Annotated in this window: 40 protein-coding genes and 1 pseudogene (1 of these 41 running past the window's edge); 14 read left to right on the top strand and 27 right to left on the bottom strand. The window is 32.6% G+C overall.

The window, feature by feature from the left end; translation table 11 throughout:
• From DZ60_RS0101150 to DZ60_RS0101165, 4 genes are all read left to right on the top strand, one after another.
• Positions 1-935: carbohydrate-binding protein (locus DZ60_RS0101150; RefSeq protein ID WP_025739756.1), on the top strand; the 935-nt coding region annotated here is incomplete at its 5' end.
• 545 nt (positions 936-1,480) lie between these two features.
• Positions 1,481-2,035 carry a toxin-antitoxin system YwqK family antitoxin gene (locus DZ60_RS0101155; protein ID WP_025739758.1) on the top strand — a complete coding sequence of 185 codons (555 nt, stop codon included), beginning with the start codon at positions 1,481-1,483 and terminating at the stop codon, positions 2,033-2,035.
• 334 nt (positions 2,036-2,369) lie between these two features.
• Complete coding sequence (locus DZ60_RS25040; RefSeq protein ID WP_025739759.1) at positions 2,370-4,916, top strand: PKD domain-containing protein; 2,547 nt, start codon at positions 2,370-2,372, stop codon at positions 4,914-4,916.
• A gap of 235 nt (positions 4,917-5,151) precedes the next feature.
• Positions 5,152-5,802 carry a porin family protein gene (locus tag DZ60_RS0101165; protein WP_025739761.1) on the top strand — a complete coding sequence of 217 codons (651 nt, stop codon included), beginning with the start codon at positions 5,152-5,154 and terminating at the stop codon, positions 5,800-5,802.
• Positions 5,803-5,904: 102 nt separating this feature from the next.
• Here the strand turns inward: DZ60_RS0101165 and DZ60_RS0101170 are convergent, their stop codons facing one another.
• Both DZ60_RS0101170 and DZ60_RS25825 read right to left on the bottom strand, forming a co-directional pair.
• On the bottom strand, positions 5,905-7,407 hold the full coding sequence (locus DZ60_RS0101170; RefSeq protein ID WP_025739762.1) for a hypothetical protein: 1,503 nt from the start codon (positions 7,405-7,407) through the stop codon (positions 5,905-5,907).
• 151 nt (positions 7,408-7,558) lie between these two features.
• Positions 7,559-7,621 (bottom strand): annotated as a pseudogene (locus DZ60_RS25825) (IS200/IS605 family transposase); the annotation flags it as partial.
• Between the two features lie 127 nt (positions 7,622-7,748).
• Here DZ60_RS25825 and DZ60_RS0101175 point away from each other — a divergent pair.
• Positions 7,749-9,101: an SEL1-like repeat protein gene (locus tag DZ60_RS0101175; protein ID WP_025739764.1), complete on the top strand. Its 1,353-nt coding sequence runs from the start codon at positions 7,749-7,751 to the stop codon at positions 9,099-9,101.
• Between the two features lie 3 nt (positions 9,102-9,104).
• On the opposite strand, the gene DZ60_RS0101180 is transcribed toward DZ60_RS0101175, so the two are convergent.
• The 4 genes from DZ60_RS0101180 to DZ60_RS0101195 all read right to left on the bottom strand — a co-directional run bounded on the left by DZ60_RS0101180 (position 9,105) and on the right by DZ60_RS0101195 (position 16,368).
• The gene (locus tag DZ60_RS0101180) at positions 9,105-10,157 is read right to left on the bottom strand and encodes a helix-turn-helix domain-containing protein (protein ID WP_025739765.1); all 1,053 of its coding nucleotides are present in this window, start codon (positions 10,155-10,157) and stop codon (positions 9,105-9,107) included.
• A gap of 21 nt (positions 10,158-10,178) precedes the next feature.
• A complete protein-coding gene (locus DZ60_RS0101185) occupies positions 10,179-11,285 on the bottom strand; it encodes a type 1 glutamine amidotransferase domain-containing protein (protein ID WP_025739767.1) in 1,107 nt (368 codons plus the stop codon).
• Between the two features lie 402 nt (positions 11,286-11,687).
• Entirely contained in the window at positions 11,688-13,877 is a 2,190-nt protein-coding gene (locus DZ60_RS23910) for a T9SS type A sorting domain-containing protein (RefSeq protein ID WP_025739769.1), read from the bottom strand.
• A gap of 358 nt (positions 13,878-14,235) precedes the next feature.
• Positions 14,236-16,368: a discoidin domain-containing protein gene (locus DZ60_RS0101195; protein WP_025739771.1), complete on the bottom strand. Its 2,133-nt coding sequence runs from the start codon at positions 16,366-16,368 to the stop codon at positions 14,236-14,238.
• A gap of 337 nt (positions 16,369-16,705) precedes the next feature.
• On the opposite strand from DZ60_RS0101195, the gene DZ60_RS0101200 reads away from it, so the two are divergent.
• Both DZ60_RS0101200 and thiE read left to right on the top strand, forming a co-directional pair.
• Positions 16,706-17,317 carry a DEAD/DEAH box helicase gene (locus tag DZ60_RS0101200; protein WP_025739773.1) on the top strand — a complete coding sequence of 204 codons (612 nt, stop codon included), beginning with the start codon at positions 16,706-16,708 and terminating at the stop codon, positions 17,315-17,317.
• Positions 17,318-17,364: 47 nt separating this feature from the next.
• Positions 17,365-18,009, top strand: a complete 645-nt coding sequence (thiE, locus tag DZ60_RS0101205; protein WP_034228306.1) for a thiamine phosphate synthase — start codon at positions 17,365-17,367, stop codon at positions 18,007-18,009.
• 104 nt (positions 18,010-18,113) lie between these two features.
• On the opposite strand, the gene DZ60_RS0101210 is transcribed toward thiE, so the two are convergent.
• The 4 genes from DZ60_RS0101210 to DZ60_RS0101225 form a co-directional block, all read right to left on the bottom strand.
• Positions 18,114-19,424, bottom strand: a complete 1,311-nt coding sequence (locus DZ60_RS0101210; RefSeq protein WP_025739777.1) for a DEAD/DEAH box helicase — start codon at positions 19,422-19,424, stop codon at positions 18,114-18,116.
• Positions 19,425-19,429: 5 nt separating this feature from the next.
• Positions 19,430-20,761, bottom strand: coding sequence for a DEAD/DEAH box helicase (locus tag DZ60_RS0101215; RefSeq protein ID WP_025739779.1), 1,332 nt, complete (start codon positions 20,759-20,761; stop codon positions 19,430-19,432).
• A gap of 148 nt (positions 20,762-20,909) precedes the next feature.
• Positions 20,910-22,082, bottom strand: a complete 1,173-nt coding sequence (locus DZ60_RS0101220) for an alpha/beta hydrolase family protein (protein ID WP_025739781.1) — start codon at positions 22,080-22,082, stop codon at positions 20,910-20,912.
• A 165-nt stretch (positions 22,083-22,247) separates the two neighbouring features.
• Positions 22,248-23,354, bottom strand: coding sequence for an MBL fold metallo-hydrolase (locus tag DZ60_RS0101225; protein ID WP_025739782.1), 1,107 nt, complete (start codon positions 23,352-23,354; stop codon positions 22,248-22,250).
• 409 nt (positions 23,355-23,763) lie between these two features.
• Here DZ60_RS0101225 and DZ60_RS0101230 point away from each other — a divergent pair, with 409 nt between their 5' ends.
• Positions 23,764-25,152: a right-handed parallel beta-helix repeat-containing protein gene (locus DZ60_RS0101230; protein WP_025739783.1), complete on the top strand. Its 1,389-nt coding sequence runs from the start codon at positions 23,764-23,766 to the stop codon at positions 25,150-25,152.
• A 207-nt stretch (positions 25,153-25,359) separates the two neighbouring features.
• Here DZ60_RS0101230 and DZ60_RS0101235 read toward each other — a convergent pair whose 3' ends face one another.
• The 6 genes from DZ60_RS0101235 to DZ60_RS0101260 all read right to left on the bottom strand — a co-directional run bounded on the left by DZ60_RS0101235 (position 25,360) and on the right by DZ60_RS0101260 (position 31,302).
• Positions 25,360-26,040 (bottom strand): MamI family restriction endonuclease, encoded by a 681-nt coding sequence (locus DZ60_RS0101235; protein WP_025739786.1) that lies wholly within the window; start codon positions 26,038-26,040, stop codon positions 25,360-25,362.
• A gap of 68 nt (positions 26,041-26,108) precedes the next feature.
• Positions 26,109-28,094, bottom strand: coding sequence for an N-6 DNA methylase (locus tag DZ60_RS0101240; RefSeq protein WP_025739787.1), 1,986 nt, complete (start codon positions 28,092-28,094; stop codon positions 26,109-26,111).
• Between the two features lie 165 nt (positions 28,095-28,259).
• Entirely contained in the window at positions 28,260-29,012 is a 753-nt protein-coding gene (locus DZ60_RS0101245; RefSeq protein ID WP_025739788.1) for a LytR/AlgR family response regulator transcription factor, read from the bottom strand.
• 11 nt (positions 29,013-29,023) lie between these two features.
• A complete protein-coding gene (locus DZ60_RS0101250) occupies positions 29,024-30,070 on the bottom strand; it encodes a sensor histidine kinase (RefSeq protein ID WP_034228366.1) in 1,047 nt (348 codons plus the stop codon).
• Between the two features lie 12 nt (positions 30,071-30,082).
• Entirely contained in the window at positions 30,083-30,883 is an 801-nt protein-coding gene (locus tag DZ60_RS0101255) for a hypothetical protein (RefSeq protein ID WP_025739790.1), read from the bottom strand.
• On the bottom strand, positions 30,880-31,302 hold the full coding sequence (locus tag DZ60_RS0101260) for an ABA4-like family protein (protein ID WP_025739793.1): 423 nt from the start codon (positions 31,300-31,302) through the stop codon (positions 30,880-30,882). Before DZ60_RS0101260 ends, DZ60_RS0101255 begins: the two co-directional genes overlap by 4 nt.
• Before the next feature lie 352 nt (positions 31,303-31,654).
• Here DZ60_RS0101260 and DZ60_RS0101265 point away from each other — a divergent pair, with 352 nt between their 5' ends.
• Together DZ60_RS0101265 and DZ60_RS0101270 are read left to right on the top strand one after the other, a co-directional pair.
• Positions 31,655-32,506: a hypothetical protein gene (locus DZ60_RS0101265; RefSeq protein WP_025739794.1), complete on the top strand. Its 852-nt coding sequence runs from the start codon at positions 31,655-31,657 to the stop codon at positions 32,504-32,506.
• A gap of 308 nt (positions 32,507-32,814) precedes the next feature.
• Complete coding sequence (locus tag DZ60_RS0101270; RefSeq protein WP_025739797.1) at positions 32,815-34,770, top strand: AIM24 family protein; 1,956 nt, start codon at positions 32,815-32,817, stop codon at positions 34,768-34,770.
• Positions 34,771-34,980: 210 nt separating this feature from the next.
• Here the strand turns inward: DZ60_RS0101270 and DZ60_RS22210 are convergent, their stop codons facing one another.
• The 6 genes from DZ60_RS22210 to DZ60_RS0101300 all read right to left on the bottom strand — a co-directional run bounded on the left by DZ60_RS22210 (position 34,981) and on the right by DZ60_RS0101300 (position 42,637).
• Complete coding sequence (locus DZ60_RS22210) at positions 34,981-35,469, bottom strand: hypothetical protein (RefSeq protein WP_051477525.1); 489 nt, start codon at positions 35,467-35,469, stop codon at positions 34,981-34,983.
• Between the two features lie 213 nt (positions 35,470-35,682).
• A complete protein-coding gene (locus tag DZ60_RS0101280) occupies positions 35,683-36,690 on the bottom strand; it encodes a YHYH protein (RefSeq protein WP_241448697.1) in 1,008 nt (335 codons plus the stop codon).
• Between the two features lie 350 nt (positions 36,691-37,040).
• Positions 37,041-38,750, bottom strand: coding sequence for a hypothetical protein (locus DZ60_RS0101285; protein WP_025739800.1), 1,710 nt, complete (start codon positions 38,748-38,750; stop codon positions 37,041-37,043).
• Between the two features lie 235 nt (positions 38,751-38,985).
• Positions 38,986-40,215: a bifunctional alpha/beta hydrolase/OsmC family protein gene (locus DZ60_RS0101290; protein ID WP_025739802.1), complete on the bottom strand. Its 1,230-nt coding sequence runs from the start codon at positions 40,213-40,215 to the stop codon at positions 38,986-38,988.
• 280 nt (positions 40,216-40,495) lie between these two features.
• Positions 40,496-42,061 carry a protein adenylyltransferase SelO gene (locus DZ60_RS0101295; protein WP_025739803.1) on the bottom strand — a complete coding sequence of 522 codons (1,566 nt, stop codon included), beginning with the start codon at positions 42,059-42,061 and terminating at the stop codon, positions 40,496-40,498.
• 3 nt (positions 42,062-42,064) lie between these two features.
• Positions 42,065-42,637, bottom strand: a complete 573-nt coding sequence (locus DZ60_RS0101300; RefSeq protein WP_025739804.1) for a uracil-DNA glycosylase family protein — start codon at positions 42,635-42,637, stop codon at positions 42,065-42,067.
• A gap of 145 nt (positions 42,638-42,782) precedes the next feature.
• Between DZ60_RS0101300 and DZ60_RS0101305 the strand changes: the two genes are divergently transcribed.
• Entirely contained in the window at positions 42,783-43,682 is a 900-nt protein-coding gene (locus DZ60_RS0101305; RefSeq protein ID WP_025739805.1) for a DMT family transporter, read from the top strand.
• Between the two features lie 200 nt (positions 43,683-43,882).
• Here DZ60_RS0101305 and DZ60_RS0101310 read toward each other — a convergent pair whose 3' ends face one another.
• The 3 genes from DZ60_RS0101310 to DZ60_RS0101320 form a co-directional block, all read right to left on the bottom strand.
• Positions 43,883-45,598 carry a polysaccharide lyase family 7 protein gene (locus tag DZ60_RS0101310; RefSeq protein ID WP_025739807.1) on the bottom strand — a complete coding sequence of 572 codons (1,716 nt, stop codon included), beginning with the start codon at positions 45,596-45,598 and terminating at the stop codon, positions 43,883-43,885.
• A gap of 579 nt (positions 45,599-46,177) precedes the next feature.
• On the bottom strand, positions 46,178-47,035 hold the full coding sequence (locus tag DZ60_RS0101315) for a DMT family transporter (protein WP_025739809.1): 858 nt from the start codon (positions 47,033-47,035) through the stop codon (positions 46,178-46,180).
• Positions 47,036-47,049: 14 nt separating this feature from the next.
• Positions 47,050-48,594, bottom strand: a complete 1,545-nt coding sequence (locus DZ60_RS0101320; RefSeq protein WP_025739811.1) for a hypothetical protein — start codon at positions 48,592-48,594, stop codon at positions 47,050-47,052.
• 208 nt (positions 48,595-48,802) lie between these two features.
• On the opposite strand from DZ60_RS0101320, the gene DZ60_RS22215 reads away from it, so the two are divergent.
• Both DZ60_RS22215 and leuB read left to right on the top strand, forming a co-directional pair.
• A complete protein-coding gene (locus DZ60_RS22215; RefSeq protein ID WP_081740348.1) occupies positions 48,803-49,975 on the top strand; it encodes a 2-isopropylmalate synthase in 1,173 nt (390 codons plus the stop codon).
• A gap of 49 nt (positions 49,976-50,024) precedes the next feature.
• Positions 50,025-51,140, top strand: a complete 1,116-nt coding sequence (leuB, locus tag DZ60_RS0101330; RefSeq protein WP_025740144.1) for a 3-isopropylmalate dehydrogenase — start codon at positions 50,025-50,027, stop codon at positions 51,138-51,140.
• Between the two features lie 223 nt (positions 51,141-51,363).
• Here the strand turns inward: leuB and DZ60_RS0101335 are convergent, their stop codons facing one another.
• Both DZ60_RS0101335 and gyrA read right to left on the bottom strand, forming a co-directional pair.
• The gene (locus DZ60_RS0101335) at positions 51,364-52,638 is read right to left on the bottom strand and encodes a tetratricopeptide repeat protein (protein ID WP_025739813.1); all 1,275 of its coding nucleotides are present in this window, start codon (positions 52,636-52,638) and stop codon (positions 51,364-51,366) included.
• 27 nt (positions 52,639-52,665) lie between these two features.
• Positions 52,666-55,221 (bottom strand): DNA gyrase subunit A, encoded by a 2,556-nt coding sequence (gyrA, locus tag DZ60_RS0101340; RefSeq protein ID WP_025739815.1) that lies wholly within the window; start codon positions 55,219-55,221, stop codon positions 52,666-52,668.
• A gap of 361 nt (positions 55,222-55,582) precedes the next feature.
• Between gyrA and DZ60_RS0101345 the strand changes: the two genes are divergently transcribed.
• Positions 55,583-57,671, top strand: partial view of an ATP-dependent Clp protease ATP-binding subunit gene (locus tag DZ60_RS0101345; RefSeq protein WP_025739817.1) — the 5' portion only. It continues 470 nt past the right edge of the window; only the first 2,089 of its 2,559 coding nucleotides appear in the window; it begins with the start codon at positions 55,583-55,585; its stop codon lies beyond the right edge, outside the window.

The raw sequence follows: 57,671 nt of genomic DNA on the forward strand, positions 1-57,671 counted from the left end.
CAAATGCTTGGTGGCAAGTTGACCTTGGAAGTGACCAAAGTATTGATGAAATAAAAGTCTTTAATAGAACAAATAACTGCTGTACAAATAGATTGGCCAATTTTACAATATATGTAATTGATAGTAATGGCACTATAACGTATTCAGAAACGATAACCGATACTCCTACTCCATTTGTAACCATAGATGTTAATGGTACTTTGGGGCAAGTAGTAAGAATTGAATCAAATCTCACTAATACATTAAACCTTGCAGAAGTTGAGGTATATGGATCCTCTTTAGAATGTGCAGAATTTACGACCATAGAAGCAGAAGATTTTGATAGCATGTCGGGAATAGTAATCGAGTCTACCACCGATTCATCAGGCAACGAACATATTGGCTTTATAAATAATGGAGATTGGTCTATGTTTAGTAATATCGACCTTAGCTGTGCTACTTCAATTACAGCTCGGGTATCTAGTAAAAATTCCGGAGGAAATATCGAAGTAAGACTAGATGGAGTTTCTGGTGAGTTGATTGGTACGATAACTGTGCCAAGTACAAATTCGTGGACCTCATGGACTTCGGTAACTACTACAATCAATGCAGTTCATGGTACTCATGATGTGTATTTAGTATATACCGGAGGTAACCAATATTTATTTAATATAAACACCATCGAATTTTCAAACGAGCTTGCTAAAACAAATCTTGATTTTGATGGTATTTTCGCTGCCTTTCCAAACCCAGTAACAGATATTCTTACGATAAATACTAATAGCTCGAAGACTGCAAAACTTGATATTATTAATTATGCAGGACAAAATGTGTTATCACGAAATATTCAATCAGAAACCCAAACTATTGATCTAAGTAATCTTTCTACTGGTATTTATATTCTTAAAGTTACAGATGAAAAACAAATTCAAACCAAAGAAATAATTAAACAATAAGTTAATAACAAAAAGCACCAAGGTGTAAGTGATTAGATTCAATGCTACTTCATATTGCATGGAGTACGCATTGAATTGATCTCTTTTGATGATCTGGACTCAAGAAGAAAAAATAGCACTAAAGAATATTCGAAAACTGATTTTTTCACTTTACCATCACAGACATTAAACTTTAAGAAAAAGTTTCTAAGAGAGTCTCTGCAATTGCCAGGAGAAAATACCTTACCCTTTTTTGTAAAAGCTATCTGTATCCTGTTAAGTAGACAACATTTTGGATTTTGAGGATAAAATTTATAATTTGACAATTACACTATTAAATGTATTGATTTCAAAAACAATAATGCATCTAATGTATACGAAACCTCATTGTATCCAAGTTACTTTTTAAATTTTGTTACAACAATACTCTTTTTCATCTCGTTGTTATGAGATTTGATGTGAAATAATAAGTTAACAGTTTTTTGATTGTTAATTTTTTTGAGCAAATATCTTTTTACGTTTATTTGTAAATGATTTCTTTGGGTATCTTCTAAAACAGTTAGTGTATGTTTCCTATTTCGAAAGTAAAGTATTTTTTCTTATTCCTTTTGCTCTATGCATGTCAATCTAAGGTAATCACTTTGAATGTTAATGATAGTAGTCTAGCTTTGGTGAATGGAATAATGCTTTATCAAGAGAAACCATATTCAGGAATACTCTTTTCTAAAAATGATACACTTACTATTTACAAAGCAATGTATAAAAACGGAAAGAAGCATGGTAAAGAACAAAAGTTTTTTTACAATGGCGATCTAGCTGAATTAAAATTTTATACCCAAGGAGAAAAGTCTGGAACTCACCAAGCCTGGTGGAACAAAGATCAATTAAAGTCTGAATATCATTACGATAATGCAGGAAAGCATATAGGTGTTCAACATGAATGGTATAGTAATGGGCAACTATTAAAAGAATTTAATTATAATGCCAACGGTGAACAGGAAGGCATGCAAAAGTTATGGGGTTTTTCGGGTAATATCAAAGCTAACTATGAGGTAATACATGGTAAAAGCTATGGATTAGTAGACTCTAAAAGCTGCAAATCATTTACCGATTTTGAATAAAATAAAACACCTAAAAAGTCAAAGGTATTTGAATCTCAAAAAATCGAAAAAACCTCCCATTTTTTGAAAAATTCTCAACGTATAATCAACTTATTTGCTATTCAAAAACTATTTGCTTAAGCAAATTTGTATTGTTTTGGTGCTATACTTTCTCTTCTAAAAAAGCACTTCTTTATTATGTCTAAAATGTACTAGAATCAAACATATCTAAAGAATATGTTAACTACCTTAAAATATTGTTAAATGTATTAATATCAACACAATAAATATTATTTTGAAAGTTATAATATTTTACACAATACAATAAAACCTAAAATTAAATTTATTTACCAACATGAACACAAATACACTAAGGAACAATGCCTTAAGTGGGTTAAACCCCCATTTGAGAAGATTGATTGTGCAATTACTTCTTTGCACAGCTTTATTATTAACACCTCTACAAGCGCTTTTAGCGCATGGTACTGTAACAAGTCCCCCGAGCCGTGTTTGGATTTGCTATCAAGAAAATCCTGAAAGTCCAGATTCTCCTGCCTGTGAAGCAGCTATTATTGGTTGGGGAACACAAGCATTTTATGACTGGAATGAAGTTGCAAGAATGGATGCAGGAGGTAATCACATGGGCATCATTTCAGATGGTAACCTTGCTAGTGCTGGTCGCCCAGACAAATATGGCGGACTTGATCAAGTAAGAGATGATTGGGTATCCACACCTGTTACTCCTGGACCGTTTACAGTAACGTGGACGAATTCGGCGCCTCATCAAACATTATACTACAGAGTATATATTACAAAAGCAGATTGGACACCAGACCAACCATTGACTTGGGATAGCCTAGAACTTCTAGTAGAAACAGATCCTAGAGATGCTTCGGCGACAGATATAATAGATTTAGTATTGCCCGAAAGAACTGGTAAACACGTTCTTTATAGTATTTGGCAACGATCGCTTACTCCCGAAGCTTTTTACTCAACTAGTGACATTGATTTCGGAGAAACCTCAGAACCTAGCCCTCCTGTTGGATCTTTTACAAGTGATAATGGTCGATGTGGTGGTCCAGACGTTGAATTTGATGCATCTGCCTCATATGATCCTAACGGAGATGAATTGACATATACTTGGGATTTTGGAGATGGTACGACTGCAGAAGGAGTTACTGTTTCTCATAGTTATTCTGGTTTAGATAGTGCCACAGTTACATTGACTGTTAGCGATGGACAGTTCAGTACAGGTGTAGTAGAAACAATTAATTTGGTTGTGGATCAAAACTGTGAAGACGTAGTTTGTCCTTTTGATACACCAACTGCAAATCCTCTGCAATCTATAGTAGGATCTTATCAAAATATTTATGTATTAGGCGAAGATGGACCTGATTTAAGTAATCTATTCAAGTTTGATATAAACTGGAATTTGAGTAATCCTGATGGCTTATATCAATTCTCTTTCCACACTTTTAATGGTATTCCTGCTTACTGGAATGATTTACGACCTAATTTAGTACATAGTTTTACTTCTTCTAATCCAGAAGTTACATTTACTAATACTGGTTTTGAAGGATTAGACGGCTCTTACTTTGTTACTATTGATGATGGTAATTTTGTAATGGTTTCTCAAACTGGTGGATTTACAATATATTTTAGTACATCAGAAACAGCTCCTGAGTGTGGTGATACAGGATCAACAAATACTGCTCCGGTAGCCAATTTAAGTGCCACTCCTATCGAAGGAACTACTCCATTAGAGGTAACTTTTGACGCTTCAGGATCTACAGATGCTGATAATGATGCCCTTACATATAGTATTAATTACGGAGATGGAACTTCTGGAACAGGAGTAACTTCAACGCACACATATACAACAGAAGGAGTATATATTGCAACTGTTACAGTTGATGATGGAGAAAGTGGAACAGATACTGCATCCGTTACTATTACAGTTATAGATGATGATAATCCACCAACAAATACCGATCCGATAGCCGATTTAAGTGCTACTCCGATTGAAGGAACTACTCCATTAGAAGTAACCTTTGACGCTTCAGGATCTACAGATGCTGATAATGATACGCTTACGTATAGTATTAACTACGGCGACGGAACTTCTGGAACAGGAGTAACATCTACCCATACATACACTACAGGAGATTACATAGCAACAGTAACTGTGAGTGATGGAAAAGGAGGAACAGATACAGCATCAGTTACTATTACAGTTACAGATGATGATAACCCGCCAAGTGGTGATTGTACTTATGGTACGCCGCTAGCTTCAGCATTGCCAACTACAGGACATACTCCTTATACAAATGTTTATGTATTAGGAACTGGTGGTCCGAACTTAGATAGTGTAACTAAATTTACTGTAAACTGGGACTTAGAAAATAATGGTCTTTACCAATTTTCATTTGATTTAAATACAGGACCATGGTATATGAACTTCTCTAATGCCACACATAATTTCAATCAAGCAAACCCACAGATTTCTCTTGTAGGAACAGGTATTACAGGTTTAGATGGAGATTACTACGCCGCGCTAGACGAAGGAAACTTTGTATTAGTAAGTGATACGTATACGATCTATTTTAGTAATTCTACAACAGCTCCTAATTGTGAAGATGAAGCAAAAACTTTTGAAGAGCTTCCTTTTACTATGTATCCGAATCCAGCAACAACAAGTGTTTCGATACAAAACAAAAAGGACCTTAAGAATTATGTAATTAGTATTATTGACCTTAACGGAAGACAAATAAAATCTATGTCAATCCTAGATAGTACTACGAATATGACTTTTGATATTTCTGAAGTTCCAACGGGATTATACCTAGTAAAAATTTCAGATCTTTCAGGATACACGCGCACTTTAAATTTAATAGTGAAATAAAATCCTGATAGAATATAATTCAAACTAATAAATAAAGGAGAGCAGTCTATCCTACTCTCCTTGTCTAAACAAAAAACAACCTTCTAAATTTTAGAAGGTTGTTTTGGTTTATATAATGTCGTATTCTGAAGTATTACACATTTTACTATAACCAAGCCACACTGCCTATCAAGAGCTATGCTGCGAACAATTATATAGAAAAACCTACGTTCTAAATTTATAACTCAAAAAGTAAATGATTATAACGGTTTTTGAACTTATTACTTTTCACACTAAAAATACTGCTCTAAAGAAAAAGTGGTTACCAATTGCTGTTTCTCTTAGTTTATTTAACCTACAAGCACAAGTAAAGTTAAGAATAGAACCTGGGGTTCTCTTAGAAACAGATTCTGAAAACATAGGTATATTATTGAACATTGAACCCCAAATTAAAAGTTCAAAAAACACGGTTATTGGATTAAGAATAGGAATTGCACTAAATCCTCAAAAATTTGAAATTAATGAGAGTTCCCCGTTTTTTATTGATGATTTAGATGATAATGGAATCATTTCATTTGTACCAACTTTTGATTATTACTTAAATGAAAATGATTATCGCCCTTACATAGGATTGGGTATAGGGTATTATATTTTTAACGATATGGATGTTTCTAACCGAAATGGCACCACAGACCTATTAGAAGGTAGTGTTAATAATCAACTGGGATTACTATTTAGAGGGGGACTTGAATTGGGTACTACAAGATTTGGATTAGAATACAATTTTATCACTCAGGCTGATATTATAATACCAAATGGTGAGGAAATAGGTACTGTTAACAATAGTTATTTGGGCATATCTATTGGGTTTATGCTTGGAGGAAATAAGCACCTCAAAAAATTATGAATTTGATGTATGGCTAGCATGCTTGTACTTATTGACCAAAAATAAATCAAGATATAGTGTTCATCATCATACCAATAGTCTATTATTTAGTATACCAAACCTTTATTCTGAACATGTACCATTTGTTAGCTCCTCTACAGAAGGATTAAAAAAGTTGTCTTCTACCTGAAACCCTGCTGTGAAATCCAAGGACTGTATTAAAGGCAAAATATCACAATAATTCGTTAATGCTCTATTATTTCTTATTTGTAAAGTCGTTCCAACATGGGCTAAGTTTTCTAACCCTTTAAGGTTAGGAATATCGGTATATGAAATCCAAAATTCTCCCGTTACTTCTGTTAAATTCGAAAGAGTAGATAAATCTGAAATTTTTAATTCTTCATCTTCATCTCCTTCTACATCTCCAAATATAGTTAAGTCTCCTTCAATCTTTTCAAAATTATATGCTGTAAAAGTTGCAAGCTCTACGGCCGAATCGATTCTCATATCGCCGTGATATGTATTCTCTGGTATTTCACGGTCACAATCCCCATCACTAACCTCACTTCTACTAGGATTATACCTATTATACTCAGTATACAATATTCCTGTAAAGCTTCCTGAAGTAAATAAAGGTTTTAATCCACAGTAGTTATACAATATATTGTTATTTCTAATCCTAATATCACCTTCTACAGTTGCTACATTAGACAGAGCATCAAGGTTATCTATTTTAGGGCAGCCTGCCATTTCTAACTGATACAAGTAATCTATATTACTAAGACCATTAATATTTTCAAGATTTTCTTGGTTAGAAATTAAACAGATATTTATCGAAGTAATATGAGATAATCCATCAATATTTTCTAATTTTTCATTTCCACGCAAATTAATAACATGGATAATAGACTTTTTAGTTGGGAAAAAATCTAAATTTTCTAATTCAATGTTATTCCACATGGTAACATTTGTTTCTTCTAATTCTATATCTTCTATACCTTCTAAAGAAGTTATAAGCGTGTTATTTATGTTAAGGTTTTTAATTTTCTTTATTTGTTGTAAAGGTAAAAGATTTGTCAAATCATAATAGGTGCCTGTTGGATTACACCAGCCTAAGCATAAATCCCCATTAATAGCTGTATACCCACGCGCAATAAAATCATTAAGTTCTTCCTGGGTGGTTAAGAGAAGATCTTCATCATAGGTAGCACTTACCCCTTTACCAATAATTTCAACATGTAATTGGTTTGTGTTACTATCGTTATTGTAGAGAATCAAATCGCCTAAATATTCTGTCTCTGTATCTGGCGAAAAAGTAATAGTTACATCTTGAGATGCTTCTTTTTGAATACTTCCCGACTCCCAGTTACTTTTATACCCGTTAGGTAATTCTATTCTTGATATTGATAATACCGCATTACCATCATTATGGATACGTATTTCTAATTCTTTACTAACTCCTGTTACAAGATCTCCGAAATTCAAAATTGTAAAATCATCTAAAACTTCAACTCTAATAGATGGTTCGTCAATAAGTACATCATCGTTTGATACTTGGTTATCATCTGAAGAAGTACAATTGGCAAATAAAAGTAATAGAAATCCAAGTACTTGTATATTTTTCATAGGGGCAATTTATAAGGGCACCAAAAGTACTAAATAAAAAAAGAATATCACTTTTATACTTTTTTAAAGAAAACTGTACACATTTCGCTTCATAATCAACTATTCATAAATCCCTTTATTTTATGTGCTATTCTTTTTTTTTATAAGACGAAGGAGTGAATACATGACAATCACATTTGTAATAGACATGCGTTAATTTTCTATATTTACTCATCTTAATGACAAAGTCTTTAAAACATGACCACCGCCAAAGACGATAGTTTTTTATAAGCAAATAAATAATAAACCAAAATTTTGAATATCTTTTTTTTGTTTTTTAAACATACTAACCAACCAGTATTATGAAAATTAAAAAATTACTAATTATAGCTTCTTTTGTTTCATTATCTTCCTGTGCACAGCAGTCTATAGAAGATTTAAAGAAAAAATCAGAAAACGGGGATTTAGAATCTCGTTTTGAATTAGCGCAGATGTATTTGGATTCCTCAGGTTCTCATTATAAAAGGGACAGCGGAATGTTGTTATTAAAAGATCTGGCAGATATAGATCATCCTAAAGCCCAACACTTATATGGTGTTCAATTACTTTCGGGAAAAGACGGGCTTTTACCCCAAAATCAAAAAATGGGTTTTGAATACATTACGAAAAGTTCAGATAACATCTACCCTCCTGCAAAAATTGATAAGGGACTCTGCCACTATTTTGCTTTTCGTAGAAATAATGCAGACGTAATTAAGGGTATCGCAGCCATGGAAAGTGGTTTAAGAAATGAGCTTAAGGACGATAATGGTATGATCTCTCCTCTGTATATAGAAAAAGTACTGAATTTGGCCAAGGAAAATAGTGTTTTACTAAAAAGTCTTGCAACTGAGAAAAAGGAGCAATTTTTAAGAGGATTTTACACTAAAAATACCTTTAATGAAAAAAAGGTTAACCATGCAATGTCCCTATTTGGAAAAAAAGCAAGTAAAGAGTCGGATAAGTTAGGTAATACTACTTTTAAGAAAAATGAAGAAAAGGCTGATCTTATAATGACCTTGATTCAAAACAAGAAATATAAACAGTTGTTCGCATTAGGCGATACAAAATTTAAAGAAAAATATGTTTCGGCAGAAGCTTTTTCAAGATTTTTGGAAAGCATGACCGTCTATTATGGAGATCTCCTTTACCCTATATATTTAGGTAGTTCTAAATCTGAATCTACTTCTATAAAAGATGGAAAAATCACTAAATCATCTAAGGTTTTCTTACGTCTTGGTCTTGATTTTCAAAAAATTAACTGCGAATTAAAACTAGAACTGAAGGGTAATTCTGATCCAGTGATCCTAAGAGGTTTTGACGTAAAAATTAATTCAATTGTGGCAGATGCTATTTTTGATCCAACAATAAATGAAATAGACAGCCTGATATCGGTAGGAAATTATAAACAAATCTATTCCCTATCCTCATCAGAAATAAAATCTTACTATACTGAAGATGATTTTATCTCTGCTCTTTCTGGGTATAACAACGTAAGTTTGAAAGAAAGAAAAATTATAAGTCTTGATATAAATATGGTCGAAGGAACCGTTATCCACTCAGTCTCTTATAAATTAGTCGAATCAAGTATTTATATGAAATTATTGTTTTCCACTTCTTCAGAAAAAGGAAATTATACAATAGAAGGGATTTCATTTTCGAAGGATAAGCTTTAAAAGTTATATTATATTCTTTTTTTTATAAGACGAAGGTGTTGTTCCTACGAACTTTTTGAATGCAGCATTAAATGATGATAGACTACTAAACCCGGTATCATAGGCTATAGATGAAATAGTAAAATCCTTATTTTTTTCATCTAACAAACGTTGTTTTGCTTCCTGAACTCTATAATAATTCACAAAATCATTAAAATTTTGTTTTGCGTATTGATTAATTACTTCAGAAGTCTTTTGTGTGTTTTTACCTACTAATGCGCTTAATTTAGAAAGTGAAACATCTGATTCTAGATATAATTTATCTGTGATTAGTATATTAGATATTTCTTCAAATAAGACGCTATCATTTGCTTTAAACGCTTCTCCATCAATATCAGTTGTCTTTAACTGAAAGGCTTGATAGCTTAAAAAGTAAATCACAACCGAATACATAATAGGTCCTACAATATAGGGTACTGTATCTTCGATTATATTTAAAAAATAGGAGATCCAAATGACCAGAAACCCAATAATTAGAATATATAACCATCTTAATATTGCCTTTTGAGATTTTGTTTGTAAAGAGTCTCGAAACTCATTTTTTACTTTCTGTATTAATTTACTTGAGATAAAAATATAGAAAGCAAAATGTAGGTATATAAAAATAATAATGCTTCCGAATACAATGACAGCCTCTTTATTATTGTTGTCAAACCAATTTTTTGTCACAAAAAAACTTATTATAAAAAGTACTAGAAAAGGAAATAGTTCTAATAAATAAATGTTCTCGACTTTGAAATCAGGACGCGTCATGGCCAAAACGTACCATCTCAATAAGGGACCAATGAGCAATATAAAAGCTAAACCTGCAAAAATAAATATAGGTTCTAGGTCATTACCAAAATTTAACAATACAGATTTTCCTACTCTAAGAGCCATAAATATTAAAATCAAGCTTAATAGAATATTTGCTACTGCTTTTTTCTTTTTAAAAAAACACAAATAGATTGCAAATAGAATACCGTGTAGAAAACCTGCACTGCTAACAATAATGAGAAATATATCTGAAAAATTCAATTAGTTTTTTTTCAAATTTAGTTATATTTTTTCTTTATTCTCTTCACATTTTTTGGCAAAAGAAACGAGGCCAATCATATCATAAAACCCTCCTACTTCACCTTTCATAGCAGCTACGATAGCATGCTTAGCAATTAATTCTCTACTCATGGGTACGTTTTCTTTTAGAAGCATCGTTTTAATGACTTCTTTGGCTTTTTTCTTGCTTTCGGCATGGTATGTTGCGATTACTTTCACTGCATTTTCTTCATTTGTAATTTTTCTAAATTTTGGCATATGCCCCAGCCGTTCAATCATATTTTCTGCAACTGCCCAAGTAGACCATGGATTTTGTCCTGTTATCAAATTTTGATCTTGACTTACTTTTTCTAAGTACATTTCTCCTTCATTAAAATTTCCTCCTTGCTCAATAATCCTATCCTGCAGTAGAAAAGGGAAAATTGATTCAGCATCTGATGTAAGAAGTAGTTCTTCTTTATTGGTAAAACCACTTACTTTTTTATTTTCTAAAAGTCGATGACCATTGTTTAATATTACATTAACCAAAGCTGCTGGTCCATGACAAACGGCTCCAATCACTTTATCAGACTCATAATAATCTCGTATCATAGACTGCATTTTTTTATTATCCGGAAAATCAAACATAGCTCCTTTTCCACCCACAAAAAACACGGCTTGATACTCTTCTGCAATGACATCATCCATAGGAATTGTATTACTTGTTTTGAGTTGAGCAATTTCATCATTTAAAAAAGCATAATCAAAAGGTCCCATATCCTCATCATCAATTACTACAGGAGGTTTTCCTCCTAGTGGGCTTGCAATATCAACCTCAAAACCATTAGCCTGAAATACATAATAAGCACGTGATAACTCTGTAAGCTCATACCCTGTACTTTTATCTGTATTTCCTATTCTATCGGTACTAGTTACTACAGCTAAAACCTTTCCTCTGACCGGTATTATGTTTTCTGACAAATAGGGCAAGTCTACTACTACTGTAGTTTCTAATGTTGGAGATCTATGTGGTAGCAAACCTTTGAACCAAAGTCCAAAAGAAATGAGAACAATAATAAGACTTGTTACAAAGACGAGCGTCCACTTTATAAAACGATATTTTTTAAACATACTATTTCATTTATAATTTATACTGCTAAAGTGCATAAAGAAATGCTCAATAACTGTTTAAATTATAATTCCGTCAGAAGAAAAAACATTCCGTAAGCCTTATTCATAGTGTGGTTGAACACGATTTTTGTGATTCTTCCCTTTATAAAGGCCTTAAAGCTCTCCATTGATTTTTCTTATTAGTTTCAGTATCATAGAACGATGACTAAAGTAAAACGGGAAGGCAGAAATATAATGAAGTAGTCATATTTGTTGTGTAATAAAGTAGTAGATTTTCTATTTTATTAAAAGGGTCTAAATAATTGTGAGGAGTCGTTATTTAAGTAGTTGAAAACAAAAGGTGCTTCAAATCATAAAATTGAAGCACCTTTTTTTAAAGCGTAGTCAAATAGTCCTAAATTCTTATTTAACAATTAATTTTTTCACTACATCTTTACTTCCTTCAGATTGAATTTTTACTACATAAATTCCAGAACTTAACCCTAAGCCTTTAGTAGAAATAGTATTTACTCCAGAATTTAACACAGTTTCATGCTTTTTCTGCCCTAATGTAGTGTATATACTAACCGATATCTTTTGAGTACTTTCTGAATTTACGGTAAGAATAAATCGATCATTTGTTGGATTCGGAGTCATTTTGATAGCACCTATACCTTCATCTTCGGTACCGAAAATAGGTTCCTTTGTATCTAATTGCGCAATAATTTCTTTTGCTGATAAAGATCCGTTACAAGATCCTTCATATACTTTTACATTAGCGAACAAAGAGTTATTACCGCTACCCGCATCATTATCATTAATAAATACAAGCCTATTAGCAGTCCCTGTATAAAAATTCCCTACCGGAATTGTATACGTTGTCGTTCCGCTTCCTGAATAATTATCAAAGTTAGTAACACCATAATCCTGAGTACCATGTACTTCAAAATACAACGTAGACGTTAACGTATTATCACTTTCGAAACCAACACCATGAATTTCACCTTGAGAAGTACTTGTAAACTCAAATTCTAATATGGTATTTTCTGTAATGGTATAGTCAAAAGGAATTTGTTTCCAAGTATTATTTCTTAAGATTAGGCCTGTCCCTCCTCCACTAATTTCGAAAGTACCATCATTATCTTGATTCGAAAACGATGTTATTTGAGTGGTACCAAAATCAACCTGATCACAATCACCCCCAGGATTATCAGTACCATTAGAAATACTCAAAGCATCAATAGCAATATCACCTTGCCAACTACTACCCGAAACAGCATTAATTCTTAATTGTACGCTGGATTGTCCTGCATACTCAGAAAGTGCTATATCTGCTTGGTTCCATCCGGTACCTTGCTCACCGGTTTGACTAAAAATAGACGTCCAGCTTCCGGTATTGTTAATTCTAGCTTCTACAGTTAGGTTTCCTACTGCGCTACCAATCATATGATAACTAAATTGAAGCCTTGGTGTTGTTAATCCGCTTAGGTTAATACAAGGAGAATTTAAGATTCCTCTTTTAGAAGGGAATCCTTGTCCGTTTCCAGAGACTTCTAAATAAATGTAAGAACTACCATCGACAGCATCAGATGGACCAGTGCCTGTAGACGGTGTTCCATTAGAATCAACGGTCCAGTTTAAGTCATCATCAGTAGCTTGTTCCCAATCACCTATATTTCCTTCAAAACTTTGATTATAGGGAAAAGAAGACACATTTCCTAAGCAAACATCATCTACAGGTGGCGAGGATGGATCTATTTCTCCGTCTATATCAAAACGGGAAAAGAAATCCCAAATTTCTTGAGAGGTACTTACATTTCCTCCTATCCAACTATGTCCCTTACCTCCTACTGATATAAACTCTACGGTAACGCCATTGTCTCCATTATCCCATATAGAACGAGTAGAGCCACTACCCAGACTTATGACATCAGGTGAACTATCACCGTTATTGTAATCAGACCAATACTCCATAACATCCTGAATGGACTTACCCAAAAAACCACCTGAAATTGGAATCACACCATCACTGGTTCCTGTAATTTGTAATATAGGAGTTGGATGTACTGGCTGGCATTGACCATTATCTATCCAACTTGCAGTCATACTTCCTGCAACAGAGGCAATAGCCGCAATTCTAGAACTTAACTCGCATGCTAATCTATAACTAAAATAGCCTCCATTAGAGAAACCTGTAGCATAGATACGCTTTTCATTAATATTATAATCTTCCTGAATTTTGTCAATAAGAGCATTAGAGAATCCAAGGTCATCTTCGGAGCCACCAAAACTATTATTTATAGCCCAACCGGCAGAACTTCCCAAACCTTGGGGGGTAGCAAATATAAATTGATTGTCTTCTGCCAATTGCTGAAAATTACTTTGGTTATATTGTATATCAATAGTGTTTGTAAAACCATGGTAATTCAGAATAAGTGGAACTGGGTTATTAGGATTATAACTTTGTGGTACATAAAGACGATATTCCCGTGTTCTTCCGTCAAATTGTAATGTTGTATTAATAACCTGCTGTGCATATGTAGCAATAGTAGTTATTAATGTAAAAAGTAAAAGTAAAATACTTTTTTTTGTGAATGTTCGTTGAGTTTTCATTTGAGTTTGTGTTTTGTTAAGTTTTAAGATTAACTATAATGTGTATTAAACTAATATACCCGTACAATATATCTTACTCTCTTCGGAACAATAAGAAAAAATACGAAATACATAATTATAGATATAAATATAACACAATAATTAAGAATATGTTAATTATGTATTTCTTTTAATGCGATATTTACACTAAAGTATGGGTGGGAGAGTTTTAATAATAATGCTTCTTTTCTTTGCCTTAAATTGAAGTTTTGGAAAAGACGGGTACCAGAGAAATATATCATTCCTTCAAAAAAGAAGTACGAACGATTGAATTAATAATATAGAGGTATAAGCTAATTTGATTTTTTAAATACGTTCTCTAATGAACGATTATTTTCTTAATTTTCTTCTTTCCCATTGTTACATATAAAAAGTTAATTCCTGTAGACAAAGAATTTGTATTTAATTCTATAAATTGATTGGTATTGGTTAATTCAAATGATTTTTTAAATACTGTTTTCCCATTTACGTCTGTGATTCTTACAAAAGCATCATTACCATTAGAACCACATGCTGCTACATCAATTATGATATCATTCCCTTTTATAACGGGATTAGGATATATATGTAAATCACTAGTACTAGTATTTGAATAAAGTGAGTCCCCTATTTTATTGGGCAAGACAATTTTATTTCCTTCCAAAATTACCTTATCCGAGTTATTTAAAGATCCATGTATATTATTAATGTGTCTATGGCAGTCTTTGGTCACAGGTATTGTAGTTCGGTCATGGCTATTTTTTGACGCTATCCGACATTCTTCTTCAATGGGGTGATTTTCTATATAGTTGCTTAATTGTAAATAAGCGGATTTAGTAGTTGTATCAAGTTGCTCATCATTTTTTTTTGAGCTTGTTATTGATTGGTTTATACTCGCGATATTGGTTTCTCCCCAATTATAAGAAGGCGTCCCATACGCTTTTAACTCTATGAGATGTACTGCTGGGTTCAGCGAATTATAAGTCATATTTACTTTAAGAAACCTAGTATTAATATTGTTTAAATCAGCATATATATCACCTATTCTAACAGATAGTGATTCGTCATTTTTATTAATTATTGTGGTCCAATGTATGCCATCCAACGATGTTTGTATGGTATAATTATAATATCTGATACCATCGTAATAAGGAATAATTACAATTTCATTTAAGTTGTATACATCCAGTAGGTCTACTTGCCACCATTGATCAGTAATTGTATGAGGGTTTGCACCCCACCATCTTTCTTTAGAGATATTACCATCTACTACAAATGAACTGGGATGATTGCTATCATTACTAGAAGATGTTGTGGGCTTTCTTAATGCAACATTACGTCTAGGATGTGGATATCGATACGGGCGATAATCAGCAGGTATCTCTAAAAAGTAATCTCGATTTTCTTCTAAAGAAGAACTACATGCATTTACAATACCATTAGTCATATTTGCCCATGGGTACAAGTCATCATTATTAGTATTATTCCATATATAAAGAGATCTAGTTTGATTCGTTCCAGGATATGTACCACATGGGAATCCTTGCGCAGATAAAGCTATTGTGCGTATAATTTTACTATCAATTGCATTATCAAAAATCACTCCATCTCCTCCTCTTATACCAATAGCGGCATATACAAGATTATCACCGGTTTGCGACATGTATGTGTTATTGTATATTTCATAACTACGAGATCCAGCAGGTAAAGATGATTTACCATGAGCATCTGTCATAGCATAATTTTTGGTATCATCAGTATGTGTGACTTGGTTATATCTAAATACATATCTAGAACCTCCGTTAGAAGCAATATGGTGACGATTTCCCGAAAAGAGATTATCTTCTATATATACTGCATTATCGGTTCCTAATTCTAATTCTGGCCATGTACTACCTCCATAAACCACTATGCCATATCCGTAGTTTGCGATAGAAGAATAGAAATTATTAATAAATTCATTAGAGAATATTACACCTTTCTGTCTTTCTGTATATCCTACTGTTATGGCAGCATTGGCAAATTTAGAAAATTTGCACCCCGATACTATAAAGTCTATACAACCATTAAAAAAGCCAACTCCATTTGTATAATTTTTAGTCTCTAATTGTGATGTACTCGGATTGGAAACAAAAAAACCTTCAAATCCAATATCATGTAATTCATTGGGTAATCCATTAGACCCATCAAAAGATATGAGGTAATTAGAGGTTAATTGATTACGCCTTATGATTGTATTGGCACTGCCACTACCTATTAGACTTATTCCTCCGGGTACAGTAAGCGTATTGATACCCCAGTCACTAATTCCTGATGGAATAAATATTTTATCTCCCGAAGAAGCTGCGTTTACTGCTGTTAATACATCATTGTATGATGAGCTATTTGCATAGATATCACCTGCGTTAACATTTTGTATAAAAAATATTAGTAAACAGAATATTGTTACTCTTATAGAAAAACTTAGTGTCATTTTTTCTCTGTTTGTTCTGGGCCATATATACTTTTGTAAGCATGATTCTAATGCTTATTATAATAATTCAAAAATATTTTCAAAAATTAGTAAATTAAATTAGAACACATATTTATAAAAGTTATTTCTTTCTTTAAGAGAAGTTAATTATTTCATCCACATATTTTTTATTGAAATATTTTTTGTTTCTAAGTTCTGATATATTTAATTATTGAATTTGTTAAGACTAAAAAATAAAAACATTGAGATACCTCGCTCGAATTATTTAGTTTCTAGGTAGTATATTTGTTTTAATTATTATGCTTAGCAAATTAAGCAGTCATTTCTTTACATCCCTATGCCTTTTAAAAAATTACATCCTAATATTCAAGACAAGTTAGAATATCTAGAAATAGCAACACCTACTTCTTTTCAAAAGAAGAGCATTCCTGTAATAAAAAGTGGAACTAATGTATTTTGCACCGCTCCTAAAGAAAGCGGAAAAACAACCACTCTTATACTTACCACACTGCAAAAACTAAAATGTGAAGCTGTTGGAAATGCTCCTAGAGCCGTGGTTTTAGTTGAAAATAAGGAAAAAGCATTAGCCTTATACGATGAATTTATGGAATATACTAAACGTAATTCATTACGTGTATATGTTGGTTATGAACAACTTCATATAGATATACAGAAATCAGAAATTTTTGAAGGTATCGACATTCTAATTTCTACGCCCAAGTCAATGAACAAGTTATTCCTATTAAACGGAGTAAGTGTCTCTCAATTAAAGATTTTTAGTATAGATGATGCTGAATTTTTAATTCAGAATTTGGCATATACCGCACTTTTATCGATTACACAAAGTATTAAAAAATGTCAATACGTGATGTATTCAGAAAAAATGCATCCGAAACTAAAACGCTTTGAGTCTTATTTTATGGAGCATTCTAAAACAGTCACTGGTTAAGAAATCGTTTCGATGATTTATGATTACTTCATAATAACAACTAAAAAATGATGATACCCAAACTACACTATATATCCCAAGGAAACTCTCCTAAAGAGCATATAGAAAATATCCAAAAGGCATGTACCTCTGGTGCTGAGTTAGTGCAATTACGTTTAAAAAATGTTTCAGAAAAAAAAGTTCTAAAAACCGCCAAAGAGGTTAAAGAGATTACTTCTCATTTTCAGACTCGGTTAATTATTAATGATTATTATAAAATTGCAAAAGAGATTAAAGCGGATGGTGTTCATTTAGGAAAAACCGACTCCTGCCCTACTATTGCCAGAAAACATTTATATCCCTGGCAAATAATTGGTGGAACCGCCAATACTTTAATAGACTGCCAAAAACTTATTAATCAAGAAGTTGATTACATCGGCTTAGGGCCTTTTCGACACACAATCACTAAGACTAATTTAAGTCCAATTTTAGGAATAAACGGGTATGCAGAAATTATAGATGTACTAACAACTAAAACACCAATTATTGGTATTGGTGGTATAACTACTGAAGATGTTAAAGGTATACTAGAAACGGGTATTTCAGGAATTGCTGTATCAGGAGAAATTACTCGTAATTTTAATACTATTAGAACTTTTAACCAACTCTTAAAAGCATCCTCGACAGAAGAACAACGCTATACGTTTAAGTGATACCTTTTATGCATTTGTAAGCGTTACTCTATAATAGTTATACAAAAAAGGTATTTATAGCCCCCCATCAGCTCTCTGTATTCTCTAATATAATAGTTAACGCATTATATAACTGTGATACGTACTTTCTTCTTTTTTAATCGAGTATTATTTGTCTTTTTTATTAGGAATGAAGCTTTTTCTTTTGGTACAGCTACAAAAGCACAATCTTGTTTTAATTCAATAATTCCTAGTTCATGTTTTTCTAATCCACCTTGTTTAAAAAACAAACCAGCAATATCTCCCTTAGAAATTTTATCTTTTCTTCCTCCAGAGATAAATAATGTAGCCCATTCTGGGGTAATTTGAGTTGATTTGCTCTGTAATGTTACGATTTCAGAAGTCTCTATAAATTCGGGCAAATATTCATCTGTCCATTGAAGTACATAAGCTGTTCCTTGTGCATTCATTCTTGCAGTTCTACCATTTCTATGAGTAAATTCTTCGGCTTTTAGTGGTAACTGAAAGTGGATTATATAATTCAACTCCGGAATATCTAAACCCCTTGCAGCCAAGTCTGTAGAAACAATAATTTGATGTGTCCCATTCCTGAATTTAATAAGGGCACGCTCTCTATCTCTTTGCTCCATTCCCCCATGAAAACAACCATGGGCAATTTCATTCTCTTTTAAAAAATCACTAACAAATTGAATCGTATCTTTAAAATTACAGAATATAATTCCAGGTTTATTACCAATATGGTATAGTAAATCTAATAACGTTTGTAATTTATTTTTATCCTGAGAAAGAACTTTTTTAACTTCTAAATTAGAAGTTTTTGTATCTAAGTAATTTATAACAAGTTCCTTTTCTAAACCCACAAAATCAGGGATCTCTATATCCTGAGTAGCCGAGGTCAAAATACGTTTTTCTAGATATGTAAGATTTGATAATATCTCACTCATTTCTTTCTCAAAACCAATTTCTAAGGATTTATCAAATTCATCCAACACCAAGGTTTTTATCCCCTCTACCAAAAACGTTTCTCTTCTTAGGTGATCTGCCACACGACCAGGAGTACCAATAAGTATTGCTGGCGGATGCGTAAGTTCTATTTTATCTTTAGAAAAAGGCCTACCACCATATACTGTATTTACTTTATATCCAGTTGCCATTTGACGAACTACTTGCTCTATTTGAATAGCCAACTCGCGGGATGGTACTAAAATAAGTAATTGTATATGTTCACTTTCTGAACTTAGATGCTGTAAAGTTGGTAATAAAAAAGCTACCGTTTTACCCGTTCCCGTAGGAGATAGTAACACCGTATTTGCTACAGAAGATATAGCCAACATGGCTTCCTCCTGCATAGGGTTAAGCGCTTGGATATTTAATTTTGATAAAATCTCCTGTTGCGATTTAAGGTTATTTGCCATACACGTTATTTCTTCTTCGAGGGTTCTGGTTTTGTTGATATAGATGTATTTTGGGCCACATAATTCGACAATAATTTCTCTATTAATTCATCTTTGGTCAAATGATGAAATATTGTTTTCACTTCTGTTTTAAAACGTTCGGATATATCTTTATTCGGCTTTGTTTTAAATATTTTTCTAGCCCACAATACACCTTTATTTTCCTCAATACTTTGAGCGTCTACTTTTTTTAATTCTTTAAAAACAATCCCCAATTCTTCTTCAAAATCTGGGATATCTTCTAACTCTTCATCTTGAATGATCGTCAAAGACAATCCTTTTGCTCCTGCCCTTGCTGTGCGCCCACTTCTATGTACGTATGCATCATAAGTATCAGGCAAATGATAATGTACGACATACGAAATTTCTTTTACATCGATACCACGCGCAGCTAGGTCTGTCGCTACCAAAATTTCTATAGATCCGTCTCTAAACTGCCCCATAGTACGATCCCGAATACCTTGTGTATAACTACCATGTATTGCACCTGAAGAAAATTTATTGATAGCTAAGTTCTTGGATAGTTTATTAACTGCAGCTTTCGTTTTACAAAAAATAATACCTCTTTCTCCTTTTTTAGAATTCAAAAAATGAAGCAATACATCTAATTTTTCTATAGGCTTTACAACTACGTATTGATGATCTATACCTTGATGGCCTATAGTTGTCATATCTACTTCAATATGCACTACATGCTTAGACATATAGTTTTGAACCAATTGCTTGATTGTACCAGGCATGGTTGCTGTAAATAATAGCGTTCTTCTGGATTTAGGAAGTTCTTTTATAATACGATCCAAACCTTCTTTTAGCGCAGTCACCATTTCATCAGCTTCATCAAGAATGAAATACGAAATATTTTTAATATTAATGGCTCCTCGTTTTATTAAATCAGCCAAACGCCCTGGAGTTGCAACGACAATATGTGTATCATTCGTTAAGCGTTCTATTTGAGGTTTTATAGGAGTTCCTCCGCATATACAAGCAATAGATATTTTAGGAATATTTGCAGAAAAAGACATCAAATTAGTATAAATCTGTTGTCCTAACTCTCTTGTTGGTGCTAATATTACCGCCTGAATTTCAGTGTTTTCTGTATCAACTAATTGTAATAAGGGTAGTCCAAAAGCAGCAGTCTTACCAGTTCCTGTTTTTGCTAAGGCAACTACATCCTCTTTTTTATTTAATATTAGAGGTATTACTTTTTCTTGAATATCTGTAGGGACAGAAATATCTAGAGCTTTTAAGTTTTGCTGTAGTTCTTCATTAATTCCTAAAACAGAAAATTGCTTTGACATAAAAATATTTTTGGACAAAGATAACTACAGTTTTACTTGAAAGGATCCCATGACCCATATTAATTTTATTATCCGTTAATTCAGAAAAAAAGTTTTTATCGCAAGCCATGAAAGATTAAATCAAGCATTGGTTATATCAATAGATCATTTACCTAAAAGACTCAAATAAGTTAAATACATCATTTATATATAAATCAAAGGTTGTAAAATGATTCTCACCATCATAAATTACTCTGGATATAGTACCTCCATTAGCTTCTATAGCATCAAATGCACTGATTGAGTTCAACGGAATTACAAAATCATCAGCTGTACCATAATACAAGGTTATAGGATATTGTGGGGTCCAATCAAAAAGATTGTTATCTATAAAAGCCTCAGTAAACTCAGTATCACTTTCGTTAGAAAAATTGTTGATAAACGATGTTGTAAATAATTGAGAAGGATTTGTGTTTATTGCAGTTGCAGGGAATAGCATAGGATCACTTATTGAATTTAAAAGAGCTGCTTGATCGGCAATAACAATATCCTCCCAAGGTCTATTAATCTCATATATGCGATTATATGTATCCAATACCCAGATATAAAAAGACAAAAAAGACAAGTTTTCATCCCTATTAATTACATCTAAGGAAAAAGCCGTTTTATTGTAAGCTCCTGATGCTGGTGCACTCATGGTTACTACCCAATCCGAATTTTTCTCGATATACTTATGTAATGCCATGGTAGCTCCTCCTCCCTCAGAATAACCGGTTAAGAATAATTGATTAGAAATAGTAATATTCTTTTCTTCAAAAAACTCCTTAGCAGCAACAATCATATCATACGACGTGCTTGCTAATGTCGCTGCATGCTCATAGGGGTGTAACTGATCAGAAGATTCGCCATACCCTATATAATCGGGCATAATAACTGCGTATCCATTAGAGGCAATCATAGCTCCTTCTCGACTTGCTACAGATGTATTACTAAAAAAAGAAGGAGCTTGGCTGCTATTAGTAATAGTACCATGCTGATAGGATAAAAGAGGTATTTCCTCATTAAGTTCAGGTACTAGAACAAGGCCTGAAACATTAATTAAGTCACCATCTACATTAACTGTTTTATATATTATTTTGTAAACATCTACTTCATTACTTGCGGTAGTATTTATTGCACCACCCGCTCTATTATTAATATCGTCAATACTTAATTCTGTAACTAATGTCGAAGAAACTAATGCACTAGTATCCGAAGGGTTTTCAGAATCATCTGTAGTATTTGTGCAACAAACTATAATATATAAAGTAAAGAAACCTAAGAATTTTAGAAAAATTTGCATGGCTACATTTTTTTAGTAATTAGTTATTTTATTGAAGTCTTACATATCTATATTAATGAAGCTATTAATTTTTAGAATTATATACTCCATACCATACATATTCGATTTAAAATTTTCTTACATAACCTCACTACGCCAACAATAGACCTATAAAAACTAAACTAGTTACAAATCCCACCAATCTTGATATACTGTTGTGCTATCTTTTACGATAACGGGTTGACCTATTTTAGGAGCGATCATAGGCAAGTTGAGTTCATTTGACTTTTTTCGTACTCTAATAATAGGGTCTGTCCAACTATGTAGAGCTAACTTAAAACCTGCCCAATGAATAGGCATTATTTTTTTGGCTTGTACATCAACACCAGCTTGTGCAGTTTCTTCTGGCATACAATGAATATCGGCCCATTTCTCATTATACTGTCCACACTCCATTAACCCAATATCAAAAGGACCATATTTTGCACCTATTTCTGAAAAATGTTTTCCATAACCACCATCACCGCTGAAAAAGATATTTTCGAACTGTGACTGAATAACCCATGAACTCCACAAAGTAGTTTGGTTTTTACCAATTTTTCTACCAGAAAAATGTTGCGCAGGAGTACAAACTAATTTTAGATCGTCGAACAATGTTTCTTGCCACCAATCTAGTTCTACAATTTGGTTCTTATCAATACCCCAAGCCTCTAAATGTATCCCAACACCGAGAGGGACAAAATAACGTTTTACTTTTTCCTTTAGTTTTATAATCGATTCATAATCTAAATGATCATAGTGATCGTGAGAAATAATTACTGCATCAATTTGTGGTAATTTATTGATTGTTAGTGGCATTTCTTTATTAAATCGATTCTCGCCTAACCATGGATGCGGTGCTGCCACTTTTCCAAACATAGGATCCAGTAATATATTTTTATTTTCTATCTGTAATAAAAATGCCGAATGCCCATACCAGATCAATCTTGCATCTCCATTATAATCCGCAACTTTTGTAGAATCAACTTTCTGAACCTGCAAATCATCTTTTGGCCTGCCTTTGGGTACTTTAGTTGTAAAAAAGGTATAAGCTAAGCCCATCATTTCACTAAACCCCAAGTCCTTGGGAACATCTTGTTTATTAACGAACCTTCCCTCTTTATAATTCTCAGAAGTAGCATATTGTTGTAATGATTTTTCAGACATATCCCCTCCAAAACTTGGATAAAATTTGACAAATAAGAAATATAAGACGATCAATACGACAATAAGAAGTACAAAGAATATTAACATTCGTTTCAAGGAGTTAAAAAGTAATTTCACAACTATAAATTATTAATTTTAAATATCCATATTTTGAAAGACTATCTGGTTTTTTCTTTAATTTTTTAACAAAGTATTGACTTTAATCAAACCAAACACCCTACAATGAGTAGTGTGATTATTCGTTATATGTTATAATGCATTGTCAAATTTTGTATTCAAAACCTGAGTATAATATAAATCAATCACCTATCTATTATTGAAAATCGATAATGAAAAATATTATTTTTTACACATAATTTTCAAAATCGAATAAATGAACTAGTTTAAAATTGATCGAATTCTCAAATATTTGAAGAGATATTGATAAATATTTTTTGTAAATTTATTATGAAACCTTCTTATAATTTGACATAAACTTGATTTAAAAAACTCCCCAATGAAAAAAGCTTCATATTACATAGTATTTTCTGTACTTATTATGATAACAGGATGTAGCACAGAAGATTCTGATTTTGATGGAAATACTTCGCAGTATGGCGCAGATGCCGAGGAATTGGATACAAATGGATTACCAAAATTACTTTTTGATGTTGCAGCTCCTTCTATAGCAAATAATTCCTCCTATACAATTGATCTAGAACAATGGGATATTCCTAATAATGGTACCGAAGCTCTCAAAACGACAACAAATCTGCAAGCAGCCATTGATTGGGCCCGCGATGAAGGCTATACACAGGTAACATTACCAGATGGAGAATATTTAGTGGGTCAAGATTCTAGTGACATATATCATGGTGGTATTGATATTTACAGTAATACTGAGTTTATATTTAGTGAAGGTGCAGTGTTGTCTATAGAAACTAATAATAAATGGAATTACTGCATTCTACGTCTTAATGGTGAAAATATAATAATCAGAGATGGTACCATCAAAGGAGATCGAGACACGCATATTTTTACCCCCCGCGATAGTGATGGTAAAACAGCGCATGATGAAGGACATGGTATTTGTGTATGGGATACTAATCAGGCCCTAATAGAAAATATGGAGATTTATAATGTAACTGGGGATGGCTCTTTGATACTAGATTCTAACGATGTTACATTTACTAATAATACTATTTATAATAATAGACGTCAAGGTATTTCTATTGTGGGTGGTATTAGGGTTAAAATAACTAGTAATGAAATACATCATATCGAAGGAACACCTCCTCAATTTGGTGTTGATATCGAGGGACCTGGACGCGTCGATGAAGACATAGTAATTCAGGATAATTATTTTCATCATAATACAGGCGGAGATATTGTGAATACCAGTGGTGAAAATGTGTATATTCTTGATAACACAATGGAGCAAGGAGATGGTAACACCTATGTAGATGGCCCGCTCGTTACTTGGCACACCACTCACAATATTATAGCCCGAAATACAATTAGTATGGATTCGGGATCTGTGAATGGACGATTAGGATATATTCAATACTCAAATGGAGGTGACAAAGGACATAACCGTGCTACCTATGTCCACGATAATGTTTGTAACAATTGTGGTATGTATATGTATGATAGTTCTGATGCCGATGTACGTCGAAACAAGTTTTATGGGTACTTTTTATCATTTACAGAATTCGAAAATGCTATATTAATAGACAACCTTGTTACTTACTCCCCTGACCATCCTAACTTACGTTTTTGTTGGTCATATCGTTTTAATGATGTTACAGGGTTTGCTAGTGGTAATTACTTAGAAGACGCTCTAGAAGAGATCCCTCTATCAGAAACAACTCCTTACTCTCTACAATGTGTAATTGATGGTTGGTAGTAGATATTTCTAATTTTTGGTTAATCTTTATATTCGATTCTATTAAACAGAGTCAAAAGGTAGTATCGAAAAAGAAGAATAGTGTGTATCTTATTTTTAAATAGGATTCTATAACGTATAATTATGGCATTATAGAATCCCGATTCATTTGTACTACACTTAATTATTCTGCCCAAGCACCGTAAAAACAATCAAAAAACTCATTAATTACCTGTGAACAGATTCTGAAAGACCATTGGTCATTAGTTCTTCATCAAATTTGATAGTTTTCATGACCAAAATATCTGGTAAATTCATTTGCTGAGATTCATACATCATGGGCAATTTTAAGTTCCCTGATGTATTCGTAGTGATATTTGCTTGGGCTTTTTCCCATCTAGGCGGATGCAATTGTAGATTTCCACTCTTTATTTCACGTCGTTCTCTCTTTGTCGCCCACCCGATCATTACATTTCTAAAATGCTCGTCTACGGCGGGTCTTACCACCCATACCCTACATCTCAAAATACTCCCTCCTCGTATCGTAGTATCCAAAAGAACAAAAAATAAGAATGGTGTGTTATCCATCATTTCTTTAATATCAGAAACTGTTTCTTTCCCACAATTAACGTTATTCCATCTTGGAGTATCGTCAGCGTCCACACAACTTGCTGATTTTACTTCTGAACCATCTTCTAAATCATCCCCTTTACCTCTTTGATTGTTTCCGCGTATCCCTGTTATTAAAGAAACTAAATGTTGAGAAAGGTATCCGAAATCTAATTGCGAAGTTTGCCTTGTTAGTGTGTTCCATGAACTTAGTTGTGTCCATTGAGGAAGAATGACTTCTTCGACAAATTTTTTGGTCAAAATTTCTCTATCATCTTTGTCTAAGTTTTTGAGCTCCAAATTAATCAGGTTTTAATACATTACAATGTTTTATTTAAAAATAAGTAAAATAATTGGACCACCGAGGCTTAGAAAACTTCACTTAATGCTTCCATTAATTTAACTCTATTTACGGCGAGTTTATTCATAGATTTATGTTCTTTTTCTGACTTTTCTAATAAGGCAATAAATACCGAATACTCTTTTGATTTTTTTGAAGGTATAGGGACCAATACCTCCATCAATTCCTTGGTTTTTATTCGATTATGAGAAGAAGAAGTCCCAGACGTTAAATGGTTTATTTGGGTTTGTACCGGAGGTAGCATTAAAAGAGTTTTTATACCATAGTTATTAATCTCACATTTAGAATTAATGATCTCAAACTCACTAGAACATGTCAGTGGTATTTTTAAATCAGGTACCACTAATGCTCGGGGAATTCTTGGGTTAATTTTAGAAAAAATCAAATCATCAGGTTTACATGTAACACCGGGATATTTGGGAGTGTACTTCATTAACTCCTTATAATCTAGTATATCACCATTAACAATATGTAAAATGCTTATACACTTTGCATTTTCTTTTATAATTTCCTTTTTTCTATCAATAGTTACGAATTCTACTAAATCCTTTAAAGGAACAAGTGCAACATCACTCTTTTTTTTAAGGCTTTGAATAGCTTTATAAATAGAAGCATCATAATGACTAGGTGTCCAGGCATTAGTACTAAAATTTTCTTCCTTAACAATAACACAAGAAGGCGAATCGGATATAATTTTGGGCTCTGAATCGAATTTCTCGTTATATTCTGTTGTATACGATTTAGAAATATCAATTAAATCGTTGTACCCTTTTTTTATTTTGACGGTCGCCCCCTTCCTTATGCTTACCTCAAAACCTAAACTTGTACTTTTTGCAATAAACACGCCTCTATTTTTTACAGTACTTTTATGTTTTGTCTTTTTAAGGTGAAGAATACTTGTTTTAGTTCTTGTACCCGCCTGCGCAAAGGTTACTGTTGGTAATTCTATTACAGATTTTAGATGAATATCTGGATCGCTCATGATTCTAAAACGAAGTGTTTCGGCGATTCCTTTTGATGATATTACACTATCAGGAACCACTGCCAATAATTCTCCTCCTTCTTTAAGTAACCCTATGCATCTATCAATAAATAAAATTTCTGAATTAATATTTGTACTATTTCTAAAGGTGTCAAATAATAACGGGTATTTTTCTTTTTCTTCTCTCTGTAACTCTTTACCATTAAAAGAAGCGCCAAAAGGAGGGTTTGTTATAATTAAATCAATTTTCCCTTTAAATTTATCAATATCTGAGTCCTCTATCAACGAATTTCCTTTACTAATAAAATGGTTCTTAGAGTCAAAAAGCTCCATATTTAATTTTGAGAGACGAACCATCCGTTGCACTTTGTCCTGACCAATTACCTTAATCTTTCGTTCTTTTTTATTATTTCTATAGAAAGTAGTGAGGAATGACCCTACTCCGCAACAAGGATCACAGACCAAAAATTCTTTACTATTAGAAATTTCAGGAAAATTTGAAGCTGCTATTTTACACACCAAATCAACTACTTCTTGTGGTGTCATATATTGAGCATCTTCAATATTGTTACGAAAATTACTTCGAATAAAATGCCCAAAAGTTTCATTAATCAGATCAAATTCTTCTCCCTTGATCATTATATCATTAAGTGAAACATCTAGCATTTTAATTATAGAGTATGCAAACTCATAATCATCAGTATCTATCTCTAGTCTTGGGTTGTTTCCGAAAATAGAATTCTTGTTCGAATCCTTAAACATGATATCATTACTAATGTCCTGAAACAATATCTGTAATTCGGTCACAAAACTCTCCTTACTCTTAGACTCATAGTTCTTTAGTAATTTGGGTAGCATTCTCTTTTTGTCTTTTTTAAGATCAAAAAGTTTTATCGCTAATAATTTTGAAACTTCATCCAGTTTGGCGTTGGCATCATTAATTTTTCCATATTTGTGCAATGATAATCGTATCTTATTCAGAGAATCATTGAAGTTTTCTAAAGTAGTCAAGATGGGAATCAGTTTTTAGATTATAATCTGAAAAACAAACATAGATTTTTTTTTAATCATCTTCGTAAATAATAACATATAGTTATTCACATCTAAAATTTTTATTGACCAATTACCCCTCAAAAAAGTTTATCTAATAGGAGCATTTCTAACTTTATAAAACAACTATTTATTAAGCCATTCTTTAAAACCACTTGTCTTTTGCCTACTAACTACAAACTCTTGATTTTTAGACTTTAATATAGATAACTTAATGCGATGATTAAAGTATGGGTCTATTTTTTCTATAGACATTTTTGAAACAATTTGTCCTCTATTTATTCTAAAAAATTGTCGAGTATCTAGAGATTCAAACAACTGATCCATTGTCTCATCAATAATATATCGTTTACCCATAGTGACCCCAAATGTAATGCTCTCTTCAGAATATACATAGAGTAAATCAACCACTTTAATCTGTACAAAACTACTTCCTTCCTTAACCAATATACCTTCTCGCTTATTTGTGACTTGCATCGTATTCATCAGTTTTTCTAAAACTGTCGAATCTATCGAGGATGATTTATTTGATTTAAAAAACTTATGCATTGCATTTTCTAACTCTTCTTGCTGAATTGGTTTTAGGAGATAATCAATACTATTTACTTTAAAAGCCTGTATTGCATATTGATCAAAAGCAGTTGTAAAAATAATTGGCATGTCTATAGCCACTTTTTGAAATATCTCAAAACTCAAACCATCAGCCAATTGAATATCCATAAATACCAAATCTGGGGCATTATGTTGCTTAAACCATTTTACCGAATCCTCAATAGTATCAATGATATCTAACAAATGATACTCTATATTACTGGACTTAAGCATATTTTGTAATTGGTTTGCAGCCCTTGGTTCATCTTCTACAATCAATATATTCATATATTTTGACATTATTCTATTAATAAAGGAATAGAAACAATAAAAGTCTGGTTATCATTTCGTACCTCTATTGAGGTATTAGAAATCAATCTATATCGCTTCTCAATATTTTGTAAACCTACCTTGGTAGAAGGTAATTGTGTAGATTTTGGCTGAATCCTGTTTTCTACTATTAAGTGATTTTCTTGAACACTTACTCCTATCATCAAAGGCTTTGCTTTAGAAATCACATTGTGCTTTATGGCGTTTTCTAGTAAAAGTTGAAGACTCATAGGAACAATCATAGTCTCTAAGGCGTTATCAGTGATATTCCAGTTCACTTTTAGATTATCACCAAATCGTTCAGATTGGATATGAATATAGGCCTTTGCAAATTTTAACTCTTTTCTAAGCGTCGTAAGGTTAGCATTTCCAGATTCGAGTATAAAACGGTATACATCAGATAATTTGTCCACGAATTCTTTTGCATCTTCTTTTGAGTTTTGATCAATTATATCCCTCAAGGTATTTAATGTATTGAATAAAAAATGAGGTTGTGCTTGATTACGAAGAGTATCTAATTGTGCTTGTACTATTACTTGTTTTGCTTGCTCTTCTTCACGAATTGATTTTTTGAGTCGTATATAATAGTAAATCGCTTCATAAATTGCCATAGTCATCGTACTTATAACGATTATAGGCACCATTATTTTGGATCTATCGATTGGATTATAATTACCTCCCCAAATCCATGACAATAGTGTACCACCAATAAAATCTACAACAATAACCGTAACAACGATTGCTATAAAAAATAGTATAATACGCTTTACATTATCTTCAAAATTCGGATACTTTTTTCTCAGAAAAATCATAATCCACCTAATTATAAACCAATCACAAATAGAAAAGAAAAGAGAAACACTCCAATTTATAACCGCAATCCCAAATGAGTATCTTGCAAATGAATTACTAAAAATATAGTCTGTAATAAAACTTAGTACTAGAACCCCGATCACAATAAATAGCGTATCATCAAAACCCAAATATTGTATACGTTTCTTTTTATTGATAAGCATATTCATCAAATCTTATAGTTCAATTAATGGCATCCCTTGTTTTGCTTGATAAAATGTAAAGCCAATCCATGATGCATAGAGTACTCCAAAAACAAGTATCGAAAGTATTAGCTTTTTATCATTGGTTTTCCATTTATTGGTAAGCCACAATGCGAATAACGGAATTATTTGTAACCCATGCAATCCAAAAAAATGTGCAACTCTAAGATCTCCTGCCACTGTGCTCCAGTTAACCAAAAGTAATCCTGCCCCACCATCAACGGTACCTATACTATGGGCTAGTTGGTTGATCATCTGCCCTCCTATCCAACTACCAAAAAATATAAGTAACCAACCCAAGAGTATCGACCATTGAATAGGTCTCGGCACTTTTAATTTAAGTCGTATCGTATCAATAATAAACAAAGCCATAATTAATACATTTATGGCAATCAAAACCCCCATCATTAAATAGAGAAGCGCATCCCCTGGTGTAGACATATTATAATGAGACTGTACACCTCGTGCTCCTTGATAAACGATAATACCCACTTCTAGCAATAGAGTCCAGGAAACAATATTGTTAATTATATTTTTCTTTCTTCTTGAGTACGGATATAGAGTTATCAAAAACCCGACGGTTCCGATATAAATCCCCGTAGATATCAAAAACTTTAGAGGCTTAATCCAGACATTAATCCCCATCAATGTTCTATCATCTATAAAAACACCTAATACGCATCCTATAGCCGCAATAAAATTAATCATTACTATCCAATACAATTTTGGACTTTCGTTTTTTAAGGTACTAAATACTTGGCTCAAATTATTCATGATTTTTTTTGTTTAAATGTTCTAATAAGTATGAATAACAAAAAACCCGCTGGACCAAACATAAAGGTTGCAAAAAGACAAGGTGCCATAATGAGTTGATGTATCTTTAATTTTTTATTTTCATTCAGCATCCAGATACCAATTAAAAGATCAAAGGCCAGATAATGTATCCAGCCAGCAAGCACTGCATGCTCCTCTGTAAACAATTGCATAACCGAAGCTAGACTACCAAAATCCATGGGCCCTCCTATTATAATGGCTTTGATAATGTAGATAACATATACTAACGATAATAGGATTGGAATTACTTTATATTCTGATAAAAATTGAGTTACCTTCCATTTTGGGAGTAGTATCATTAAAATCCACATGGGCATAACTATCATCCCTGCTATTGAAAAAACTTCTGTTGGTGTCATAAAGTGTTTTATTAGTATGTTACTTAATTTTTTAATGATACAAATATGTAGTCTTCATAAATAAAATGAAAAAGCTTATCGTTCAACCATCGTTATTTCCTATTGAAATGTTACCTGATCGGTTTATAGTATCCTCTTAACTACTTTGGCATTTCCTAATTTCTAAAATGAACAAAAGATAATGGGATCATTTTTTTGTAGGAAAACACTTAACAACATTCAGTGATTTCAATTTCGCGGTTAACAGTGCTTTCCTAAAACATTTATCTCTCTAATTTTGTGACCGTTAAATAAACGGTTATTTGAGAAATCACTTAATCGAGGAAATAATTATAACTTTTAAAACTATCACATGAAAAAGCTAATTTCAAAATTGATATGTGTATCCATTCTTTTTTTGGGTATAACTTCTTGCGAAAATGAAACTTTTGAAGAATTGAATGTAGTTGAAGGAGAAAGTTCTTCAATGATTCTTCCTGAGGCAGATCCTAATGAATCTTCATCAAATCTTAGTGTAATCAGTAAGTCTTCGGGTCTACCTACAACAGAATATTGGGAGCAAAACACTGGTGGAGAAACAATGTTTTGGCGATCAGGAACATACACACAGGATGGAGAAACTACTTTAACCCTTAATGTAAGTGAATGGAACCTTAGAAACACTCAATACAATAAGACATTTACTACATGGCTTAGGGACTCTAATTACTTATTTATAAGGAATAACGGCATCAATTTGGCGCTACCTATATATAGTAAAGAAACTTACAAGTTAGCCTATATATGGGATACAGTAAACAGTAAATGGAATCCATGGCGATACTTAAAGTACAGAGCATATACCTCTACAGAATATGCTCGAATACGATCTTATAGTCCGAACGAAACTATTCCTCAAAATTGGGTTCGATATTCTATCAATACTACAGGTGGTAGTGAAAACGTAGTTGGATATTTAGGGCTTAAACTTCATAGAGGAATGGTAGGAATTCATCCAACTGCATCTGTACCTCCAAACTGGATATTATATCATTCATCCTCTACTCAGAAATTGATTCGATATCTTGGAGTACCAAGAACAGGAGATACAACAACAACTCGTGTTGGTAATGCCTCTTTACCAATAGGCTGGAGATATATAGGATCAGAAACAACAGCAATAGGTATTGTTCTTTATACGATAGAATATACCGATCCAAATTAGTTTTTTTCCCTTTATTTTATAAATCATTTCAAGTAGGAATCCCCCTTTACTAACAATAATGATTGCGTTATCTTAGAACAATAAATCATATGTATAACTACCTGATTGATTATAAAATAAAATACCTGTGAGGCCCATTGGTCTCACAGGTATATTTATATCTTACAACATACGTTGGTAATCAAAATAGTTAAGCCAAATATTCCCTATTTTCACTACTCTCCCCCAAACTTGAATTTCCTTTGTCTTACAATGAGTATAAACAAAGAATTACATATCTTGTAATTTAAAACTTAATTACAGGGGTAATGAATTTCACAAACATAAAGCAGCGTCTCAAAAGTGATGGGACGAATCAATTATTTTTGTTAATAGTTCTTATTGGTATTTTACCCGCTATCGAAGATTTCTCTCTTTTCGCAATTTTCGGTTTTTCTATTACTCATTTTAATATACACCAAGAGTTTCAATTATTATATACTATATCCTTAGCTACTATCCCTATTGGATTATTATTACTATTAGGACAAAAAAATTACTATAGAATATTCGGACTATTACCCGTATTTTTTGCAGCTTACATTCATTTAATGGGCGAATCCTTTAGTCTATTAATAGAAAAACATGAAGCACTTATTGGTATCCTACATTTCCTTTGTTATAAAATAGCCTTCTTATATTTTATCACTAAAGGAAAAATGCGTTCGTTCCCATTTTTGATTACATTAATTCTAATCTGGGTATTATTAGATTTTCAACATTTGGTTCTGTTTTTAACCTACACTGGTCTAATTCGTTTTTTATATTTTGCAATAGTCCAGAATATCAATATTTTTAAAGAAACTGGTATTAAAAGATCTAGTTATCTCACTTTTAAATCATTTTTATACTGGTCTCCGTTGCTAATTTTTATTATACCAAGTGCAATTTTTTCTTCTAAAATGAATAAAGCAGCAATTGATCAGATATACGATAAAAGCTTTATTGAAAGTACAAATCCCGATAGAAAATATAAAAGAGATCAATTTGAAAAGGACTTAAACTGCTCTGTCGCCTCTGAAGCAATTCGTTTTCATGACTCTATTAGTCTGGGAATGAAAAAAATCAATAAAATAGTTACAAGCAATACAGATAAATTGCCAAATGAAGTATCTGAAGTTTATAAAGGTATTTTTAAGGAAACATTACCAGAAATAGCTCCTGTATTTAAAAAAGAAGACTGTGGTTTTTGGGGAAAACTTAATATCACTTGCCAATTAAAAAATAGCGCAAAAGAAGGAATCAATGATTCTTATAAAGAACAAAGGCAAGACATGCTTAAAAGTCTAATCACTCAGGTAGAAATCTCTATGCAAAACACCAAAAATGGTGTTGACTCTTCTGTTGATGATGTGGATGCAATGCTCAAATTGCAATTAAATTCATTAGTCAAAAAATTTAAACTTGCTGTTCAATCTTCTTTTGACACTATGATTTTTATTAATCTATTATTAGATATTGCTTTTGGCTTTTTGATTCTTAAAAGCTTCTTGTATGTATTTTCTAGAGTAGCCTTTTCATCTGATGACGAAAATTATGTAACATTACTGTCTTCAGAAAATAAAATGAAAAATGGCGCCTTGCACAAACTAGGAAATCAATATGCGATAGCGCAAGAAAAGGACGATCTATTTTATGTATCAAGGTCTTTTGAGCCTAGCGGAAGAGCTCCAAAATTTTCTCTACCACAATGGAAATCTGCTATTATTGCTCGAGTTCTATCTGGGAATTATGCCATGAACAAAATAGTAGTGAACTCAAAATCAGAAGCGGTTCATTTTAAAGCTATGGGAAGCCATGAATTTGTAGAATGGGATATTAAAGAAGGAGAAGAAATCGTTTTTCACTTTAGTAATTTCGTAGGAATGAGTCAACATATTAAGATTTCGGCTGTTGTTAGCCTTCGCTTAACATCACTACTATTTGGACGTCTGATTTTTACCACTGCAAAAGGTCCGGGTAAACTTATTCTATTAACCAAAGGGGAGCCCATTACCGCAATGGACCCAAGGTCTAATGCTAGTATTGCTACTAGCAGAATTTTGGCGTGGCAACGAAATACTCGTTTTAATGTAGAATCAGAGCTAAATATCGTTGATGTCTTTATGAGTGGGATTTACCTGAAAAAGAAAAAAGAAGACCTTATTTTGATTGATGCAGATGTCAAAGGTAGAGCCAAAAACGGTATTGTACGATTTATAAAGAGCTTCATTTTACCAATATAAATACATTGTAAAAAAAGAAAAGCAGCACAGTAATAAGTGCTGCTTTTTAACGTGTAAAAATCATTCTCTAAAAAGTAAGGGGAAAAAATTAAATGATTATGAAAACAATAAATTTGGTACTTCTTATTTATCTCAAAATAAAACTAATAATTGTTTGCAATCCTTTACACGTTTTTTTTACAACCAAAAAAGGTTATTATTTTAAAACCTCTATGTGGAATAACTAATACGATTTCTTTTGAAATTTGTGTGAAATAATAAAACAACCAAAAAAATTAGTAAAGCAATAAACGCTACATAAAAATAAATATTAGAAAATAAAGAAGCTGTCGAGGCTTCTTTTTCTAATACAAACGTGTTTTCCTCTACAAAAACCCTAACTTGATGGTTATTATTAGGATTCAAAATAAAATGATTTTTTTCAAATCCATTTTTTAATATCCCTAATGCACTTTTACTTTTATAAATATTCTTAAAGGAAGTATTTTTTAAAAATATCGAGTGTATCTCCTTAGGAATACCCGAAACTTTAAAAATTACATTCGTCTCATGACCTAGTTTTACAAATCCATCCTCATGTATGGTAATTATTTCGTTTTCATTACAAATAATTTCAAGATTATTCCTGACATGATCTAAAACCATTTTTTTAAACTCCTCAGGAGATTTATAAGGGGTATCAGCAAAATTAAATCGCACTTCTTTCTGAAATGCTGTCAGAGAAGCCCCTACTTAAATGACCCATTCGCTATTTTCTTTTTCTACCAAAAAGGTGGTTGACATATCGGGTTGATGTGCCTGCAGTAGAAAGCAAAAAAGTATGGATATCGAAAAAACAGTTTTTTTAAACATCAGCATTTTTTTAGTTATGATTTAATCTCAATAATGTATAAAGCATATATATTTTCTTTACTAATTTGCATATGCACCACTCAAGCAATTAATGAAGCTATTACTTCCGGCAGCAGCCACATGATAATGATACCCTCTTGTATCATCAGAATGCCCTCGACAATCATCTAAATCTGTTGGTTCATCACCAATATCATCTAATTGTGCATAAATCCCATATCCATCTAAGGCATATCCAATCATTGATGCATGCCCATCATCTTGCGTAATTTGTGTAGATACTCCGGTCTCTGCATGGTAATGATATCCAGCTGCCAAGTTGATATGTCCGCCTGCATCATCAAAAGGAGCTAATGTATATGCACCTAAAATATCATCTGTCGGTGCCGGCTCATCAAATCGTACCCCATTAAAAGCAATACCTCTTACCGATGGACTGTTATCGCTGGGATCTCCTCCAAAACTTACCGAAGACGATAACTTAACCGGTGTAATAGGTATCAAATACGTCTGTATAAGATCAGTAATATAAGAAGGAAGACATTCTACACAAAAATTCTCATACTCTTCACCTACATTTGGATTAGCAGCATTTTCACAGTCCTCCTCTGTATCAGTTACATAAATATTCCCTTCATCATCATACATTTTCCAGGTATCATCTCCATAAAAAGTAGCCATGTTTTGAATAAAGGCTCCGTCTACATCATATACTTCTCCATTTTCTAACCAAATTCCTCCTTCTTCAGCCCCATCTGTTATGGTACTAGGGCACCAAGGTCCCATTTCATGATCAGAAGGAACACCCGTGGTCACAATTTGATAACAGTCTGTTTCTGTACCATCAGAAAGAGTACAAGGGACTGTAGTTATTGTGACTGCTGATCCATCTGTTAAAAACAAAGAACTATCTACATCAATAGTACCATCATCAGTAGTTATAGAATCATCGTCTGTACTCTCAGAAGTATCATCACTACTACAGTTACTAAATACAATTATAATAGCAATAAGCATTACTATTCGATGCATTGGTAACCTGTTCATAAATTCCTTCGTAATAATCATACCATTCAGTTTTAAATATTTTTTTTATTAAGTTGTACAGATACCAATACTACGATACAATATATCTCACCTAATAAACACGTATGGTATATATAGTAACGGAAATATGAGCAACAAGTTCTCACTAGTTACCCACTTTTCAATCAATAGTGTTTAGTTTTAAGTGAAAACACACATATTATCATTTTCACTTAACTGTTATTCAATAAAACCCATCACTTTTGGTATGTTTCTGAACTGAAATAAAAGAAACTTGTTTGAAGTAAATAACAAGTTTCTATTGTTGAAGTATTAAAAAAGTAGTACTCTGACATGAATTTCCGAAGAAAATATTTCAGAATAGCGCATATTTATTTTCTTTTTTTAATCGTAAAAAACACTGCTATCAAAATAAGAAGTACAGCTAATAAAACCACATACAGTTTAAAATCAGAATTTTTTCTTACACTTTTTGCTATAACAAATGGTGATAAACTAGTTACATTACCACAAATGGTATTTGTAGTTGTATCAATTGATGTAGTAACATTAACCCATACACCATCTTCATAATGCAATAAATTTAAGTCTGGTCCCTCACAAGATTCATCATATTGCATACAAATAGTTATTGTTCCCTCATAATCAGAGGTAGTCGTAATATTATAAAATATTGAAGGGTCACAAAGTGAAAAATTTCCGCTTAAAGCTGGTCCGGTTTCTTGTTCAGATACTTTTGTAATCCCTACACTTTCTACTCTATCAAAAGTGAGTGTTGCATCCCCTTCTGTTACCGCTACAGAGGTACCCAAAGGTGTATTAGCAGGATCACTGTATAAAATAATGTCATCCATTATGTTTTCTGCAAAATCTGTTTGCACATAAATTTCTGCAATGCCATCATCAAGATCCTCGAATGAACAATCCGTATATGTAAAAATACCAGAACCTGTAATATCAATTGTGGGATTTACATCAATTAAATTTTCGGGAATAGCATTATTTATCGTTTTGTATGCTTTTATTATGCTTTTAGGATTTATTGCATTGGGCCTGGCTGTCTTGTCATTTTTTGCTCGTAAACTAATTTTGGGAATGGTAATATAAGTCCATGTATCTGGCTTACTTCGATCAAATCCGGGGGTTGTCATATCTACAAATCGAAACAAAAACTTTCCACTTTCACAATTTGTACAAGGTGGTATTGTACAGTCATTGTTTAAAAAACTATAAAACAAGGCTTTGTTACCAAAATCTAAATGTCCTGCAATTTTTCCGTTCAGGTCAACAATTAGAAATAAAACTTCATTAGGATCATGCACTGTGTCATTGTCTACACCATCTATGTCTACAGGAAATCCTTTCGTAGTTCCTTCACAAATAAAGTCCGAGGGTACTTTTGTAGAAATATCATCAGTACTTTGAGGTGCAATAAGGCCATTCTGCCCGTAGGATATATTATCTAGCAATGTCCAAGAATCTTTAGTGTTACTGGCAATTGTAATTTCTGTAAAAGGAGTGCTCGTAATGATTCCGAAATAACGAACATTCCAATCAGGTATTCCTAACGATGCTTTTTCTAAGACACCTGTTATACCTGTATTAGTAGTAAAAGTTAACTCTCCTTCATCTACTTCACTGAGAGCATTTGCCCAATCAATAATATAAAATCCAAATGCATTAATTTCTGCAGAAATACCTCTAAAATTAGAAAACTTAATTTTTGAAGGATTATCTTTATTTACTTGATTTGAACTAAAAAAAATGGCTTGATTGCCATCAGTTGCATGCTCTGTATCCCATACCTGCATTATCACCGCTCCTTCACTATCAATCTGAAAACGATTGGTAAGATCGTTTCCTGAGATTTGTGTAACTACATTCGCCCCGGTTATTGGAGCTAATCCTTCAAAACTTTCTGTTACGATTGCTGTTCCTGCATATTGCAAAAATTCTGTTCTATCTTCAATGACACTAATTTGAGCATTTATAGGCAGAAAGAAAGTTACAAGAAAAATGAGAGTGTAAAATTGGTATTTCTGTGTAGAGACACCTTTAATTTGTATAAGCCGAGTTTTCATTAGGTATGTGTTTAACTACATTGAAAATTAAACAGAAGAATCATACATTATCTGTTCAATTAATTTACAATAAACTAGTTATTAAGGATTTGTTTGATACCCAAAACTAATCTTTAAACACGCTCATTACTTAAGGCTATTTCCCTTTTATGCTTGAGGTATTTACCCCTTTTTTCGCAAGGTATAGCACCCTATAAAAATGTTCTACTTGATATAAAAAATTTATAAAAAGGATTTATTCTACTACTAATGAAGTGTCAAATATTACTTTACTAGCCAAGGTTTTATGAACCGGGCATTTTGAGGCAATCTCCTTTAACCTATCTTTTTGTGTTTCATCTAAATTACCAAGCAATCGTAATTTCTTGGTAATATGATCTAGATACCCAGATTTTTCTATGGTTACCCCTAACTCATCGCTATGCTTTTTTGCATGTGAGATATAAACAAATACTTCTTGCAAATCCCATTTTTTACGCTCTGCATATAACTTAAGCGTCATTACTGTGCAAGCTGCTAATGCTGCATTTAAATATTCATAGGGAGACGGTCCATAATCATCGCCATTTATAGAGGCCGGCTCATCTGCAATCATTGAGTGATTTTTTGTCTGAATATGTGTTGTAAAGTTATTTTCTAACAAATTAAGGTGCCCAACCAATTGTTCTCCTTCTGTTTCTAACATTACATTTTCTTTATGCGGAAAATAACGTTTAACCCACGCACCAATAACATCTCCTACATATACACTATCCAAACGGTTGGTAAGCAAATGATCCGCATTATCTAGACTAATAAAACTCTTAGGATGTTTAGCAAATTCATACAATTCTTTTGCATTATCAATTTCTACAGTTTTATCCATAGGTGAATGCATAATTAATAAGGGTTTTCGAAGTTTTTTTACAATAGAAAGAAGATCTGTTTTATCAAAATCATCGATAAATTCTTTGTTTATTATAAAGGGTCTACCTCCTATATTAACAGAAATATTTTCGGATGATTCGACAAGGTTTAATTGGTTTGAAAACAAGTGTTTTACATGATTAATTGTCGAAGGAGCCCCTATTGTCGCTACTGCCTTTATATCCTTTAATTGCTCCGCTGCAACCAAAACGGCAGCTCCCCCAAGGGAATGTCCTATTAGCAATCTTGGCGTCCCATAATTATTTAAAATATAGTCATGTACAGACAGAATATCTGCAACATTTGCCGAAAAATGACTGTCTGAAAAATCACCTTCACTTCTACCCAGACCCGTAAAATCAAAACGCACTACTCCGAAACCGTGAGTTGTCAGCGCCCTACTTATATTTTTTACAGCGCTTAATGAGCTACTACAAGAAAAACAATGAGCAAAAATCGCATAATAATTGGGCTTTTGGTTTGCAGGAAGCTCAAGATAAGCTCTTAACAAGTTTCCTTCTTTGTTTGTAATGTCTAATATCAAATTTTTTACCCCCATTATATTTCAATTTAACTCCAATAGTCTTGTTCTTCAAGTTAAGAAAAAAATGAGGTAATTTTCATAATGTCCCCTACTCTTTACTATAAAACACTTATTACTTATCCTAGCTTTCTTAATAAACTTAGAAATATAATAGAGAATTGTTTTCTTAGTTTTATATAGTCGAACTATGATTAAATAAAAATATAGTTCAGCATAAGTATCTATGGTAGTTCTAGTCGCAATACATTCTCTATTTTATTTAGGTAAGTTAAATTTATGCGAAGAAAATATGTGTCTAAGAGCTACACGAAAGCATTGAACACCCTATTTTATTTCGAGCCCAATCAGGTCTTTTAGCAAACCATTTTTCATTTTCTAACTGCTCTTTATACGGATACAATAAGAGTTGATATAACTCTTGTATTACCTGATAATTACCTTTTTCTGCTTCTTCTATTGCCAGTTGTGCCATATAATTTCTCAAAACATACTTAGGATTTATCATATTCATTTCCTTTTGTCTATCCGTATCAGAATGTGTTTCATTTTGTAACCGATCTAAATAACTTGATAACCAATTTTGCCAAGCAGCTTCTGTTTCTGATTTGATCTCATTAACCTCATAAAATGCTTCTTTTATTTTTGTCATTGCGTCATCTACAGAATCTGTCTTTTTTACTACACTTAGATTTCTATAAAAGATAGTCATATCAGTTTCTGCCAATTGTAGTATCTGTTCAATAGATGAGATTAAGGAATTATCATTTTTATCATTCTGGTACAATCCTAATTTTGACTTCATCATTTTAAAATGCGCTATTTCATAATCTGTTTTAAAAGTTTCTAAAATTCCTTCTAATGGAGCGACATCTTCTATTAATGGATACAGTGCATTAGCAAGTTTCATTAAATTCCATAAAACAATATTAGGCTGATTACCGAATCTATACCTTTTGTGTTGTCTATCTGTGGTATTGGGTGTCCATTCTGGATCGAATCCCTCTAACCATCCATAAGGGCCATAATCAATAGTAAGACCAAGAATAGACATATTATCAGTATTCATAACTCCGTGAACAAAACCAACACGCTGCCAATGAATTACCATATCCAAATTCAACTTACTTACTTCAGAAAATAGATCAATGTATGCTTGTTTTCCTTTAGATTTTATCTGCGGGTAAAAGTGTTTAATCGTATAATCTGCTAGTATTTTCAAATTTTTTTTATCTTCATAGGCGGCCAATATTTCAAAATTTCCAAACCTAATAAAAGTAGGTGCTACTCGAGTTACAATTGCCCCTTCTTCATATTCTTGATTTCCGTTATACAATATATCTCTTAATACTTTATCTCCAGTCAATGCTAATGATAGTGCTCTTGTGGTCGGAACACCTAAATGATACATAGCCTCACTACATAAATATTCGCGAATAGAAGACCGCAATACCGCTAGTCCATCGGCCATACGAGAATATGGCGTTTCCCCAGCTCCTTTAAGCTGGATTGCCCATCGTTTATTATTATAAAAAACTTCTGTCAAATTTATGGCACGCCCATCTCCTAATTGACCTGCCCAATTACCAAACTGATGACCACCATAACACATTGCATAAGGCGTCGTGTTTGGCAAGACACTGTTTCCTGTAAAGACTGTAAGAAAATCGTCTGATTGAATATCATGTTTAGACAGACCGATCAACGCTGAGACATGATCTGAAGCGTGAAGAAGAAGCGGTTTTGATGTTTTTTTTGGTAAAACAAAAGAAAAACAGGCTTTTCTTACCGGCCTACGGGTATTTTCATGAATACTATCAGCAGGTAATTCTTTGGTAAAAGTATCGTTTATTTCTAACTTCATAGATCACAAATTTAAAGATTGTACTTTTAATTTAAGACCAGGAATAACAGTTTCTTTGAACCAGCTATTCTTTGCCTGCCAAATATTATTTCTTGGTGAAGGATGAGGTAACACGAAATATTCTGGCAAGTATTCTTCAAAATTTTTTACTGTCTCTGTAAGTGTTCTTTTTGCTTTGTTTTGAAGATAATAGTTTTGGGCATATGAACCTATGAGTATAGTAAGTTCAACTTTTTTGATTTGCTCTAGTAGTACATTATGCCACAGAGGCGCACATTCTTTTCTGGGAGGCAAATCTCCTGTTTTTCCTTTTCCGGGATAACAAAACCCCATAGGAATTAATGCAACTCTTGAAGGATCATAAAAAATATCCGAATCGATTCCCATCCAATTCCTCAAATTTTCTCCACTTTTATCATCCCACGGAATCCCTGTTTTATGAACCACACTACCAGGAGCTTGACCTATAATAACAACTTTACTTTCTTTACTACATGATACTATAGGTCTTGGTCCTAGTTCTAAATATTCAGAACATTTAGTACATTTTGATATCTCTAATAACAGATCTCTCATACATAAAATACTTTGACACAATGTAAGATAATTTGGCCACCCCTTACCATCATGGATATAATAAAAAACAAATTTATAAAGACTTTAATCCAAAAAATAACTCCTAAATATTGGTGTTTTTTTTCAATAAACTATCTTCGCGCGCATGTGGATGTATTTGGGATTAATATCGGCTTTATTTTTGGGATTATATAATTTATGTAAAAAACATGCGGTACAAGGAAATGAGGTATTTCCTGTACTTTTGGGAACAACTTTTTCGGGTTTACTACTACTAGTTCCTGTATACCTGCTTTCGATATTTTTACCAGAATATACTCATAATATAGGTCTTTATATTGATGACATTACATGGACTGTTCATGGGTATATTTTTATAAAATCTATGCTTATGGCTAGTTCTTGGGTACTTGCCTATCAAGCTCTTAAACATTTACCTATAACAATAGTTACTCCTATACGCTCTGCGGGACCTTTTTTTACATTTATAGGTGCAATTCTACTGTATCAAGAACGACCAAATAATTGGCAATGGATTGGTTTCTTTGTTATTATTTTCTCAGTAATATTATATTCTCAAATCGGTAAAAAAGAAGGAATTAACTTCTCTCGCAATAAATGGATTTTTGCGATTATCGGAGCTACTTTTTTAGGGGCTTCTAGTGGGCTATATGATAAGTTTTTAATTCAATATCAAGAATTGACTCCGCAAACATTGCAATTTTGGTTCTGCTGGTATACTGTACTTATATTACTTTGTATTCTTGGGATTACATGGTTTCCTAAAGTTGAAAAAAGAAAAGCTTTTAAATGGAGATGGAGCATCCCTGCTGTCGGTATATTACTTCAATTAGCCGATTATTTTTATTTTAAGGCGTTACAAGATCCAGAAGCATTAATTATGCTTCTTTCGGCAATAAAACGTAGTCAAATACTTATTGCAGTAATAATAGGGGGTCTTATTTTTAAAGAAAAAAACAAACGTAAAAAACTAATCCCTCTGTTCGGAATATTATTGGGTGTTTTTATGATTTTATATTCTTAATATATCTATCTAATTAGCAATACATAGAATTACTGCTTTATTATTCCCAAAAACAACCTATGATATGGTTTGTTTTGTACTCAAAAATATAGTAAAAAAGAAAATCTTTATTAAGCTTAAAAAAAAGGTTGCCTAATTAGACAACCTTTTCACATAAATATATTAACAAAATAGTATAGGGCTTAATAATATACCTTTTGTTAATGGGTTATACTCAAGTTGTAGAATGTAGCTTCATCGTAGTCATCATCATTTCCTGTTTTATTTTGCGAATACACTCCTGCTTTAAAATACATCCAATCATCTTCAAAACCACTAGAACTCATATTATATTCTCCTGTATATGTAGAATTATCTTCTTTGGTTATTGTAATATAAAGCATTGTACCAGAAACCTCTATCTTATAAGAAAACTGTTCATCTAATCCTATTCCGTTACTAGGGTTAGGCATATCATCATCATAATCACCATCCTTATTTTCAATTAGATTTCCTATTATATTGTACCACTTTTCTGATCCACTAGAAGGTTCATGTGCAAAATAAATAGCTCCTTTACTATTCTTTGAAGGTTTATGGTAATACAAACGACATGGTTCATCCTTACTGGCATGAATTTGCCCTATTACTACTCTTCCTTCCTCTTCATCATTTCCAGAAGTGGTTACATGATTAATTTTTAATGTCGCCTCTAAAATACCGCCTACAGCAGCAGCATCTTCCTTAACTTCATCAGATGAATTACTAAATACCCAATTATTACCATAGTCTTTGGTGCTCATTTTATAATCGTCACCGCGAAGCATTTCTCGCAATTCTGATCGAGTATACGTTGTACCTGTCGAAGTTTTGTAACCGTCTACATAATTTTTAAATATCATTCCTCCATCACTCTTATCAGTATAGAAATACGGAGATTTTTCGAAACCATTATTTAATTCTACTTCATATATGCTCTGAGCGACACCAGATCCATTATTAAGAGGAATACTTAAATACCACTGAGTTAAATCGAAATTTTCTGATGGTGCTGCATTTGGATCTAAATTCCCAGGTTGGATTATAATTACCTCCCCTTTTTCGGTTGTAAAATCCGAGCCTTGACCTGCAGAATAACTAGAACCTGTATTATCCGCACATTTTGCACGTATTTGCCATTCATAAGTTGTGTCTGACTGTAAATCTGAAGCAGTAGCAGATGTCGTTTTAATACTTTTTATAAGAGTCCATGTAGAAGAACCTGATGCTCTATATCGCACATTATAATGATCTATATTAGACACTGCATTCCAAGAAAATGTTGCAGAAGTTTTAGTTATACTATTTACTGATTTTCCTGAAGGTATATCGGCTTGGCAATCTCCTGTATTAATATCCTCAGAAAGACCAAATAATTCGATATCTGTAATACTATTCCAATCATTTACACTATTCTCAAAACATTTAATTCTTACGAATTGAACGTTCATATTTGATAAGTCATACTTCTCCAAAGAAGCAGAAGTTCCTGTACTATATGTTTTCAAAATTTGACTCCATGAAGTACTAGAGGATTCTCTTACCCAAATTTCAAACTTCTGAACGCGCTCATCTCCTTTATACCATGCAATGTTTATATAATCTATAGTTTTTGCCTCACCAAGATCCATTATGTAATTTACACCATAACCCTGACCAGACCAACGAGATTTAGAATCGCTATCAATAGCATTCTCAGCAGGATTTTCAGATTGTTGAGCACTTGCAGAAACAGAACTAATATCTAACGCTATTGAACTAGCCTTTGAGTTTAAAGAAATCCCTTTGGATTCATCATTATATTCATCAAGATCACCATCTTGAGAACAACTACTTACTAGTAATAAAGATATCGTAATAAATACAGAAATAAATTTAGAGTAATTTTTTATTTTCATGCCCTTTTTGTGTTTTAGATAATTTCGGCTGCTAATATATATTTTTAAACAACAACTATATCGTTTTCGCATCGAAGAAGTTCGATATATGATGTTGCTAACTAGAAATAAAGAGCCTTAACATTAATTAACATCCGTATTGGTTTTAATTAACATAAAATTATTAAAGATTGAAAATCAATAAAATATCAAAATATTTCTACCCAAAAATAAAGAGGGAGGACATCAAAAATTTTGATTTCTAAAAAGAGTAAAAAAAAGTATATTTTTTCTCAAGCATGTTTATAATCGTATTTATACGTATTTTGACGATTATTTTTTAAGTAAAAAAGAGTCTTTTATTGATCTCAAATCCTAAAAAGGTAAGATTTAACATAAAAAAGTGTCATTGTTCAAAATATTACGAACAAAAATTATCGAATTACAAGCATATTTTTATAATATGTGAGTAATTACTTTTTTCTTTTTTTAGATCTTTTTCCTGCAAATATCATGTACAATAATGAATAAGAAGTATTCCATATATTGTTATGAAGAACATAATGTATCACTTAATAAGAAAGTATATTTTCTTAATACTTATTTATACATCCTTATACTTTCTATAATTACCGAAATTAGAATCAGAATTCCTCCTATAATTGTAGATAAAACAGGTATTTCTCCTAAAAACAAAATACCAATTATGATTCCATAAACAGGCTGTATACTACTAATAATACTTGCCGTGGTTATAGAAAATCTTTTAAAACTTACAAGAAAGAGTGTGTGTCCTATAGCGGTTGTTAATAATGCTAAAATCAATGTAGGCTGCCATTGCTCTTTTATCCCAGAGCTATCCATGAAAAATAAAAATGGCAAAAGAAAAAGACTTATCACCACTAATTGATACCACATTAGAACAGAGCCATTATAGCTGTTTATTTTAGTTTTCATTATTAAATTCCGAAGGGAATAGCAAAAAGCCGATAAAACGCCTAAACCGACTGCTTTTGTATAGGAATTATTTAAATTTAAGTCGGGCACCAAAAAATAAATCCCAATCAAAACCAGTAGCGCTAATAAGAGATGTATCTTCTGAAATTTTGTTTTAAGTAATAGTGGTTCTAATAATGCAGTAATAACGGGATACGTAAATATTGATAACATACCAATAGCAACATTAGAAAGCTTTAATGAATAGAAATATGTTATCCAATGTAGTCCCATTAATATGCCTCCTAAAAATATAGTAGGCCTATCATTAGGTTCGGTATCAAAAGAAATTCGTTTCCATAAACAAAAAACGAACAATAATATACCCGCCATAATTGCACGAAAACCTATAATGACAGGCACTGGCATATCTATATATCTCCCCAACGCACCCGACGTACTTATAAAAAGCATGGCAAGATTTAGCTCAATTAGATATCTTATGTAAAGTTTTTTGTGCATTTACCAGTCATATATTAGCGTATTTGTTTCTTAGATTTTTCTTTTATAATGTCTGCTACCGGTCTTCCTTCAATATTACTTTCTAGCCATGATAAAATATCTAAATACAAAAACGCTCTTTTTTCATAAGGGTGATCTTCATATTGTTTGAGTCGAGAATGTAATTTCCTAAATTCATCTTTTATTTGATGTGGGTAAATATCACCAAGATTTTTCAGAAATTTAATCATTTCTTTCTGCACCTCATGTAAATCGTCCATTTTCAGTAAAAACCTATAAGTCTCCTTTAATTGCGCTTCTAAATGATAGTCCATTCCAGCTTCATAATGGGCTACAAGGCTTAATACTCTTGAAAAACACATTAAATCTTCTCTCATTTTCAAAGACTTATTATTAATAATCATATCCAGATATTCAATACACTTTTTATGATTCGCCATACCAAAATACAGGCAACCTATTTTATAGTATAATACCATAATATGATGATCATCTAAACGATTTTTAAATTCATGTAATCCATTAAGGATATCTTTTACCAAATGCTCTCCCTCTTCAAAGGTCCCTTCTAAGAAATGAACATTTAATTTATTATTATACATGAATTGAAAGGATAACACTTCTATATTATCATCTTTCGGAAACCCTTTATCCTGGATAGATGTTTCGAACTTTGATAATGTCGATTTTAATTGTGCCTTGTCCTTTATCAAAAAAAGCGATTCTAATAAATAATGATTTCCTCTTAAAAAGAAAACAGGATTTTGAGTAATCATTTTGGGATGTTCATAAAACAAATCCACCCATTTTTTTGAGTACTTATAACAAGACAAAAAATCCTGAACAATAAAACTATACCATAAATGCGCTTTATAAAGCCATAGTTTTTCCCTAAACCCAAGCATACTCCACTCATATTTAGGTAATTTACTATAAAAGTAATCTGTAACAATCGTATGTTCTTTATCATTACGAGCATAGCCACTTTTTAGCATTAATCCATATAATTGCAGTGATAAATTAGATAATTTACTGGTAAGTACATTTTTCATACTTAACATTTTTGCTTCAATGGTCAACTCATCTGCTCGACTATTAATACTTCTAGTAATATATTGTGTCTCGATTATTTTTTCGAGTTCAACTATTTCATAGGCAATATTATGTTCTTCATTTTCTTTGGCTAAAACTTTTGCTTTCTCAAGAATTTTTAAACTCTGTTTGTATAGTCCTTTATGATACAAAATAGACGCAAAATCTAGTTGCTCACGTATTTGAGACCGTATATTCTGATGCAAAGGGCTTAGTCGAAGGCTAATCAATATTTGTTTATACAAATGAGCCTTAAGGTTAGAAAGCTGAAGCTTAGTAACAATTCCCTTTTTAACAATAATGTCTTCGTCCAAAGTATCACTCTTATCAATATGATTGAATAAAGCTAGAAATTTAGAGTCAGTATTCACCCCTAACCTACCTACATAAACCTTAAATTGTCTTTTTTCGGATTTAGAAAGTGATTTTACTAAAACAAACAAAGGATCTTTTTGATCATTAGTCATTGTAAGAAAATATATTGTAATTAATTGATTAAAAGATAGTTAAATTTACATTAAAACACTTTAGCATTGTAAAACTAATACCAAATGCTTCTCTTTTGAATTACCAAAATATAAATTCGTAAGAGATTAAAGAAACATCTTACTTAATTATTTAAAATAAAGATGATCTTTTGATAAAAGTAGTGAACTTATAATTTACAATACCTTCATGAGCGATAATAAAGTACAAATATTTGACACAACTCTTAGGGATGGAGAACAGGTCCCTGGATGTAAACTAAATACTCAACAAAAGTTAATTATTGCAGAACAATTAGACCTCTTGGGAGTTGATGTTATAGAAGCTGGATTTCCTGTCTCAAGTCCTGGAGATTTTGCCTCTGTAAATGAAATAGCTAAAATTGTAAAAAATGCGACGGTCTGCGGATTAACAAGAGCTGTAGAAAATGATATTAAAGTTGCTGCAGAAGCCCTTAAAAATGCAAAAAGACCAAGAATACATACGGGTATAGGAACCTCTGAATCCCACATTAAATATAAATTTAATTCTACTCAAGATAAAGTTATTGAGCGTGGAATCGCTGCGGTAAAATATGCTAAATCTTTTGTTGAGGATGTAGAGTTTTATGCAGAAGATGCAGGTAGAACGGATAATGAATTCTTAGCGCGTGTATGCGAAGCAATGATTAAGGCTGGAGCCACAGTTCTTAATATTCCTGACACTACAGGTTATTGTCTTCCAGAAGAATACGGAGCTAAAATAAAATATCTAAAGGAAAATGTTCGAGGTATTGATAATGTTATTATCTCTTGCCATTGTCATAATGACTTGGGACTTGCAACTGCAAATTCTATTTCAGGAGCTATTAATGGTGCACGACAAATCGAATGTACAATCAATGGTATTGGTGAACGTGCAGGAAATACTTCATTAGAAGAAGTCGTCATGATCATGAAACAACACCCCTACTTAGAACTTAATACAGGAATAAACTCTAAACTACTATATAGTACAAGTCAAATGGTTTCTGACCATATGGGAATGATGGTACAGCCAAATAAAGCTATTGTTGGCGCCAATGCTTTTGCGCATAGCTCAGGTATACACCAGGACGGTGTAATCAAAAATCGAGAAACGTATGAAATAATAGATCCTGAAGAAGTAGGAGTTACCGAATCTGCTATAGTCCTTACAGCCAGAAGTGGTAGAGCTGCTTTGGCATACAGAGCAAAAAAAATAGGATACGAATTAACAAAACTTCAACTAGACGATGTATATGTTGAGTTTTTAAAATTTGCAGATAGTAAAAAAGAAGTTGTAGATGAAGATATTCATCTTATCATGAAGAATATTAATATCGCTACTACTATCACGGCGTAGTTCTTCTTACGCCATACAGAATGGTATCCGAAGTAAATATCATAGATTTATGAAATTAGATATTGCAGTATTATCAGGAGACGGTATTGGGCCAGAAGTAACCGCTCAGGCTATTAAAGCCCTAGATGCTGTATGTCATAATTTTGACCACTCTTTTGTATTCAAAGAAGGATTAGTCGGGGCTCTAGCAATAGAAAAAACAGGAAATCCATTACCTGACGAAACCTTAAAACTATGTGTTAATACAGATGCCGTATTATTTGGAGCCATTGGTTCTCCCAAATACGACAACAATCCAGAAGAAAAAATACGACCAGAACAAGGGTTACTTAAACTTAGAAAAGAGTTAGATCTTTTTGCTAATATACGCCCTGTTAAAGCATACGACTCTCTAATAAAAAAATCTCCTCTAAAAAGCGAAATTATTCGTGGCACAGATATATGTGTTTATAGAGAATTAACTGGTGGTATTTATTTTGGTGAAAAAAAACTAAGTGATGATGGCACTCTCGCTTCAGATCTATGTGAATATTCTAAGAAAGAGATTGAGCGCATTACACATCTAGCATTTAAAGCTGCACAAAAAAGAAGGAAAAAAGTTACTTTAATTGACAAGGCAAATGTTTTAGAATCTTCCAGATTATGGAGAAAAGTAGTTGCAGCGATTGCTAAAGAATATAAAGATGTTCTCTTAGAATTCTTATTTATTGACAATGCTGCCATGCAAATGATTCTTAATCCCAAACAATTTGATGTAATCCTTACAGAAAATATGTTTGGTGATATTATTTCTGATGAAGCTAGTGTAATTGGTGGTTCTATTGGGCTTTTGCCTTCTGCATCAATAGGAAATACATTTTGTATGTTTGAACCAATACATGGTTCATTCCCCGAGGCAACGGGAAAAGGCATTGCCAACCCTATTGCCGCAATATTATCGGCTGCCATGTTATTAGAACATTTTGAATTAGTCGAGGAAGCAGCTGCAATCAGAAATGCTGTAGAAAAAGCATTAGAATTAAATCTCTCTACACCAGACTTAAATCCAGAAAACCCACTTACCACAGAAAAAGTAGGAGATTTTATCGCAGATTATATTCTTAACCCAGAAGATTCTAACATTAATTTTGAGAATATTCATGTAGGGCAATCTACTATTATCTAGTTATAAAAAAAACTAACACACTCGGGCTAACAAGGTTCCCAAACATTAATAACATTTATAATCTAAGTAAAATTCAAGTTTACTTAAATCTTACTGATACTAATTACCTAATTACAAAGTACTATCAATTTGGAAAGAAATTTTAAAAGTAAATTTTGACCATAAAAAAAATCCGAAATATTTCTATTCCGGATTTTCTTATTCTGTGCAAAGGGTTTGAATTTTACATTCCTCCTTCTAATGCCTTTAATTTATCTTTCATAACGTCTGCCTTTGGATCGTCTAACTGATAGAATAATTTCATCAATGTCTCTATAACTGCAGCATCGTCTGGTTTTGTCTTTAACGCTCCTTCTAAATATGGAACTACAGATCTATATAAAGTCTCTTTCTCTTTTTTAAGTAACTCATATCTCTTGTTGTCTTTTGCTGAAGAACCTAAGTTATTCATTTCATCAACAATTTTTATTCCTTTATCTAATAAGATATTAGAAATATTAACTTGAGCCTCTGCATAATCTGGATTAAGCTCAATTGCCTTTTTGTAATAAGACATCGCTTGTTCGTTATCTCCTAAACGAGAAGCACTTACTCCTAAATTGTAAAGTGATTCTGGATTTTCAGGATCATTAGCTACAATTTGCTCCATAATTTCTCTATACTTTGCTATATCCCCAGACTTATAGTAAATATTAGCTTCTGATTGTAATAGAGAGGAATCATTGGGATTTTCTTTTTTAGCGTTTTCGATAGCACTCAGAGCCAAATCACTTTTCCCTTGAGTTACATATATCAGCGCTATATTTTTCGCAATCTCTGGTTTTCTTGATTCAGTTTCAACCACATCAGGCTTTACATATAACTTTGACTTAACACTAACATCTCTAGCATTTTTAGTCTGAAAAGCTTCTAATTCTCCACTTGCTACATTAGTAGCCACATATTGAGTTCTCTTTCCGGTATAATTAAGCTCCATAAGTTCATTATAGTGCTTTAATGCCGTATCATACTCTTTAGCATTTACAGCATTCGCTGCAGCAAAGTACAAATTAAGAGTATCTGCTTTGTTGATCTTATACATTAAATAAGATTTTTCTGAAGCACCCATAAAATTTTCTTCTTCATAATCTTTGTTATACCCTTCAGCCAAAGAAGAAATTAAAGATTGCTTTTTCTCTTTTGCACCTTCAGTGTACTTTATAATTTCGGCTGCTTTTTCTATTTCGATAACCTTATTATATGCATTTGCTGCTTTTTCTATTTTTTCTAAAGATTCTCCTGCAGTCGAAGAAATAACCTGTGCATTTAGAAATTGGTATAAAGCTTTTGTCTTTTCATCTGCTGAACCTACAAGTGACTCTGCACCCTTCAATGCTTCTGCTGCTGCCTTAACATCTCCCGTTTTTAATGCTTTCGAAGCTGCTTTTAATTCTTGTTTTTGAGAAAATCCTATAGCACTAAACGTTAAGAAAAGTACTACGATAAATTTAGTCTTCATTATTTTGAGTTTTTAAATGGTATTTAGTTATTTTTCAGTTTCATTATCAATATCTGTGCCACTAGTAGTAGTGTCTGTATCATTATCAGAAGAATCACCTGTTATTTCTACTCCTTCTTCATTTTCTATATCTTCAATTTCCTCTTCGTCATGCATAACTTTCGCTACTGCTGCTATAGAATCCTTACCTTTTAGATTAATCAAACGAACACCTTGTGTTGCTCTTCCCATTACTCTTAGATCTTCTACCGCTAATCGAATCGCTATTCCTGACTTATTAATAATCATAAGATCATCAAGATCCGTAACATTTTTGATAGCTACTAATTGTCCTGTTTTATCAGTAACAGAAATAGTTTTCACTCCTTTACCGCCTCTGTTAGTAATTCTATAATCTTCTAATTTAGAACGTTTTCCAAAGCCATTTTCTGAAACCACAAGAATATTACTCTCCATTTCATTGACAGCAACCATTCCGATTACTTCATCCTTATCATCCGCCAATCTAATTCCACGAACACCAGAGGCTCCACGACCCATTGGTCTTGTTTTTTCCTCTTCGAATCGAATTGCCTTTCCAGATTTTACTGCCAACATGACCTGACTTTTTCCATCTGTCAATTTTGCTTCAAGAAGTTCATCATCGTCTTTTATAGTAATAGCATTAATACCATTGGTCCTAGGTCTAGAATATTGTTCTAAGGATGTTTTCTTAACCTGTCCTTTTTTAGTAGCCATAATCACATAATGAGAATTAATATATTCCTCATCTTTAAGATCTTGCGTACATATAAAAGCTTTTACTTTATCATCACTATGAATATTTATCAAGTTCTGAATAGCCCTTCCTTTAGACGTTTTACTACCTTCAGGAATTTCATACACTCGCATCCAGAAGCATTTTCCTTTTTGAGTAAAAAACAACATGTATTGATGATTTGTGCCTACAAACAAATGTTCTAGAAAATCTTCATTACGAGTTGTACTTCCTTTTTGACCTACTCCTCCTCTATTTTGCTTTTTATACTCATTAAGAGAAGTTCTCTTAATATATCCAGCATGAGAAATTGTAATTACAACTTTCTCATCAGGAATCATATCTTCTATACTAAGATCTCCTCCTGCATATTCTATTTGAGAACGACGGGCATCTCCGTATTTTTCTTTTACTTCGAGCAATTCATCCTTGATGATCTGCATTCTGCGCTCCTTCTTTTCAAGAATATCCTTCAGATCCTCAATGGTTTTCATTAATTCATCATACTCCGCTCGAAGTTTATCTTGCTCCAGACCAGTAAGCTGACGCAAACGCATCTCTACGATTGCTTTGGCTTGTATTTCTGTCAGTTCAAAGCGTTTAATCAACTTTTCTCGAGCTTCATCAGCATTAGAAGACGCTCTAATAAGAGCAATTACTTCATCAATATTATCTGAAGCAATAATAAGTCCTTCTAAAATATGAGCTCTTTCTTCTGCCTTTCTTAATTCATATTTTGTACGACGAACAACAACATCATGTCTATGCTCCACAAAATAATGAATCATTTCCTTAACGTTCAACAACTGAGGTCTTCCGTTAACTAGTGCTATATTATTGACACTAAATGATGATTGTAATGCTGTGTATTTATATAAAAGATTAAGAACTATATTAGGTATTGCATCACGCTTAAGCACATAAACAATTCGCATACCTTTTCTATCAGACTCATCACGAATGGTAGAAATCCCATCAATCTTTTTATCATTTACAAGATCTGCTGTTTTTTTGATCATATCAGCTTTATTGACCTGATATGGAATTTCGTGAACAATAATACACTCTCTACCATTCACTTCTTCAAAACTAGCTTTAGCACGCATTACTATACGTCCTCTTCCTGTTTTAAATGCCTCTCTTACTCCATCATATCCATAAATCGTTCCTCCGGTAGGAAAATCAGGCGCCTTAATATATTGAATAAGTTCATCAATCTCTATATCATTGTTATTGATATATTCGATAGTACCATCAACAACTTCACTAAGGTTATGTGGAGGCATATTGGTAGCCATACCAACGGCAATACCAGAAGCTCCATTAATCAACAAACCAGGAACCCTAGTCGGAAGCACAGTAGGCTCTTGTAATGTATCATCAAAATTGAATGTATGATCAACTGTATCCTTATCGATGTCGGCAAGCATATCTTCAGAAATCTTACGCATTCTTGCCTCTGTATAACGCATCGCAGCAGGGCTGTCACCATCAACAGAACCAAAGTTTCCTTGACCATCAACCAACATGTATCTTAAGCTCCACTCCTGAGCCATACGCACCATTGTGTCATAAACAGAAGTATCACCATGAGGGTGATATTTACCCAGAACTTCACCAACAATTCTTGCTGATTTTTTATGCGCACTACTTGCTCTTACTCCTAACTCATACATACCGTATAAAACACGTCTATGCACAGGTTTAAGACCATCCCTAACATCAGGAAGAGCACGAGATACTATTACAGACATTGAATAATCAATATATGCTGATTTCATTTCGTCTTCAATGTTGATAGGTATTAGCTTTTCTCCTTCAGCCATAAATTTCTTATTTATTCTAAAATTTTTACTTAATTAAAACGGGCTAATTTAAATAAATTAAGGCGATTTTGGTATACGATGTACCATGTAATATACGCATTTTATTAACAATTATTATAATAGACTTCGTTAATAAGTAAACTACTATCAGTTTTGCCAATTTTATGCGTTTTCTATTAATTAGATCAGAAATACAAAAAAATAAAATATTTTTTTTATCAAAACACTTGATAATGATTCCATAATACAAGTAAATTGGCACAGATATTGGGACATATAAATAAATTAAAGAGTAGTTTTTTTTAATGTAATTCTAAAAATCACTATTTTAGTTAAAAGAAAAAGTAAAGAGATTAATTTTATGGATGATAATTTTTCACCAAGAGTAAAAGATGTGATTGCTTACAGTAAAGAGGAAGCGCTCAGACTGGGGCATGATTTTATTGGCACTGAACATCTTATGCTTGGATTATTACGTGATGGTAGTGGAAAAGCAATTAACATTCTGGATGCTTTAGATATTGATCTTACAAATTTAAGGAGAAAAGTTGAAATTTTAAGCCCCGCAAATCCAAACGTAGCAGTTGCTTCGAATGAAAAGAAGAATCTACATTTGACTAGACAGGCTGAACGAGCACTAAAGACCACTTTTTTAGAAGCTAAACTATTTCAAAGTGCGTCTATAAATACTGCGCACCTTCTTTTATGCATTTTAAGAAATGAAAATGACCCTACCACCAAACTTTTAAATCGTTTAAAAGTAGATTATGATAATGTTAAAGACCAATTTAAGTTTATGATAACAAACGAAGATGACTATATAGATAGCCCAAAATCAGAATCTTTTTCGGAAGATGATGATGATTTAACAGGAGATTCTTCAAAAGAAAATCCCTTTAATTCTCCTACTGGAGGAAGTAAAACTGGTAAAAAATCTAAAACGCCCGTTTTGGATAATTTTGGTCGTGACCTTACTGCTATGGCAGAAGAAGGAAAACTTGACCCAGTTGTAGGGCGTTCTAAAGAAATAGAGCGTGTTTCGCAAATATTGAGTAGACGTAAGAAAAACAACCCTTTACTCATAGGAGAACCTGGTGTTGGTAAATCTGCAATAGCCGAAGGTCTTGCCCTGAGAATTGTAAAACGAAAAGTATCTAGAATTCTTTTTGATAAAAGAGTCGTAACTCTTGATTTGGCTAGTCTTGTTGCGGGTACAAAATATCGTGGACAATTCGAAGAACGTATGAAAGCGGTAATGAATGAATTAGAAAAGAATGATGATATTATTCTTTTTATAGATGAAATTCACACGATTGTAGGTGCTGGTGGGGCAACGGGTAGCTTAGATGCGTCTAATATGTTTAAACCTGCATTAGCAAGAGGAGAAATTCAATGTATTGGAGCTACTACATTAGATGAGTATAGACAATACATAGAGAAAGATGGTGCTCTAGAGAGACGTTTCCAGAAAGTTATTGTGGAGCCAACTAATATCGAAGAAACCATCGAAATACTCAATAATATAAAAGAAAAGTATGAAGAACATCATAATGTTATTTATACACACGAAGCTATTCAAGCATGTGTCAAACTAACAAATCGTTATATGACAGATCGCTTCTTGCCAGACAAAGCTATTGATGCTCTGGATGAAGCTGGTTCTCGTGTACATATTACGAACATTGACGTTCCTAAAAAAATACTTGATCTAGAGAAAAAATTAGAAGAAGTTAGAGAGCTTAAGAATAGTGTTGTTAAAAAGCAAAAATATGAAGAGGCTGCAAAACTTAGAGATGATGAGAAAAATCTCGAAAAAGAGTTAGGAGTCGCTCAAGAACAATGGGAAAAAGAATCTAAACTACATAAAGAAACCGTTGATGAAGAAGATGTAGCCGATGTAGTTTCTATGATGACTGGTATTCCTGTTAATCGAATTGCGCAAACAGAAAGCAATAAATTAGCAGAATTACCTAACTTAATTAAAGGAAAAGTAATCGGTCAAGATGAGGCAGTCACCAAAGTAGTTAAGGCGATACAGCGTAATCGAGCCGGACTTAAAGATCCCGACAAGCCTATTGGTTCCTTCATATTTTTAGGACAAACAGGAGTAGGAAAAACACAATTGGCAAAAGTATTAGCTAGAGAGCTTTTTGATAGTGAAGACACACTTATCAGAATAGATATGAGCGAATATATGGAGAAATTTGCGGTATCAAGACTGATTGGTGCGCCTCCAGGATATGTTGGATATGAAGAAGGGGGGCAACTAACAGAGAAAGTAAGAAGAAAACCGTATTCTGTAATTCTATTAGATGAAATTGAGAAAGCACATCCTGATGTTTTTAATATGATGCTTCAGGTTTTGGATGATGGATACTTAACAGATAGTCTAGGTCGAAAAATTGATTTTAGAAACACTATAATTATAATGACATCTAATATCGGTGCCC

The organism is Aquimarina pacifica (assembly GCF_000520955.1).
In the GTDB taxonomy this organism is placed as follows: domain Bacteria; phylum Bacteroidota; class Bacteroidia; order Flavobacteriales; family Flavobacteriaceae; genus Aquimarina; species Aquimarina pacifica.

What these genes read in the sequence shown, in the direction of transcription:
- DZ60_RS23910 (WP_025739769.1), bottom strand. Translation starts at nt 13,877, where the DNA reads ATGAAAACTCAACGAACATTCACAAAAAAAAGTATTTTACTTTTACTT.
- DZ60_RS0101215 (WP_025739779.1), bottom strand. Translation starts at nt 20,761, where the DNA reads ATGTCAAAGCAATTTTCTGTTTTAGGAATTAATGAAGAACTACAGCAA.
- DZ60_RS0101285 (WP_025739800.1), bottom strand. Translation starts at nt 38,750, where the DNA reads ATGAAAACTCGGCTTATACAAATTAAAGGTGTCTCTACACAGAAATAC.
- DZ60_RS0101250 (WP_034228366.1), bottom strand. Translation starts at nt 30,070, where the DNA reads ATGCTTATCAATAAAAAGAAACGTATACAATATTTGGGTTTTGATGAT.
- DZ60_RS0101270 (WP_025739797.1), top strand. Translation starts at nt 32,815, where the DNA reads ATGAATTTCACAAACATAAAGCAGCGTCTCAAAAGTGATGGGACGAAT.
- DZ60_RS0101255 (WP_025739790.1), bottom strand. Translation starts at nt 30,883, where the DNA reads ATGAATAATTTGAGCCAAGTATTTAGTACCTTAAAAAACGAAAGTCCA.
- DZ60_RS0101320 (WP_025739811.1), bottom strand. Translation starts at nt 48,594, where the DNA reads ATGACTAATGATCAAAAAGATCCTTTGTTTGTTTTAGTAAAATCACTT.
- DZ60_RS0101220 (WP_025739781.1), bottom strand. Translation starts at nt 22,082, where the DNA reads ATGCAAATTTTTCTAAAATTCTTAGGTTTCTTTACTTTATATATTATA.
- DZ60_RS0101200 (WP_025739773.1), top strand. Translation starts at nt 16,706, where the DNA reads ATGCCTTTTAAAAAATTACATCCTAATATTCAAGACAAGTTAGAATAT.
- DZ60_RS0101185 (WP_025739767.1), bottom strand. Translation starts at nt 11,285, where the DNA reads ATGTTTAAAAAATATCGTTTTATAAAGTGGACGCTCGTCTTTGTAACA.
- DZ60_RS0101210 (WP_025739777.1), bottom strand. Translation starts at nt 19,424, where the DNA reads ATGGCAAATAACCTTAAATCGCAACAGGAGATTTTATCAAAATTAAAT.
- DZ60_RS0101305 (WP_025739805.1), top strand. Translation starts at nt 42,783, where the DNA reads ATGTGGATGTATTTGGGATTAATATCGGCTTTATTTTTGGGATTATAT.
- DZ60_RS0101165 (WP_025739761.1), top strand. Translation starts at nt 5,152, where the DNA reads ATGATTATAACGGTTTTTGAACTTATTACTTTTCACACTAAAAATACT.
- DZ60_RS25040 (WP_025739759.1), top strand. Translation starts at nt 2,370, where the DNA reads ATGAACACAAATACACTAAGGAACAATGCCTTAAGTGGGTTAAACCCC.
- leuB (WP_025740144.1), top strand. Translation starts at nt 50,025, where the DNA reads ATGAAATTAGATATTGCAGTATTATCAGGAGACGGTATTGGGCCAGAA.
- DZ60_RS0101310 (WP_025739807.1), bottom strand. Translation starts at nt 45,598, where the DNA reads ATGAAAATAAAAAATTACTCTAAATTTATTTCTGTATTTATTACGATA.
- DZ60_RS0101335 (WP_025739813.1), bottom strand. Translation starts at nt 52,638, where the DNA reads ATGAAGACTAAATTTATCGTAGTACTTTTCTTAACGTTTAGTGCTATA.
- DZ60_RS0101315 (WP_025739809.1), bottom strand. Translation starts at nt 47,035, where the DNA reads ATGCACAAAAAACTTTACATAAGATATCTAATTGAGCTAAATCTTGCC.
- DZ60_RS0101230 (WP_025739783.1), top strand. Translation starts at nt 23,764, where the DNA reads ATGAAAAAAGCTTCATATTACATAGTATTTTCTGTACTTATTATGATA.
- DZ60_RS0101260 (WP_025739793.1), bottom strand. Translation starts at nt 31,302, where the DNA reads ATGACACCAACAGAAGTTTTTTCAATAGCAGGGATGATAGTTATGCCC.
- DZ60_RS22215 (WP_081740348.1), top strand. Translation starts at nt 48,803, where the DNA reads ATGAGCGATAATAAAGTACAAATATTTGACACAACTCTTAGGGATGGA.
- DZ60_RS0101295 (WP_025739803.1), bottom strand. Translation starts at nt 42,061, where the DNA reads ATGAAGTTAGAAATAAACGATACTTTTACCAAAGAATTACCTGCTGAT.
- DZ60_RS0101155 (WP_025739758.1), top strand. Translation starts at nt 1,481, where the DNA reads ATGTTTCCTATTTCGAAAGTAAAGTATTTTTTCTTATTCCTTTTGCTC.
- thiE (WP_034228306.1), top strand. Translation starts at nt 17,365, where the DNA reads ATGATGATACCCAAACTACACTATATATCCCAAGGAAACTCTCCTAAA.
- DZ60_RS0101195 (WP_025739771.1), bottom strand. Translation starts at nt 16,368, where the DNA reads ATGACACTAAGTTTTTCTATAAGAGTAACAATATTCTGTTTACTAATA.
- DZ60_RS0101225 (WP_025739782.1), bottom strand. Translation starts at nt 23,354, where the DNA reads ATGTTAATATTCTTTGTACTTCTTATTGTCGTATTGATCGTCTTATAT.
- DZ60_RS0101245 (WP_025739788.1), bottom strand. Translation starts at nt 29,012, where the DNA reads ATGAATATATTGATTGTAGAAGATGAACCAAGGGCTGCAAACCAATTA.
- DZ60_RS0101175 (WP_025739764.1), top strand. Translation starts at nt 7,749, where the DNA reads ATGAAAATTAAAAAATTACTAATTATAGCTTCTTTTGTTTCATTATCT.
- DZ60_RS0101290 (WP_025739802.1), bottom strand. Translation starts at nt 40,215, where the DNA reads ATGGGGGTAAAAAATTTGATATTAGACATTACAAACAAAGAAGGAAAC.
- gyrA (WP_025739815.1), bottom strand. Translation starts at nt 55,221, where the DNA reads ATGGCTGAAGGAGAAAAGCTAATACCTATCAACATTGAAGACGAAATG.
- DZ60_RS0101280 (WP_241448697.1), bottom strand. Translation starts at nt 36,690, where the DNA reads ATGATTATTACGAAGGAATTTATGAACAGGTTACCAATGCATCGAATA.
- DZ60_RS0101265 (WP_025739794.1), top strand. Translation starts at nt 31,655, where the DNA reads ATGAAAAAGCTAATTTCAAAATTGATATGTGTATCCATTCTTTTTTTG.
- DZ60_RS0101300 (WP_025739804.1), bottom strand. Translation starts at nt 42,637, where the DNA reads ATGAGAGATCTGTTATTAGAGATATCAAAATGTACTAAATGTTCTGAA.
- DZ60_RS0101170 (WP_025739762.1), bottom strand. Translation starts at nt 7,407, where the DNA reads ATGAAAAATATACAAGTACTTGGATTTCTATTACTTTTATTTGCCAAT.